The organism is Verrucomicrobiales bacterium (genome assembly GCA_016793885.1).
Classification (GTDB): Bacteria; Verrucomicrobiota; Verrucomicrobiia; order Limisphaerales; family UBA11320; genus UBA11320.
This window is the reverse complement of the sequence record JAEUHE010000163.1, coordinates 1-53,521: the sequence shown is the minus strand read 5'-3', so window position 1 is coordinate 53,521 and position 53,521 is coordinate 1. Positions and strand designations below refer to the sequence as shown.

The following is a 53,521-nucleotide window of genomic DNA, read 5'->3' as shown; positions in this document are numbered from 1 at the left end:
CTTCGTGGTCGGGTCGACAGGCTCGTTCCATTCCCAGGTGTTGCCCGCTTGATCGTAGGTTCCGTAGTGACTGACCGCTGCCGTGTACGCTCCGACGTCAGTCGTGCCGTTGCCATCGCCCGCCGCGACGTTGTCGAAGTTTGCTGAGTAAGGACCTCCGGGAGGGAGTTCCTTCACCATTTGATTGGGATCATCCGTCTTGGGCGGGAACTGCCAATAGCCCCCGGTCCCATTCTTGGTCGGATCATAGTAGGCCGCCTTGTACCACTCGTCGTCGTTGGGCAGGAAATAATCTGCATTCGAATTTCTGCCGCTTACGACATCATAGCCGCTAAAGGTGTAGGCACCGGTTTCGGTGTCGCTGTCCTCAGTGCCTCCGTTGCTAAGCCAGTTCGCCATGCGCATGGCATCCACTGCGGCGACAAACAGCACCGGGCGGTTTTCGCGACCTTCGAGCACCGTGTAGGTGTAACTGCCATCTTCGCCTTCGCGGAGAATTTCTCCGCCGCCCGAGACCATCAGGTTATAAGGGTCTGACTTAGCTTTGGCGTTTAGGAACGCCGCGTAGTCGGCATTGGTCACTTTGAACTTCGAGATCTCGAAGGTGTAGCCCACGGAACCCCGGGCAGTGTTCCAGACGGTGTCCTTGGGGTTGCCTGGATTTCCGATCACGATGTAGCGGCTCGCATCGGATTGAGGCGCGGTGAATCGGAAGAGCGTGTCGGCCGCGATCGGATTTCCCGCCCCCGCGGCCACATCCCGAATCCCGTTCAGTTTGAGGGTGTAGGTGGCGCCAGGCGTCTGTCCGGAGGTGGTCAGCCGAACCGACGTTGAGCTCAGAATGACGACCTCGGTGATTTCGAGTCCGTCGGACAGCGAATAGTTGGCGAGACTTCCTGCGGTAGCCTCCGATACGGGTTCGGAGAATACCACGGTGATATCCGTGTAAGAGTTCCCGGCGACCACGCTCTTGACCGTGGGAGCGGCAGTATCCTTGTCGACGGTGACTGTCGTTTCGGTACTGGCGATCTGTTGTCCGGAAACGCGGACCAGGCAGCGGTATCGAACACCACTCTGGGTTAGGGCAAGCGCGGGCGTCTGGTAGACGGCTGCGTTGGCGCCAGGGATATCCACCCCGTTCTCCTGCCACTGATAGGAGAGAACATCCGCGGGTGCTCCGGCACCACCGGCCAGGCTGGCCACCACGGGTCCGAGAGTTAACCGACGGTTTTCGGTGGCCGACGCGGTGGGGCTGAGATCGGCCGAGAGAGCCAGGCTCACGTTTTGGTAGGGGGCGATGACTTGCACTTCAGCTAGAGAGAAGAAGCCATCGCTGGTTGTCAGCGGCGTCTGCGACTCGAAGCGAACGTATTGGCCGGTGACTCCGGGCGGAAGATTGTAGGCCACTTGGAGCGGCGGACGACCCGGGTAGGTTTGGGTCCAAACAACATTGCGGTTTAGGTCGAGCACGCTGAGGGTGAAGTTGTCGTTTCGGACTGCGCAGGAGTTGAACAGAGCCTGACATTCGTCCGCGGTCAGGGTGCGGAACCAGACCTTGAGCCGGCCGATGGACTGCGTGGTGCCGAGATCTACTTCCCACCAACCCGGGTCCTCCGCCAAGGCGTTCAAGGTGACGGATCCGCTGGAGAAGAACCCGCTCGTGTTGCCGTCGATGGCGTGTTCGGGTTCGCCACCCACAGCGGTGCTGGATTGAGTGGCAGTACCGCTCATCGCCAGGTTGATTTCGAAGAGTGGCGTGCTACCGGTCATGGTGACGGGTGCGATCGTGTTCCCGGCAAAATCTTTGACCCCACTCACGGCCAGAGAGTAAGGAACGTTCTGGGCCAAACCCACCACGCTCAGAGTCACCGTTTGATAGACATGCTGGTCATTGGGGTCGATGAGGACCGGGCTCAGCGCGGCTCCTTGAACCGAGACACCTGCGCCGAACGAGTAGTTGGCCGTCTGGACCGCAGTTCCTTCGTCCAAGACCTCATTGAAACGAAGGGTGGTGAGCAAGGTGGGGCCACTGCCGAAACTTACTTGCTCGATCTGGGGTGCGGTTGTGTCGCTGGTAACGGTCAGCACCGCCTTCGCGGTCAGGGTGCCTCCGCCCGATACGCCGCAGCGGACGGAGTATTCGCTCGCATTGTCGGCCAGCGATTGTATCCCGGTGGTGTAGGTGGTGCCGTTGGCTCCCGGGATCTCCTCCCCATTGCGCAGCCACTGGTAGGTGAGTCGATCTTGGGGTGCGCCCACCACGGTGGCTGACACGGGGCCGAAGGTGGTCCTGCGTCCCTGGATTACGGAGGTCGCAATCGGACTCTGGTTCACATTGACGGTGACTCCCTGGTAAGGAGCCAGGACCTGGACCTCGGCCAGGGAGAAAGTGCCATCGCTCGTGGTGGGAGGATTCTGGGGAACGAAGCGCACATACTGGCCCTGCACCTCGGGCGACAGGTTGTAGAGAACGTGGAGTCCGTTCTGGGCATCGCGTGAGGGCCGACCAGGATACGCGCGTCGCCAGACCTCATCGTGGTTGGCGTTGTAAATGACCAATGAAAAGTCATCGTTCCTCAGGTCACAGCAATCGGTGCGAAACCACACATGGACGGCGCCGATCGGTTGGCTGATTCCCAAGTCGACCTCCCAGTAGGGATCGGGCGGATCTCCGTCCAGAGCGATTCCTCCGCTGTGCGTGACCGAGTTGTTGGCCCAATTCCCGTCCGTGCCACCATCGACGGCTCGATCGGCGGTGCCCGGACTAAGCGTGCTGGATTGGGTTGCGAGCGCTCCGAGCGCCCAGTTGATCTCGGCTTCGTAGAACTGGTTGGTTTGCTGGGCCTGCGCACCGAGGGCGGTCAGGCCGGCCAGGATTAGGGACAGGTATTGTGGCTTCATGCTTGCGGGTCAAACACGCTCCCTTGGATCGAAACCGCGACCGGTTGGGGCGCATTTTCTGAGGTTTGGTTGTGACAGGTTACGGGGAGGATTAAAGCGACCTCGCCGGCGATGTCGATGTCCGATTTTAGGCCGGGGGGGCAGCCTAGGATGCCTGCGTCTGGGGCTGCAGCACCGATGAAAGGGCCTGGCCCATTTCACTCACCGTGTTCGGTTTGAGCAGGATGTACCTGATGCCCGTGGCTTCCGCCTGGTCCTGCTCCTCGGGTCTGATGTAGCCGGTGGTGAGGATGATGGGAATATCGGGACGGATCATCAAGATCTGCCGGGCGAGATCAGGACCGGAGAGGTTGGGCATCGAGAGGTCCGTGATGACCGCAGCATAGTCGTAAGGCTTGAACTTGAACTGGGCCAGGGCCTCTTCCGGGCTGCGAAACCCGCGGGAGCGGTAGCCGAGTTTTTTTAGAATCCGGGTCGTGAGGAACACGATGGATTCCTCGTCATCCACCACCAGAATTTGCTCGCCGTGCCCTTGGCGGAGTTCGATGGGAGCGGGCGGCGTCAGGCTCGGTTGGCGCAGAGCGACTGGGAAGAGCAGGGTGAAGGTCGTGCCTAGCCCGAGTTGGCTTTCCACATGAATGCTGCCACCCAGCCTTTGCATGATGCCATGTACCACCGAAAGCCCAAGACCGGTGCCTTGATTGGGGCCTTTAGTCGTGAAGAAGGGGTCGAAGACCCGCTCCATGGTTTCCCGATCCATACCGCTGCCTGTATCCTTGACCCGGAGGCAGAGGAACCGGCCGGGCTGCACCTCCTCATCCTCTTTGATTTGGGGTGGGATCGGCGAGTCCACCACCGTTTGCTCGAACTGGATCAAGCCGCTGCGGCGTCCGATGGCTTGAGCGGCGTTGGTGCCCAGGTTGAGAATGATCTGATGGATCTGGGAGGGGTCCGCGAGAATGAGTGGGGAGTCCGGAGTGAAGCGTGTTTCGATGTGGATACTGGGTGCGATGTTGATTCGCAGGAGTTGAAGCGCCTCGGTGACGATGGGCTCCAGCGCAATGCACTCCAGCGTCTGCTTCTCCTGCCGGCTGAAGGTCAGAATCTGGCGGACGAGATCAGCGGCGCGCCGCGTGCCTCGTTTGACTTCGGCGAGGCTGACTTGCACTGGATGATCCGATGGTAGATCGCTGATGGCGAGCTGGGTGTTTCCTGAGATGGCGGTCAGAATGTTATTGAAGTCGTGGGCGATACCACCCGCCAGGGTGCCCAAAGCCTCCATCTTCTGAGACTGTCGCAGCTGACGCTCCATGCGAGTGCGCTCCTCGGCCAGCATCTTCTCGCGCCTCAAGGATTCGGTGCCCTCCTGATTGCGTCGGTATTGATAGGCCCAAACCCAGGCTCCGATGGAGGTCATGGTCACGAGGCCCACGAGGATACGGAAGAGCCAGGTTTGCCAGAAGAAAGGTCGGATGGTGAAGGAGATCTCGGCGGTGGATTGGCTCCAAATTTGATCGCCGTTCGAGGCGCGAATTTCCACTCGGTGGCTGCCTGGGCCCATCGGGAGCAGCTCGACGGACCGGGAGTCGCCCGCCGAACGCCATTTTGCCGCCGGCTCGGCGAGGCGATATTCAAAGAGCACGCGTTCAGGTGCGGAAAACGTGGGTGTGGTGTAGTGAATGCGAACACGCTGGGTGCCGGGGGGGAAAATCAGGGTTTCCCGGGACGGGGGCAATCGCTGTCCATCCACCTCAATGGATTGCAGGATGACCTCCGCCTTGTTGGTCATGATGTGGATAGAACCGGTTTCGATTGAGGCGATTCCTTGAATGGTTGCGAAGCAGACTTGTCCGGAGGAGCTCTTGACCGAGCCTGGATGCGCCCAGGCGATGACATTGTTCCTCGCCAATCCGTCTTCACGCGTGAGGCGCAAGGGCAGCAGCAGCCGTTCCTTTCCTGAGGCCACTGACTTGAGCCGGCTCAGCTCGAAAGAAACCAAGCCTATGGAGGTACCCGTCCAGAGGCGCCCATGGTCATCCCACAAGAGGGCTTCCAGACCCAGTTCCGGCAATCCTTGGCGCGAGTCGAATCGATACACCGTCCCATCGGAACGTCGCCAGAGGAGCCCGCCTTCGTTCAAGGACAGCCACACCCCTCCTTCCGGATCCGCTGCGAGCGCGATGAACCTCGGGTCGGGGCCAGCTTCGGCCAGGTCCAATATCCTGAATCGGCCGTTTTCGATCAGGCGGAGGTTGGTTCGGGTCGCCACGAAGGTGCCTTGATTCGGAACTTCGGCCACTCCGATCAAGGTTTCGTGGTCGAGCTCCTGGAGTCTCCGTGGGGGTGCGGTGGGTGTATCGAGTTTGAGGTTGCCAGCCTCGGTGCCGATCCAGATCGATCCGAGGCTATCTTGGTGAAGCAGAAGTATAGGGGTGTTCTCGAGAGGCAGGTTCAGCGATGGCAGCTGTTCCTGTTCCTTAAACCGTAGGATTCCGTGCGCCTCCGTCCCGAGCCACATTTCACCTTCGCGGGTGCACAGCAGAGATCGGAGAGTTTGTCGTTCACCGAGTCGGCACAGGAGCCGTTTTTCGCCCTGTTCGCTGGCGAACACTTCGCCGTTCGCGGTGGCGAAAACCAGTTCGCCTTTCGGATTTTTGCTAACCGCCGTGATTTGACTGTCGTTGGGGTCGGGGTTGTCCGCGTACAGCATGTTCACTCGTCTGGGAGTGAGCTGAAGCAATCCCCCTCTCCCGGTGCCTAGAAAGATGTTTCCCTCCACATCCTCCAGCATGGAGGCGACATGGTTGTGCGGCAGACCTTGTCGCGAGAGGATGCGTTGGGCGTGTCCGTTGGTCTGGAGGACCAAGAGCCCGGACGCAAAACCGCCGACCCAGACTTGGCCGCGACGATCTTCCAGGATGGTAACCAGATCGTCTCGAAAGTCTTCCGGGTATCCATACTCCTCGAGGACAGACTCTCCCATTCGCCGTGTGAGCCGATGTCGCTCGGACACCCAAACGCCGCCTCGTTTGGAGGCAGCGATCCCGCTGTAGTGGGTCGGTCCAGTCGCTGAGCCGGGGACGGTGATCCAGCGGTCCCTATCGCGGCGGATGAGTTGATCATCCACTCGAGCCCAGACCGTGTTCGACTGATCCACCGCCAGGATCCAAGCTCCGAGTGAATTGGTGCCGCGAGGCGCCACATTTTCTCGCTCGGGACCCTGAGGAGTGACCCGGTAAATTCCTTCGGACGTCCCAAAAAACACCGTGCCGTCGGCCGTCTCCTTCAGAGAAAATACCATCCCTCCCTCCCATTGCGATCCTTTGGGAAAGGTGGTCCAGGCTGCTCCATCCTTGCGCAGCAGGGAATGCTCCGTTCCGATCCACAGGCGACCCTGCTGGTCGCCTAGCAGTGAAATGCAGGCTCCTTCCTCTCCACTGCCGGCCTTGGGAAGGGGAATTCGAGTGGAAGGAGTCGTGCCGTTGAGCTGGAAAAGTCCGCTGAAAGTTCCCACCCAGATAAAGCCATCAGGAGTCTGAGCCAGGGAACGCGCGGAGATGCGCGGGAACTTATCTTCGTCCTCCCACAATCGCAGAATGTAGTTCTTGCTGAGGTGTGGGGAGGTCAGCGTGAGTGGTGCGGCCAGGCAGGGCAGAACCGCAGCCATCCAACTCAGGATGCCCCAAAACGATTTCCAGGGTTTATTAATGTGAACCAGCATGTTGCAATCGGAACACAACCTAGCCTTCCCGCACTCGAGACGCGAGCGGGATTTCGGACGATTCAGCGCAGTACCTTGACCACTCCAAGCGGGTCCACCTGCAAGTCCCGGGCCTGAGGCGGCACCTTGACGATAGTGACATGGCCCCCAGGCCAACGGACCCACAGAGAGGCGAGTTGGCTGCGTTTACCCAGGAGGAGAATCGGGCTGTCCTGAGAGTAATATCCTCCGCCGACCCGCACTTCCCAGGCGGGACCGATTTCGCCGGTGGCATAAATCGCTCGAGCCACTGCTCCCACCGCCCATCTTTCCGGTCGGTTTATCCTCAGGAAGACCCGCAGTCCAGACTGCCCTGTCAGATTGTTGAAAAGGCCTGTCGCACCCGAAGCGTAAGCCACCGCCAAGTCGACTTTCCCGTCCGCGTCGAAGTCGCTAGCCGCAGCTCCCCTCGGCTCGCCGCGAAAACATATGCCGCTCGCCTCGGCGGTCAGTGCCTGAAATTTTCCTGCTCCAAGACCCAAGAGTGCCAGCCCGGCAGTCGCATTGAGCGGCCCCGCTGGAGCAGTAGCAGTGGTGTCGGCCGAGACCGGGGCTAGGAAAAGATCGGTCACGCCGTCTCCGTCTAGGTCCGCAACCACCAGGCCGAACGCTGTCGACGACTGGGCCTCGCCAGGGAGCGGTATTCGATGAAGCTGGCCCTGACGATTTAGGAAGACGCTGGACTCGGTGCCGATGCCTCCCCCAGGTGGTTTCCGGCCCCCGACGACGAGGTCGAGGGATCCATCGCTGTTGAAGTCGCCGGTGGCGATGCTGGTCCATTCTCCTGGGGTTTTATCCAGGCCCCAAGCCGAGGTGGTGTCCATCAGTCGGCCGTGCTCGTTGAGAAAGACGCGGATCGAGCCTGACTCAACGGCAAGCGCGAGATCGGGGCGGCCATCCGCGTTCAAGTCAGCGAACGTGGCACCTGACACCCGCTCAACTCTTGCCAGTCGAAGATCGTTGTCCGGATCGATGGTGAATCCGTTGGTCGTGCCGCGAAACAGCCGCGCGGGAGAAGCAGCTGAGTTCTTGGTCGAGCGGGCCCCACCCCCGATGAACAGGTCAAGGTGGCCATCGAGATCGATATCGGCCATGGCCATTGGCCCCGCGACGTTCGTGGCTTGGGGCAGAACCTGAAGTGGATGGACTGCTCCGCGTTCCATTGGATTCTGCAGCAGCCAGATATGATTTCGAGTGGGCTGCGGCGAGGTGATTCTCCGGTGGGCAGTCCCAGCCAGCCAGCGTCTTGACGGGCTGTCTCCTTCCCAGCCTAGGGTGGCGATGTATTCATCCTCGGTGCCAGCCAGGGAAGATTGAATCCACTGAACAAAGGCGCCGGTACCGTTATTCCGCAGGATGCTCACTCCGCCCTCGTGCGCTCCACTCCGGATCAGATCTTCCCAACCATCTCCGTCTGCATCGAACCAGGTGATGCCGGGGCCGACTGGGCTTCGAGGTTCTGATGAGTTCGACGGTTTGCTGGAAGGCTGAGTCGTGGCGGTGCCCGGAACCTGCCCCAATCGCTCACTCACGTCTGCGAAGGCCGGCCGGGTCGCGCTACCCGCCGTCCAGGGGCTCAGGGCGATGAGCAGAGGCAGCGTCAGCCAGCCGATCCTTCCTGATCGAGAAGCTCTCAAACCAATCATAGCCCCAATGTAGAATCCGATTCGCGTTCCGGCTGAGGGAAAACATTCAGGTATTTTGGCCACGGGGATGGCAAGAACAGGGTAATGATCCTTAAGGTCACCAATCTTTGAGCTGACGCTGATTCTTGCGGGGCTTCTGGGGAGGGGGCGGGAGGAAGAGTTTCTCCTCGGATCGCAGTGCCTCCAACAAGCGTATGGCTTCACGCTGGGTCATCTGGAGGGGTTGACCGGACATGGGGTTGCCGCCTTCTGGTTGAGTGGCGGAAGGGTTGTTGGTCATGCCGCGCTGGCCTGGCTTGGGTTGGGCACCATCCTTTTTGTCCCGCTCGTCCTGCGCGGACTTCTGGTCTTCCTGGCCTTCTTTCTGATCCTCTTGATTGGATTCCTGTTTCTGAGATTCCTGTTTGTCCTTCTGCGCAGACTCGTCCTCGGGCGAGGAATCCTGCTTGGCCTGGTCCTGATCTTTTTTCTCTGGGGAGGACTTTTCCTGATTCTGGTCCTGCTTTTGGTCCTGGTTCTGGTCGTTCTTGGAATTCTTGTCTTTCTGATCCTGATTCTTTTCCTGGTCGTCCTTCTTCTGCTCATCCTTGTCCTTGGAATCCGAATCCTGCTTTTGCTGCTGCTGCTGTTGCTTTTTAAGCTCCTCCAGTCGCTCTTTCACCCAGCGGAGATTGTGCTGGGCATCGGCGTCCTGAGGGTTGAGTTTGAGGGCGGTTTCGTAGCTGTTGATGGACTGCTCCCACATCTTTTGGGTTTTGTCCGGTTCGCCTGCGTCCTCCCCGAGTCGGAATTGAGTATTGCCAAGATTGTAGTAAGCGCGTTGCTGAAGTTGGGGATCCTGAGTCGCCAACGCCGATCCAAAGTGTTCGGCGGCATCCTGAAGCTTCCCGGCTTGGAACGCCGCAGCCCCGGCATTGTAGCGCAGGGCCGCATCCTTGGGCTTCTTCTCGAGCAGGCTCTCATACTCGCTCAAGGCATCCTTAAATCGGCCGGCCTCGTAATCGCGGCGCGCACTGGAGGGGGAGGCGTAGGCGGTCATGGCGCACAGCAGCAGGACGCCCATCGTGGCGGAGGTTGCTAGCGGCGCGCGGGAGGTCGCGGGAGATGTGGCGGTTGATTCCCGTCGCCGGGCGGGTGGCTTGAAATCCAGGATGAACAACTCAGCGATTAGCAGCAGGCAGGCCGCAGCTAGAAACCATTGGAAACGTTCGAAGTAGCGCCGCATCAGCGTGGCTTGGAGGTCGCGCTTGGGCAGCGGTGCCAACCCTCGCTCGTAGAGCATCTCCATCCCTCCCGCTCCGGCCAGGTGCAAGTAAAACCCTTTACCAGCTTTGGCGATGTCCTGGAGCAGGCTCTCGTTCAGCCGCGACTTCACGGCATTGCCATTCTCGTCCTTGATAAAGTCGACCCGGCCCTTGGCGTCGCGCACCGGGATCAGTTCCCCGTTGGGACTCCCGAGCCCGATGGTAAAGACCACCAGTCCCTCTTTCGCGGCTTGAGCGGCTGCTTCGATGGCTTGGCCATCGTGATCTTCGCCATCGGTAAAGAGCACGAGTGCTCGGTGGTTTTCTTCGCCGGCCTCTTTGAAAGCGGTGCGCGCGGTTTGAATGGCCTCGGCCAGCGCGGTGCCCCCCTGGGGCAAGAGGCGGGTGTCGAGTGCCTCCAGATGTTGACGAAATGCGTTTTCATCCAGAGACATGGGCATTTGCAAGAACGCCGAGCCCGCGAAGGCTACCAATCCCATGCGATCCGATTTGGCGAGCTGCCGCAGATCTTGGGCCGCCAGCTTGGCTTTCTGGAGTCGGTTGGGGGGGACGTCCTCAGCCAGCATGCTTCGGGAGGTGTCGATGCCGATCACGATGTCGAGCCCGCGTTGTTTGACCTCTTGATAACCGAAACCCCACTGCGGCCGACTTAAAGCGATGAGCGTCAGGGCCACCGCCGAGCTCAGCAGGATGAGGCGCAGTTTTTGTCGGGGCTTGGAAACCCCGACCGTGAGGGCTGGTAGCAGTCGGGCTTGTATAAACTGAGTGATCAGTTTTTGGCGCTCCCGCCAGGTCCACCAAAGGAACCCAATCAGGAGCGGCATCACCAGTGCCATCGCCCATAGAATGTCCGGTCGCGCAAATTGCATGAGGAGCTCCGTCCGAGGCAACAAGATAGGAGGCGGGAGGCGTGGTTTCAATTCGGAAACGGACTTTTTGGGTCGGTGGGGCTTCTGGGGAGCTTCAGATTCCCTGATGATCGCGCTTGACCGTTCAGCGAAAGCACCTTAAACACGGAGTCGACGTTCGGGCTGTGGGAAATTCAACCACCTGTGGATATGTCATTAACGAAACGCGACCTTGTTACTCGGATCAGTTTAGAAACGGGTTTGGTTCAGCAGCAAGTGCTGGATGTGGTTCAAAAAACCCTCGACTACATCGCCCAATCGGTGGCGAAAGGTCAGAAAGTGGAGCTGCGCAACTTTGGTGTCTTTGAAGTGAAGATACGCAAGGCGCGAGTAGGGCGGAACCCAAACTCCCCCGAAAAAGACGTTCCCATTCCTCAGCGGGCGGTGGTGAAGTTCAAGCCCGGCAAGGAAATGCGCGACGAGGTGATCAAGCTGACTCCGGAGCAAGTTGCCGCGGCCAACCGCGAGGACGCTGCGTCTGGCGGGGAAGCTGAATCCGAGTCGCAGCCCGGTTGAGCTCATTCGCCACGTAAACTTTTTCGGGCGCTCTCGGGTGCACTGAGGGCGCCTTATTTTTTTCTGCCATGGAACGCTTGCCCGGTTTTCGAGATTTTTACCCCGAGCCTCTCCCCAGCAAAGACGTGTGGAGTGCGGACGCGCGTCGTTATCTGTTTGACCGCTGGGCCGCTGTCGCCCGTCGCTACGGATTTCGGGAATACGACGGTCCGCCGTTGGAGACGCTGGAGTTGTACACCGCGAAGAGCGGCGATGAGATCGTCGGCCAGCTGTACAACTTCACCGACAAGGGGGACCGACCGGTCGCGATGCGACCCGAGATGACGCCGACCCTGGCTCGGATGGTCGCCGCGCATCAGCGAAATTATCCCAAGCCGATCAAGTGGTTCTCCATTCCGCAACTGTTCCGCTATGAACGTCAGCAAAAGGGGCGTCTGCGTGAACACTTCCAGCTGAACGCGGATGTTTTTGGCGAGAAGGATCCAGCGGTTGACGCCGAGTTGATCTCGCTCCTGATCGACACGCTGCGGGCGGTGGGCCTGACGGCGGAAGATTTTGTGGTGCGTCTCAGCAGCCGGAACGCCTGGCAGGATTTCTTTGCGGCGGGCGGGGGAAAGCCGGAGAACGCGTACGCGTTTTTCCAAGTGATCGACAAGCTCGAGCGCGAGTCTGAGGCCGACAGCGCCGCCAAGCTCTCGGCCCTGGGCTTTTCCTTGGATCAGGTTCAGGAGTTCATCCGTGCGGCTGAGCCGACCGCCGAGCTGGCGGCGGTGCTTTCCAACTTGAACGCCCGCGGGTTGGGTGAGTTCGTGAAGATTGACTACAATGTCATTCGCGGGTTGGCCTACTACACCGGGCCGGTCTTCGAAGCCTTCGACCGGCAGGGCGAATTTCGCGCGATCGCTGGGGGCGGGCGCTATGATCATTTGGTGAAACTCATCAGCGGCGGCAAGGTTGACTTGCCCGCCTTGGGCTTTGGCATGGGCGACGTCGTGCTCATGGAGTTGCTGAAAGCCCGAGGCAAGCTCCCGGTTTTTTCGGCGGGCGTGGAAGTCTTTTGCTTAGTTCCCGACGAGGCTGCCCGGCCAGCTGCCTTGAAACTCGTGCAGGAGTTGCGCGATGCCGGGCGAACGGTGGAGTATTCACTCACTCCGGCCAAGCTCGACAAGCAGTTAAAGCGAGCGTTGGACATGAGCGCGCGTTGGACGGTGCAAGCCGATGGCGAAACCGAGGTCGTATTGCGAAATCTCGCGACTCGGGAAGAAGTCCGCGTTCCTAGGGCGGAAATCCGCGAACGGCTGGTGTAGGACGTTGGAGTGGCAGTCAGGAGGCTCCCTCTTAAACTTGTGCCTGTGAAGCCTAACAACGAAAAAGACCAGCGTGATGTGACAGCGGGACGGCCCGATCATCGTCCGGATCGTAACATCTGGGCGGGACTCACATACGATGACGCCACGGCGGCCAGAGCCTGGCTGATGGCATTGGGATTTGCACCCGGCCTCGTCATACCGGGCCCGGGGACAGACGAGATACATCATAGCGAGATGCTTTGGCCGGAAGGCGGGCGCGTGATGGTCTCCAGTCGAGGCACGCGCCCCGTTGCACTCGAGCCACCTCGCGGCAGCGGCGTGCTCTACGTCGTCACTACTGACCCAGACGTCGTGTACGCCAGGGCACTGGCCCTCGGTGCTCCGGTGGAGCGCGAACTGTGCGACCAGACCGATTATGTGTCGCGGGATTTTACCATTCGCGATGTTGAAGGCAATCGTTGGAGTTTTGGCACCTATTGTGGCTAGGACGGGCAGCCGTCGCCGTTCCTACGGTTCCTCGTCGCGCCTTCTACCCCTTCGGCTTTTTGGCCACGGCCTTGCGGACTCGATCGTGGTATTCTTCAGCAACCATGTAGCCGACGCATTTTGGGGAGCCGCATCGACAGGGATGTTCGCGGAACCCTTCCAGATCGAAGCCGTAGTTGAAGGTGACCTCTTCCTCTGGAGCGATGGGACGTATCGTGTGGATCCAGATGTGCCCCTCCTCATTCAAGGCTTCGCAATTGGGGTCGCAGCTGTGGTTGAGCAAACGGGCGGGGTTCCAATGCACATCCCCGTCCAGATCTGACTCGTCGTCGAGGGTGAAGATGTACTCGTTTTGGCGCAGGCACCTGCGGAGGGATTCAGCCTTGTCGATGCGTTCGCCAAGATACTCGATCAGGCGTGTTCCCGAAGGTATTGCAACTTTGGCGAAGGCTCCGGTTCCGTGGATGCCAGAGCTGCGGAAGGAGAGCTGAGGATGTTCGGGTACCGACGTCGATGCGCCAGGCAAGGGCATGGTGGCGGTTTCCCGGGGGCTGCGAATCGCCCAGCGAAGTTTAACGCAGCTGGCGCGGGGGTTCGCTCGGCGCTCCTCGGGCGTTGGCCGCACGACTTCCTGACTGATCTGAGAGTAGAGCCCGGCCTTCCAGCCTTGCTGGAACGCGTGCTTGACGCGTCGATCTTCTCCCGAGTGGAACGTGAGAATCACCACGCGTCCGCCATGGTTCAACACCTGAGGCAGGTGCCGCAGCAGGCCATCCAAGGCGGTAAACTCGCCGTTCACCTGGATGCGGAGCGCCTGAAACACTCGCTGGCAAGTCGACTTGAACTCGTCCTCGCCTAATCGACCGGGGAGCACATTCAAGGCGTTCTGCAGCGCGCGGGTCAGATCGAGAGTGGTTTCGATCGGACGTTGAGCGCGCAGCGTGGTCAGGCCGCGGGCGATCACTGCCGCCCGGGGTTCGTCGGCATTTTCCTGGAGTAACTCCGAGAGATCTTTCTCCGCGACGGATCGCAGGAAGGCGGCTGCGGATTGACCCTTTCCTGGGTTCATGCGCAGGTCCAGCGGGCCTTCGGTCTTGTACGAGAATCCGCGAGCAGGATCGTCGAGTTGCATGCTCGAAACGCCCAGGTCGGCGAGCAAAAAATCCACGCCTTCCAGCCCGCGGGCGGCCAGAACCTTGGGCAGCCCGGCAAAGTTTCCCGGCTGAACGATCAGACTGTCCCCGGGGTTGAGTTGCTGGCGGAGCCGCGCCTCCGTCCGCTGGAGTTCGAGCGGGTCTACATCAAATGCCAGGAGCTTCCCCTTGGGCTGGCAGCGGTTCCACAGCTCGGTCGCGTGACCGCCGTAACCCAGAGTGCAGTCGACTCCGACCTCGCCGGGCTGGGGCTTCAGAATGTCGAGAACTTCGGTCAGCATCACCGGGCGATGCATACCGGCGGGCGTCTTCCCAGAATCCAGGACTTTTCGGACGGTTTCAGGATAGAGGTCAGGCCGATGCTCCTTGTATTTCTGATCGAAGCGGCGTGGGTTCCTGCCGGAGTAGCGAGGGCGGCGTTGGTGCTTCGGGGGGACGGTGGCTGGATCGGGGATCGGAGCAGGGGTGCTGGACGGCGCGTCGGACATGGGAATCAGAGTTTGGCGATTTTTGCCAAGGTCGCGGTGGTTGACTTGCCGGCCACGAATGGGATGAGCACAATCCTGCCCCCGGCCGACTCCACCGCGCGCCGTTCCTCCTGATTCAAGGTTTCGAGCGTGTAATCTCCGCCTTTGACATAAATGTCTGGTTGCGCGGCGCTCAGGAAACGTGTGGCGGTGGCCTCGGGAAAGATGAACACCGCGTCGACGCTGGCCAGGGCGGCCAAAACCAAGGCACGGTCGGTTTCTTCGTTCACCGGTCGCTGGGGGCCCTTGAGCTGGCGAACGGCCTGATCTCCGTTGACCCCGATCAACAGGGCGTCGCCCTGGTTACGGGCGGACTCGAGGTAGGTGACATGGCCGAGGTGAAGCAGGTCAAAACACCCATTTGTGACCACGAGGCGACGGTCGGCAGCACGCTGGGCTTGGCGCCAATCCCGCAGCTGATCCGCTGAAAGGAGCTTTGTCCGGAAATTCATGCGCGCTAGCATGTGGAGGGCGGGCTTCTGGATCAAGTTATGAAGTGACTTTCGCGGGCTTGTGTTTTGGGAACTGGTTCCTAAAGTGTTCACATGAGCAACGATGTGGTCTCGGTCGAAATCCGGGAGCTGTTTCAGACCCCGAATGGCTGTGCCATCTTTTTGGGCAATGCCGAGAAGGTGTTCGTGATTCAAGTGGAGCAGATGATGGGGCAGGTGATTGCGATGTTCATGCGCGGCACTGCCAAGGATCGTCCGTTGACCCATGACTTGATGCTGAGCGTCTTGAAGGGGTTCAACATTAATGTGGAGCGGGTGGTCATCAATGAGTTGAAGAACTCGACTTATTTTGCCCGGCTTATTTTGCAGGAGACCAACGAGTTGGGGCGAAAGCTGGTCGAGATCGACGCCCGGCCGAGCGATTGTCTGGCTTTGGTGGCCGCGATGAAGCGGCCTCTTTTCGTTTCCGCAGCCCTGTTCGCCCAGCTGGATGACATGACGGAAATGCTTCAGCGGATCAAGGAGAACGGTGGGGAGATGGAAGGCGAGGGGGAGTAACGATCGTGGCCAGTGGTGCTTCCAAGCCGGTCTGCCTGATCCACGGCGAAGATGACTTCGCGGTCAAAGCCCGTGCCCGTGCACTGTTCGATCAGTGGTCCCAGGAGTTGGGCGGCATGGATCACGAGATGATCGAGGGGCAGGTCTCCAACGGCGGGGAGATGCTGCGATCCTTGGGCAAGTTGCGGGAAGCGCTCCACACTCTTCCCTTCTTCGGGGGAGGCAAAGTCATCTGGTGGCAGAATTGTTCCTTTCTAGGAGATGATCGCACGTCCACCTCCGGGACCGTAACCGAGGCCCTCTCCGAGTTGGCCGCGGAGCTTGCCAAGTTCGAGTGGGGCAGCGTTCGGCTTATCGTCAGCGCGGGCAAGGTGGACAAGCGCCGCAGCTTTTACAAAACCTTGGACAAGCTCGGCACGGTAGAGGTTTTCGCCTCTTGGTCGGACGACGACAATTGGGTGGCGAGGGCGGAGGCCGCAGCAGCTCAGGCCCTGCGCGAGCGGAGACAGGAGATTTTTCCCGAAGCCTTGGCGGCATTGGTCACGTCGGTCGGCCCGCAGCCTCGCCAGCTGATGTCCGAGGTGGAGAAGCTGAGCCTTTATGTCGGGGATCGACGCCAAATCACCGAGTCGGACGTCGATGCCATCGTCACCCGTAACAAGCAGGCTCGAGCCTTTGCCTTGAGCGAGGCATTTGGAGAGCGCAACCTCGCTAAAGCCTTGCGCTGTTTGGACGAGGAGATGTGGGAGATGCAATTCGACAAGGACAAAAGCGAGTTTGGACTCCTCATGGGGCTCATCAGCAAGGTGCGATCCATGATTGGAGTCAGCGAACTGCTGCGTCTCAAGTGGCTCAAGCCCGAGCAAGACTGGCGTCGCTATCCCTCTCAGCTGCAACGTATCCCGCCGGAAAAACTCCCAAGCGAGAAGCGGTTTAACCCGGCCGCGCTGCACCCCTATGTGCTTCACAAGACTATTTCTCATTGCCGTCAATATACTGCGGCTGAGTTGGTTAGGGCGATGGAGTCTCTCCTGGCTTGCAACCGGAGCCTGATATTCAGCAGCCTGGAGGCGCGGCTGGTGCTCCAGCAGACCTTAGTACATATTCTGAGTGGGAGCGCCTCCGGAGGCACGGCCCGTGGTCGTGCTGCCGTCTGAAATAACCCGACACCATGAGTGAATCTAGCGCCAGTTTGTCTTATACGCTCGAGGGCGGAGTGGCCTGGATTAAGGTCACGGGTCGCGCCAACTGCGTCATCGGGGCTGAGTTCCTTTCCTTAGTTCAAGAGCTGAGGGCGAAGGAGATTCAGCAGTTCGCGTTGGATCTTCGCGAATGTGTCGTCATGGACAGCTCATTCCTGGGGACTCTCGCCGGGTTGGAGCAGGAGTTTGGTTTGGGCAATCTTCAAGCCGGAACCCATGTGATCGAGCTGTTGGGTGCCAATGTCCGGGTGGCGGAGCTCATTCGCAACCTGGGCCTCGATGAATATTTCCGGCTCAAGCCCCAGCATTCGGGGTATCCAGAGCAGTGGATCCCGGTGCCTCCCTCCGCGAGTCGGACCTCCCGCCTGGAGTGCTCGAAAGTCAGTTTGGAAGCCCACGAAGTCATCGTTCGCCTGAATCCTGCCAACGAGGCAAAATTCCGGGATGTTGTGAACTTCCTCAAGGAAGACATCAAACGGCTGGAAGGCGGCGGCGAGGGTTCCTAGAATCCAAAACTTTCCCCCTACGGCTGTGGTCATTGTCTGTCCCACCAAGCGGCATCGCTGCGCGATGCGCTCTCTTTCAGGGATCGGTTCCGGGGATGTTCGCTCACCCGGTTAATCTCTTTGAACCCTGCGGGTTCTCGGCGCGGCGGCGGATCTGGGAACTCATGAGAAGGTGGGATCAGCGAAATCCGTGGTTCACCCGTTGCTCTCCCTCCCTGCGTTCTCCCCGTCTCTGCGGTGTGAGTCCGCTCGGGCTTGGTTTCCCCCTCATTCCTGCGCTTGCGTTCGCGGGGACGATTCCTACACTCCCGCCGCGCATGATTAGTTTAGGTTCCCTGAATCCGCAGCAACGTGAGGCCGTTTTGACCACGGAGGGGCCTGTCCTGATCTTGGCGGGCGCTGGCACGGGCAAGACCCGGGTGATCACTCATCGGATCGCCTACATGGTCTCCGAAGGCATTCAGCGCAGCAACATTCTGGCGGTGACGTTTACCAACAAGGCCGCTCGTGAGATGCAGGAGCGCGTCACGGAGCTGCTTCCCAAACAACCCAAGCAGCCGCGAAAGGCTAAAGGCGAAGAGGGTCCGCCTCCGGATCGTCCCACAATCTGCACCTTCCATTCACTCTGTGTCCGGATTTTGCGTCAGCATATCGAGCGGCTCGGCTACAAGAAGGGTTTTGTCATCTTCGATCAATCCGACCAGCTCGGCGCCGTCAAAAAGATTCTGAGTCACATCTCGGCGAAGGGCGAGAAGACCGATCCGGGGGCTGTCCTGGCGATGCTGAGCCGTTTTCGCAACGGCGGCTCTCAATCCCGAGGGTTCGAGGACGCCAGCGTGGTTGCGTTGGCGGAGCATGTTCGTAAGAAGTACGAATCGGCCTTGCGCGCGGCCAACGCGGTCGACTTTGATGATTTGATCCTGCTCACTCTGCGGCTCTTCGCGGAGCATCCGGCAGCCCTGGAAGCTTGTCGGGAGAAATATCGCTACGTCATGGTGGATGAGTACCAGGACACCAATGCCGCCCAGTTCCAGCTGATTCAGTATCTGGCGGGGGAACATCAAAACCTTTGTGTGGTGGGCGACGATGATCAAAGCATCTACGGGTGGCGTGGCGCCGAGACCGCCAATCTGCTCGAGTTGGAGAAGTATTTCCCGCAGGTCAAAGTCATCAAGCTGGAGCAGAACTACCGTTCCACCAATACGATTCTCAGCGCGGCTAACGCCGTGATCCGCAACAATGCCCGCCGCCGCCCCAAGAGCCTGTGGTCGCAGAAGGGGCAGGGGACGCTGATCCAGCTGCAGACCTTCGAAAGCGACGAGGAGGAGGCGCGCTGCGTGGTGGAGCAGATCGAGTACAATCGCATCGGCAGCCGGATTTCCTGGGGGGAGCAAGCCATTCTTTTTCGAACCAACCAGCAGTCCCGCTCACTGGAGACCGCGTTGCGCAAAGGTGGTGTCCGATATCACCTGATCGGCGGGCAGAGCTATTTCGACCGGCGTGAAGTGCGGGATTTTTTGGCGTTTCTCAAGATGTTGGTCAACCCGCATGACGACATCAGTCTCTTGCGGATTGCCAACGTCCCGCCCCGGGGGCTCAGCGACGTCACCATGGAGCGGTTGCTCTCGGCCAGCCAGGAGCGATCCTGCTCGGTCTTTGCCGCGATGCGCCACACCGACGTGCAGGCGGCGACCTTGAAGCGGACGTTGGAGTCGGTGCTCAGCTTTGTGGAGCTGATCGAACGTCATGCGGCCAAGCTGGACAGCGAGGAGCCCGTGCTGCTGCAGAGCTGGATCGAGGCGTTCCTGGAGGAGATTGGCTATTACGAGGATCTGCGGAAGTCCGAGAAGAACCAGGACATCGCCGACAATCGCGTGCGCAATCTCAAGGAACTCACCGCCAGCTTGGACCGGAACGAGTCTCCCAGCGCGGCCCCGCGTCGACGGCTGGAAGATTTTTTGGATGAGATCACCCTGGACGGCGAGCGAGCCGCGGACAAGGAAGCCGGCGACGAGGTCACGCTCATTACGATGCACAGCTGCAAGGGGTTGGAGTTTCCCCATGTGTTCATCGTGGGCATGGAAGACGGCTTGCTTCCCCACACCCGTTCCAAGTCGGAGGGGACCTTGGATGAAGAGCGGCGTCTTTTCTATGTGGCGATCACGCGCGCCCAGGAAACGTTGAGCATGAGCCACTGCGCGGGCCGGAAGCGTTACGGTCAGGTTTTGCCCTGTCATCCTTCGCCCTTTCTCAAAGAGCTGCCCAGTGAACTGGTTGAGTGGTCAACGGCCAGTGCGAAGAAGCCGGTGGCCGCCGGTGGGGCGACCGATTTCTTTGCGGCACTCCGTGCGGTAACCGAGGGGTCCTAGCAGCCTGTCGCGACGCTTCCGAAGAGATGACTCAGCAGCTTTGGGCTCCCCGGCCGGACTCACGTTTGGCGGGGACAAGTCCGACCGGGCTAGTCAACGGTTTTTTTATCGTCCTGTCACATTTTCTTCCTGACATCCCAGGCTTCGGGCTTAGCATTCTCCTCGGCCCGAGGGAATAAGTTGGGGTCCTTGTCGTATCGCTGTTGGGCTTGGGACGTTCGTGCGTGTTGGACGCTGGTTTCAGACCGAACTTTGGATGCGACTATGAGCGGCCGTTCTTCGGATGGCGTGCAGCCGGATGTCAATCTGGCCAGGGCTCTGGATTCCCAGATGCCTCACTATCGCATACCCGGCTCGGCTGGTCCGCTGCTGCCGTCGGCTTCCGAGGCATCCGCTTCGCTTCCGCTTGGTCGGGAGCTCGATTCCTCCCATTCCTTCGCTCTGGAGATTCAAAACCGGGAACTGCGCGAAGCCCAGCGTTCCTTGGAGCGGGCCAGGACGAGATACTTCGAGTTCTTTGACTCCTCACCGATCGCCTACTTTGTGTTCGATGAGCGCCATCATCTCGAGGAGCTCAATGCTGTGGCGGGGGAACTCCTGGGTGGGGGGCCTACGAAATGGCGGCACCGCCCATTTTTCCCGCTCTTGGTCGAGGCGGATCGCCAGCGGTTTCATCATCACCTGCAGCGGGTGCTTCGCGAACGGCTGAGTGAGGAGATCGAGTTGAAGCTGGTTGGCCCAGACTCCAAGGTTCAGCGGATTCGGCTGCTCAGCCAGTACGTTCGCCCGGAGCCGGCGGAACGTCCGGTCAGCCTTTCGGCGGCCGTGCTGATTCCGGATGCGCTCGCCTGGATTCATGAGCCCGGGCCGCGCGAGGTGCTTTGGGGCAAACATCTGACCCACTCCGCAACTCCGGCCGCGGTGGCGGCGCTGCAGGGCGGATGGTTGTTCAGCAATCCCGCGTTCAGATCTTGCGTTGAGTACTCCGAGGAGGAGCTGGAGTCTCGCGGGTGGATTGCTCTCACTCATCTCGAGGACCGGGAGCGCGAAGTGGTGCTCTATAATCGGCTGCTCTCCGGTGAGACCGACTCCTACCAACTCGATAAGCGATTGCTGCAAAAATGCGGCACACTGATCTGGGTCAGAGCCTCTGTGAGCTGCACTCGAACCAAGGATGGCCGTCCTGATCTCCTGTTTTACACACTGCAGCGTTTGGCCCCTCCGGTGGCGGTGGAGCCTTTAATAGGTTCGGCCCCCGGTCGAGTCGCGGACGGAGCTGGCGGTCCCGTCGATCTGCAGGAGTTGCTCAGTGAAGGACGGGCGCAGTTTGCCGATCCGACTGCTCCTTGCCGTTTACGTTGGGTCCTGGCTCCTGGACTGCCCAAACTGCTGGTCCAGCGGCGCCAGATGCTGGGAGTGCTTCATCATCTGATCCGCAATGCGCGGGAGGCGATTGGCTCCGGGCCGGGACGTATCACGGTGAGCACCGGGCGCCAGTACGTGGAACCCGACTTGTTTGAGCAGGGCCTGCCGGGTACGGTGGGTTGTTCGGGCGAGTGCATTTTTCTCGAAGTGTCCGATGAAGGCTGCGGTATGTCCGCCGAAGTTCAATCGCAAGCCTGCCAGCCCTATTTCTCCCGTAAGCCGGGGCACGCAGGCATGGGGTTGACGACGGTTGCCGCGGTCATGCGTGAGCATCGAGGTGGACTCCGGATCCAGAGCCAGCAGGGTAAGGGCACCTCCGTAAAACTGCTTTTTCCGGAGACTTTGAGCCAGCAGGAGATGGCCGTGGACAAGGCGTCTGATTTCCCGAGCACGACCTTGGATGGGCGTTCTGCCGCGGGTCAAGGTCGAGTGTTGTTGGTCGACGATGAGTCCGGAGTTCGTGAAATCACCGCCCGGATGATCGAGGCGTTGGGTTTTGAGGTGGAGGAGGCCGCGGGTGGTGCCGAGGGACTTTCGCTCTATCTTCGCCAGCCGGATCGTTTCTCCATCGTGGTGGCGGATATCACCATGCCGGGTATGGATGGGTTGCAATTGTTTGATGAGTTGCGGGCGCGGCGGGGCGACTTGCCGTTTGTTCTGATGAGCGGGTTTTGCGAGGCGAGCGCCATGTCTCATCGGGAGGAAGGACTGGCGGAGCGGGGACCCGCGGTTTTCCTGCAAAAGCCCTTTACGTTTCATCGCCTGCAGGAGGTGCTCCAGTTGGTTCAGACTGGGCTGTCCTCGTCCTGGCCCTGATTCTTGCCCTTCTTCCACTTCCTGAGGCCGATTCCGACTCCCAAGGCGATGAGGACGAGGCCGTACTCCACAGGACGAACCCACCCGGGATGCCCAAAGGGGTCGGGGTGGTCCGCTCCTAAATTCATCCAGGTGATATAGCTGAGACTCACCGATGCCAGTGCCGTGATTCCGGCCCAGGATGGGATCAGGGCGACCCAGGGCAGTAGCCAGACCAGGTACCAGGGCTGCACCACGGCCGACCAGGTGAAAAACCAACCGAAGACCCAGTCGCCCCGTAGGCTCTTTGAAGCCGCGAGGGGTGAGGTTCGCCACCAGAAGTAGGCGAGTGGGATCAGAATGGCGCTGGCCGCCAGGAGCGGCGCTTGAGTGGGGCCGAAACATAGACTGAGCAACGCGAATCCCCCCGAATTGAACTCCCACTCTTGGGCGAACACCGCCAGGCCCTTCCAGTCGGCCCAGCTACCCTGGGCCCAAAACGGGAGATAGGCGACGATCCAGGCGGCTGCTGCAGCAAACCACGCACGGCGCGGCTGGCCTTTCAAGAGGAAGGGAGCGATGATGGCTCCGGTGATCTTCGTGCTAACGGCGAGCCCGAGCAGGATTCCCGTTCGAACTGAGGCGCCGCTTTTTCGGCTGTCGTACGCCGCGATCACGAACAGTGCTCCCAGCACATCAGGATGAGCCGTGAAGGCGGTCTCCTGGATCAGAAGCGGGCACCAGCTGTAAAGCAGCAGTGCTTGCAGGCCACCCAACCGGAAGACGAACAACCCCGCGAGCAAGTCCGCGACGAGCAGGAGGCCTTTCCAGGGCCATAGCTCTCCTGGACTCAAAACGTAGGCTGTTCCGAAGAGATATTGCAGCACCGGAGCGTAGATGGTGGGCAGATGCGGATAGTTAACCCGACTCAAAATCGCCTCGAATTTGGGTTCCAACTCCGAATCGTCGAAGTGATCCTGAGGGCTGGTGTCGTAGGGGTTGCCCTGGAGTGCCAACTGCCGTCCATCCCAGAGGTATCGGTAAAAGTCATCTTCTAGGATCGGGTTCGCTGCAAATCCGATCGCACGGAAGATCAGTGCCCACAAGAGGATAGGTACGATGGCCTGAGCGAGGCGACCTTGGGCCAGCACTGCCACGGCCAGCCCTAACGCGCCCCAGCAGAGCCCGAGGATCAGGAAGTATGCGCTCAGCGGCAGGGGATGTCCCGGCTGGTTTAACCAGCTGAGCACGCCATATCCTAAGGCACTTACGAATCCGAGTCCATGCAACCGGGCCATGACCTCGATCCTAGAGCTTGCCGAAGTTGCTTCCCAAGCCGATTTGATATTTTTGTGCGGGAGATCACCTGAAAATGGGTGCCACCCTCACAAAGTGCCCCTTGATTGCGATACTTCCTTGACCCTACCCGGCCGGCGCTTAGCATCCGCCGCGGTCTGAACTGATTCATGAAAGCCATTTTAGCCCTCGAAGACGGTAGCGTCTATCACGGCAGCGGGTTTGGTGCGCCCGTTTCGTCGTGTGGTGAAGTTTGTTTTAACACCTCGATGACGGGTTATCAGGAAATTCTCACCGACCCGTCCTATAAAGGTCAGATTGTCACCATGACCTATCCCTTGATAGGGAACTATGGGATCAATACGGTCGACGTGGAGTCCTGGCAGCCACACGTCTCTGGTTTCGTCATTCGTGAGCTATCACCGATCGTCAGCAACTGGCGCTCGGATCTCTCACTCGGCGATTACCTCCTGAAGCACGGGGTGCCCGGGATCCAAGGCATTGACACGCGCAGTTTGGTAAAGAAGCTCCGGGTGCGTGGAGCCATGAAGGGCTTTATTTCTACCGAGGGAGTTGGGGCCGAGGAGGCCGTGGATCGCGCCCGGGCTTGGACGGGGTTGGTGGGGGTGGATTACGTCAAAGAGGTAACCCATCCGAGCGCCTTTGCTTGGGATGAGAAAGACGTCGATAGCGCGGCCTTCAAGCTCGTTCAGACCCATGCCAGCTCTCAGGAAGCTCGCGCCAGTCGGGCGAAGATGCCCGCGGCCGATATTCCCATTGTGGCTTTTGATTTTGGTATTAAGTACAATATATTAAGGCGTTTACGTCAGTTTGGTTTCCGAGTGCAGGTGCTACCCGCCACCGCCACTGCCGCCGATGCTTTGAAGTATAAACCCGCTGGTGTGTTTCTTTCGAACGGACCCGGGGACCCGAGTGCGCTGGGCTATGCGGTGCAGGCGACGAGCGACCTCGTCAAGACCGGCATCCCGATTTTCGGGATCTGCTTGGGAAACCAGATTCTTGGGCAAGCCTTTGGTGGCAAAACCTTCAAGATGAAGTTTGGACATCGGGGTGGAAACCAACCCGTGAAGGATTTGGAAACAGGGAAAGTAGAGATCACGTCTCAAAACCACGGCTTTGCGGTGGATCCGGCATCACTTCCCTCGGACGTCGCGATCAATCGCATTAACTTGAACGACCAGACGGTTGAGGGACTGCGACATCGCACGAAGCCGGTATTCTCGGTGCAGTACCATCCTGAGGCGTCTCCCGGACCTCATGATTCTACACCTTTGTTCGGGGAGTTTAGGCAATTGATCGAGAAGCGTGGTTGAGGGACGTGACTGTCCTGGTTGTCTCAGGTCTAACCTGAAGGAATCCGTCATGCGCAAATCAGAGTCCGTTTCTGTTAAACGGTTGACTCTAAGCGTTTGCGCCACATAATCGGCATCACATCCTAGCTATGGCGAGGCTCGTCCTTTTAAGCGAAGGCTACACAGGCCGTTCGTATGAACTCAAAGTGGAACAAACCACTGTAGGTCGTACTGCGGATAACTCTATCGAGATCCCGGACGGTTCCGTGTCCAGTCATCACGGGGAATTCGTGCTGAAGGGGCCAGATGTCGTTTTCCGAGATTTGGGCTCGACCAACGGCAGCTATCTCGGCGCGGATAAGATCACTGAGATCACGCTGAAGCACGGTCAGGTCATCCGTCTCGGTCAGATCGAGATGCGTTTTGAGGCCGCCGAGACTCAGCCCGCCAAGGCGCCTTCCAAGCCGACAGCGAACACCGCCGTGATCCCCGCTGGCATCAATCGCGATCAGCTTTCGACGGCTGGAGTGGGGGGAGCCGTCAAAGCCACGGATTTCAAGAAGAAGAGCAACAACTCCACCATGTTCTTCTTGATCGGCATCGGTATCGTTGCCTTGATCCTCATCGCCATTTTGGTGATGCTAGCGACTCAGTAGACCCATTCACGCGATGGTGCCCCCGGGTTAGCCCTCGGCGAGCCACTGAGCCACGTCCACGGCAGAATACGTGATCAGAATGTCGGCTCCTGCGCGTCTCATGCCGGTCAGGATCTCCAGAGTCATTCGACGTTCGTCGATCCAACCCCTCGCCGCTGCGGCTTTGATCATGGAGAATTCTCCGCTGACGGCATAGGCGGCGGTCGGATAGCCAAAGGTGCTCTTAATTCTTTGGATCACATCCAGATACGCCAAAGCGGGTTTGACCATCACAATGTCCGCTCCTTCCTGGATATCCAAGGAGACCTCGCGGATCGCCTCATCACTGTTTCCCGGCTCCATCTGATAGCTGCGACGGTCGCCGAAATGGGGTGTTGATTCGGCCGCTTCGCGGAATGGCCCATAGAAGGCCGATGCGAACTTGGCGGCGTAGGACATGATTGGGATCTCTTGAAAACCGCCCCGGTCCAAGGCGGAGCGAATGGCGCCAATCCTCCCGTCCATCATATCACTCGGGGCTATCAGATCCGATCCTGCGTCCGCGTGACTGACCGCGGTACGAGCCAGGAGTTCCAGGGTCGGATCATTGATCACTTCCGGTCCTCGTCGTCCTTGCTTCACGATGCCACAGTGCCCGTGGCTCATGTATTCGCACAAACAGACGTCGGTGACGACAAGTAGGTCGGGGAGCTCTTTCTTGAGGGTTCGAATGGCCTGTTGCACGATGCCTTGGGCGGCGTAGGCGCCTTTTGCCTGAGGATCCTTTTTAGCCGGGATTCCGAACAGGATGACTCCTGGGACTCCGGCTTTGAACGCGGCCTCGGCATCGCGGACCGCCTGGTCGATCGACAGTTGAAAAACTCCCGGCATGGAACCGACGGCGCGTCGCTCGTTTTTTCCCGGTCGAATGAAGAGTGGCAGGATGAGCTGGTCGGCATGAAGACGCGATTCGACGGTCATCCGGCGAAGCGACGGCACCCCCCGCACCCGGCGAGGGCGGTAGCTTGGAAAATGACCCGCAGCGTGAACGTTCATGTGACGACGCTAGAGCAGCTCCCCGTCGCAGAGCAAGGCCGGCCGTGGGTTGGTGGGGCATCGGGGGGTGTGATTATTTCCTGGTGAGATTCAAATCCTGCTCAGGGCGGGGTGGTAGGGAGAGACTCTGTCGAGCCCACAACGGCCCCAAGTTACGTTGCGCACCGAGGGCCACCCCGATGAGGGCCTCTCAACGTAGATTGTCCCTGAGCGCTTTTCGCCGTGGCTCCTTCATCTGTTCTCAATCCTGGGCATTCATGGGCTCGAGCGGAGTCTCTCCCTACCTCGATGACGTTTTCCCTTCCAAGGCTCAGTTGGAAATACTCAAACCCGTGACCCCCCGTTGCTTCAGCTTCCCGCTTTCCGTTTTGGCGCGGTCGCGTACACTCAGCTCATGGACAAGACACGATCCTTCGGCCTTCCATTGCTGGCCGGCGCGGTGCTGGGTTTCCTGGCGGCGCTCGGCACCGTCTTTTTTCTTGTGGGGTGGGATGGCTTTCGGGGCAAGCAGTCTCTGGCTCCCACTCGGATGATGCTCACCAAGATTCAAACCCTGAGCGAACTGGTCACCGTCAAGTATCTGGTCGAGAAGGTGGTCAAACTGGAAGCGGAGCCGTCAGTGCTGGGGCGTGATCGTATCGTGCTGCTGACCCACGCCGTCGTGAAGGCGGGGGTGGACCTTTCGAATCTCAAACCCGAGGACGTGGAGGTCTCTGGAACCAAACTCACTCTGACTCTGCCGCCGGCGCGGATTACGGATTGCTACCTCGACGAGAAGAAGACCGAGGTGTGGGAGCACACCACTGCATTCTGGCGAACCTTCGATGCGAAGTTGGAGCAGAACGCCCGCCGCCAAGCCTTGGATGAAATTCGTTTAGCTGCGGGAGAGCAGGGCATTCAAAAAGAGGCGATCGAAAGGGCTCAGTTCCAACTGACCGCGTTCCTCCGGTCTTTGGGGTACACGGAGGTAGAGATCAAGTCTCAGTGAGCGGCGAGGGCAGAGCCGCTCTACTTTTTCGCGGCGTTGATTTTAGCGAGCAAGTCGTCCCGCTGAGAGCTGTCGACGCTGGTCGGCACCGCGGCCTCGGTGTGATCGTGATGGCCGTTGCGCTGGTAAACGGACTTCGCCCCGGAGATCTCTTTGTTGACCGCCGCCTTCGCCTCGGCCAGATGCCCTTTGCCAATGGAGGAGCCGTTGAAGGCCAGCACTTGGTTCCCTGCCAGATAGCGCTCGGGCTTCTTTCCGAAGTTGTAGGCAAAGTTCTTCCAGTTATCCCCGCTCTGGTAGTTGGTCCCGAGAGCCCCGCTGGGATCGTAACCGCAGTGAACCATGCAATTTTCACAGCGCGGATCGCGAGCGACACCATCGACCACCCCATACTTCTCCCAGTTGACCTTCGTCAGCATCTCCTGATAGCCGGCGTAGTGTCCGTCGGTCATGAGATAGCAGGGGGCCTTCCAGCCGCGGACGTTATAGGTCGGGATGGCCCACGCGGTGCAGGTCAGCTCGCGCTTCCCGGCCAGGAACTCCTGATAGACCGGGGTTCCGAAGATCGTGAACATTTCGCCCCAGCGCTTGATGTCCTTAAATTTTTGACGCGTGAGGTCGCGGGTGAGGAAGAAGTCCTTCGGATCCCGGGCCAGGCGCTTGGCCATGTCCTTTTTGGCGGCGTCGTAATCGTAGCCCGGCGAGATGGTGTGGCCATCCACTCCCAGCCAGCTGAGATACTTGAACATCTCCTCCAGCTCCTGAACCTCGGTTTCTTTGTAAACCGTGGTGTTGGTGGCGACTTGATAACCGAGAATTTTGGCCATCTTCATCGCGGCGACGCATTCCTTGAACACGCCTTCACGCTCGACGATCAGATCGTGGGTGTATTCCAGACCGTCAACATGAACGTTCCAATACAGCCATTGAGTCGGCTTGATCACCACCTTCTTGCGGGCGGCATCATCGGCGTTGCGGATGGTATCCGCCTCCTTCTCGCTGACCAATTGCTCGGCAACCAGCTGCTGGAGCTTGGCTTCCATCCCGGCGTCAAAGTGGGCCGCCATGTAATCGCGCATCTTCTTGCGCATGAACATGCCGTTGGTGCAAATGTAGATAATCCGGCCTTGTGCACGCAGCCCCGCGACGAGTTCTTCGATCTTCGGATAGATCAGGGGTTCCCCGCCGCAGATCGACACCATGGGAGCTTCGCACTCCGCTGCCGCCCCGAGGCACTGCTCCAGCGGGACCATGTCCTTCAGGCTGGTTGAGTATTCCCGGATGCGCCCACAGCCGGTGCAGGTGAGGTTGCAGGTATGGAGCGGCTCTAACTGAAGAACCATCGCGAACTTTGGGGTTCGCTTAACCTTATGTTTAATGATGTGCTTGGCAATCTTGAGCGTCAGAGCTAAAGGAAATCGCATAGATCCTTATTGGGCGGCGACAAAGCCGTTGGAGTCAGCGGATGGAGCGGGGTCTCGTGAATCGTTCAGCGGGTTGACAGGTGCGGTCTGACCCAGCCCCGGAAGTAAAAAGGTGGCAGGTGAGACGCTCCGTGAGCCTTGGAAACCGCCGCATCCTGTAACCATCCAGGCCACGACGAGCACCAGCATCCCAGGGAAAAGCTGTTTGTTTCGTTTCACAGGGTTACTATAGTTTGGAACTAGGTCATGGCAACACAGAACTCGGAGCTTCAACGGTCAGGAAGGACCCTGGTTTTAGGGGTCCTCGGCCTGCTTTTGTGCCTCGGTGGACTCCTGATCCCAGCCGCGACCCTGGAGCAGGCCGAACAGCGTTGGCTCAAGGCCAAAGCCGCTCTGGAGGCCAAGCCGGATGATGTCGAGCTGAATTGGCGCTTTGCGGCCGCCTGCTTCAACCGGGCAGAGTTCTCTCAGCAATCCAGTGAAAGAGCCCGACTCGCCGAGCAGGGCATCGCCGCAGCCCGGGAAAGCATCCGGCGAGATTCCAACTCGGTTCAAGGCCGTTACTACCTGGCGGTGAACCTCGGACAGCTTGCTCGGACGCGCACGCTCAGCGCGCTGGGAATCGTTTCCGAGATGGAGAAGCAGTTTCTAGCTGCCATCGCGATTGACCCAAAATTCCGCCATGCCGCCCCGGTTCGTTCCTTGGGCATGCTCTACCAGGATGCCCCGGGGTGGCCAGCCAGCGTCGGCAGTCGATCCAAAGCTCGGGCTCAGCTGCAAAAGGCGGTCGAGCTCGTTCCGGATTACCCGGAGAACTGGCTGACGCTTATGGAAGCCGAGCTGAAATGGGGGGAGAGGAAGAAGGTGCAAACCCGCTTGGCCGGGATCGAAGCCAAACTTGAACAGGCGAAGTCAGCCTGGATTGCCGAGGAAGGGGAGGCGAGTTGGAAGGCTCTGCTCGAGCGGGTCGACAAGGTTCGTGCGCAGGCTGCGGCATCCTCGCCACCTGCTCAGGGAAGCGCCAAACGATAGAATCGGTTTCGCGCCAACGCGACAATGGCCTGTGGCGAGCGGGCCTTGGATTCCGTGGTCCAGGGGCCGTCGATGGATGCGGCGCTCTGGAGCACAAACCCCACTTGCCGCCAGACCAGCCATCGGTCTCCTTCCCAGTTCACCCATCTCAAGGTGGGACGGGGAGCGGCGTGTTGCCCCACCAGTTCCAGATCAAAGCTCAGGTCGCTGGAGTTGGTCTGGGATTGATGCACTTCTGCCGCGATGACATTCACCCCGGGTAGCAACCCGGCCGCCGCCACGTTAGTCGGATAGTAAGTGGTTTCCGAGGAGGCATTGCCCGCCGCAGTATCTTCATATTGGACCGTCCCCGGCCTCATGTTGCTGCGAAATACTTCAGTCCCGTTGAGGTACACTACACCCCCATCGTCGCGCAGCAAACCGATGGACAGGGACGTCAGATGCTGCGGTTGGTCCACATTGAAGGTGCGTCGAAAGTAATAGCCGGTGAAGTGGCTCTCAGCCGGGCCGATGGCCACAATCGTTCCCTCGTCACCATCCCCAAATCCCAACTCGGCGCGACCGGAGGCCCACTCGCTATCGGCATAGTTCAAAGCTCGCCAGTTGCCAGCGGGTTCCGATCCTCGGTCCCAATATCGCCACGTCGACCTTTTGCCAATGAAGGTGGTGGTGAAGGGCGCGCTCGGCTCGAGGGGTGAATAGAAAGCCCGAAGCCGGCCGGTGATCGAGGCGCCGGAGGCCTGATCGAGCTTGAGCACATAGAATCCAGCCTCACCCGGGGTGGCAGCTTCGATAGGGGGGATTCGGTGGATGGTCCTTCCCGGCTCGAAGTTTAGCTCTCCCGAGCGGATTAGCGCTCCGGAGGAATGCTCCACCCGGTAGGTGACCGTGACGGTCTGAGTGTGAAAGCGGCTCAGCCCCACGGGAACGCCGTTGGTCCAATCCGCTTCAGTGACCTCCGGTTCCCGGAGCGCGAACCCTACCCCGACAGGTCGGGTGGCTAGCGCGCCGAGGAATCGCGCCAGTGATGGTCCATCCGCAGAAGAATCCCAGGCCGCGTTCCGCGGGAAGAGAGGATCGGCCGACGTGAGTCGATTTCCCTGGATATCCATCTGGTCCAACTCGTTGGTCCAGGCTCCTGGTGTCCAGGTCTGGCCCCAAATATCGCGAAAATTATGGAGCAGAATCGAGTTGGTGATCCGCAAGAAGCCAGCGTAGGTCCAGTCGTAGTTGTCGCCGAAACGAGCGCCGGTCAAGTTTCCGAGGCTGAGCAGTTCCCCGGCCTGGACCGTCGGCTTTCCGAAGCCGGCTTCGATGCCCTGACCGCAGTTCATCACCACGGTGTGCCCGACGTTGACCTTGCGTCCGTTGTCCCCCGACCAGGCCATGCCCTCGTGAAAGTTGGATTCGATCCACGAGTTGCTCACCGTCATCGAGCCGAGCCCTCCCGTGCCGGCATCCAGCGCATCGTCCTTGGCCCAGCCGATCAGGGAGTTGAGAATGAAATGGTCTCCGGTGGTGAAGTAAATGGCGTCGTTGTCGTCGTCGGCGAAAATACCGTCGTCCTGAGGAAACTCGATCAGCGCGCTGTTCATGAGCTTCACCGATCCGCCGCTATATTCCCCGCCAGTCAGGCAGCGCTGGATCAGGGAGTGATTCAAAGTGAGAAAGGCGTTTTTTCCATGCCCTGCTTGACCGAAGTTATCGATGAGAAAGCACTCGGTCAGGGTCACGGCGGCCCCGTTTTCCACGAGGAGGAGAGCCTGCTCCTTGCGGTGAACATTGTAACCGGTGTTTTCCGTAAACCACTTCGGATTCGCTCCACTCCCCGTCAGGATCGTTCCACGCAGGTTTCCCAGGGAGCTGTTGGTGCGGAAGAACATTCCGCCCCATGGTGCTGAGCGGCGTTCAGGAGTGAAGAGAACGGGGTTCGCCAGCGTTCCCGAAACGGTGAGCGATCCGGTCACGTCCACGTTAACTCCCGGCGCGAGCTTCAGAATGCTGCCGGCCCCGACGTGCAACTCGGCTGCCGCTGGGATGATCAAGTGATTGGTGATCTCGAGCCGGGAGTTCTCCGGCCACTCGACCCGTCCGGCGAGGGTTCCACCGATGGGCGTCCAGGTTGTCGAAGATTCGCGAGTCACGGTGAACGATTGAGCCAATCCGGCGATGGACGTCTGCCAGGTGAAAGTGCCTGGCCCCTGAGTGTCTGGGATGAGGGTGGATCCATAGCCCCGGCGGATCTGCAGCGATCCAGCCGCAGGCGCGTCCCAGATCACCAGACCGTTCACTCGGACCGGCTCGCCTTCAGTGTTTTGAATCAGGGCAATCAGCGGTAGATCTAGGGTCACCGGCAGGGATCGCGGGCCAATGAGCAGCAGTTGTGAGCCCTCAAATTCGGCGGGCGCTGATTGGATGAGCGGCAGAGGAACCCAGGGCCGGAGGCCGACTTCAGAACCGCCGCGCTGACTCGAGCGAACGATGAATTGAATCAAGCGATCGGAGGTTTCACCTGAGGTGAGCTGGGTCCGGCGGATGCTCAGATCGTAGTAATCGGCGGCGCAGGAGATAAAGCGATCTGTTGGAATCGGGTGGCCGTTGAGCCGACATTCGTAGCCAAACCCAGCCTCGGACCGTACCCGGAAGCTGGCTGCATCCACCGCCACTTCCCGATGGCTGATTCCATCCACCACGATCTCGGCCTTGGTTTCCAGGGAAAGGCGGAGAGAGAGTACCAACAACAGGCTCAGAGCACAGGGGCGCATGTCCCCATTCTATACACCAGGTTGAAGGCCGATGCAATTATCGGTTCCCGGACTCAGGGCTTCGCTTGCCGCAAGGTAGCTTCCACGGGATGGACATAGTCCTGCCAGAGGGCTTCTAATTTTGCTGCATCGGGGGCTCCATCGAACACCACGAAACGGTAGCGAGCCGCATAGGGCTGCTCGGGACTGATTCGGAAAGCCCCCTCCTGTGGAGGTGCGTAGCAAAAGAAGGGCTCATCAGGATGGATGCGCATGGGCTGAGGCGCGCGAAAATTCTGTGGATGGCAGAGCACTGCGATTCCGGCCAGACGGCCATCGACCCATCCGCTCATCGCGCACCAGTTGGCTTTGGTAGCGTGGCCTTTGACGCGGTTGGTCTCACCGTTCGAAGTCAGAAAAAAGGCCCTGGTTGCGCCTTGCCATTGCTCCGAGCCTCGCAGTCCCATGCCGCCGTAATGATACTCGGGCAGCTCCAGTGGGCTTCCGGTTGCGCAGGTTTGCTCTTGGATCAGATCGAAGATGAAGTGGCCTGCTTTCTTGCCTCCCAAGGCGTAGAGGCGGCCTTCCCAGTTTTCCTCCAAGGCGGTTCGTCGCGGGGTTATGGTGAGATCTTGGTGGCGGTGACGCGCGCGAAACCCAGCCTGCACCGGACCATCCCAGGATCCGTCCAGGCTGAGTGGGATCACGGTTCCTTTGCCCTCTCCCATGTTCCAGAAATCAGGCTGGCGTCCTTCAAAAATCGTTTTGGTCCACGCCGACCAGATCCCGTGGTGATGCACGTGGTTCGTGGGGTAATCATCGGTGACCAGGGTGCCTGAGGGAGTGAACACGGGATGCAGGTATCCGCCGCGCCGAAAGATGGGCTTGATGTCCGGTCGGGGCAGGGGGCTGAGTCCTTGCTGAAACTGGAAGGCGGGCTGGCCATCGAGGCGGTAAAGCAGCGCATTCCCGATGAATTCCAGGGTGCAGCCCCGTGGTTTTTCTGAAGCCTTCCGTTTGAGATCCACCACATACCGGCGACTGCTCCCCGCGGGTAGGTTGTCTACGATGAACCATCCCCGTCCCTGGCGATCGATCTGAAAGGGGATTCGTTTGCCGTTCTCGGGCTTAATCCAACTCGCTCCGGCCAGTTCGGGAGGGCAGGCGACCACTGCGACCGTTTGCGAGCGGGCCTGCGCACCCGCTTGGACCTCGATCACCCAGGTGGGAACCGCTTCCTTCGCGGTTGCTGAGAGCGTCAGGAGTAGGGAGCTAAGCAGACTGGGTAGAGTGAGTCGCGTGCGCATGATGGGCTGGTATGACAAAATGACGGCTTCGGAGCGAGGCGAAAAATGGGCTGGGGAATCGTCCGACACGGACGACGCCACAATTGTAGCGTGGGCCGCCTCAGCCGTCCTCCCCACACTACGTTGCGGGCCAGCGCAGTTCGACGCCGCGTTGCTCCAGGCGTGCTTGAAAATCGCGCAGCAGCGCAGGCTTCTCGCGGACGGCGTGAACGGGCTCTCGGCGATCCAAGGCAAAAGCCGCCAGTGCCCCAGCCGCCTCTCCAATGTTCCACTCCACCGGATGCAGCCGATAGCAGCCGTTCGTGATGTGGGTGGCACCCAGATTTTTGCAGGCAGGGAGCAGGTTCTTAACGCGGATCGGGAGCAGCGCACCGAGAGGAATTTGGAAGGGCAGCGATGGTACATCGATGTAGTTGACCCCTTGGGTGCTGGGATGCAGGTCGATGTTGTAATGTCCGATGCCCACCGTGTCGTGATAGTCTTTGGCCTTCACCGCGGTTTCGGATGCGCCGGTCAACTGCGCTCGCGCCTGACGGCCGCAATCCGTTTCGGCCACGGTGTAGACGGCGCGAATCCTTCGAGACTCCCGAATGTAGGGGTATTTAGCCAAACCATCCTCGGTGCCCATCAGATCGCCTCGGAGCCGCAATCCTGGCCAACCGGTTCCTCCATCAACCCGTGGAACTTCTGTTTGGAGCCAATAAAGCAACGACAGGCTGAGTTGCTTGGCCCGGCGCACATGCCGGGTTGCTTCTCCGTCGCTAACCCCCACCAGGTTGCCCAGCCAATAGTCATTCTGCGGCCAGTTGATCAGGGAGATATCTCCGGGATAGGCCCCGGGCTTGAACTGAGACTGCCTGGCAATTCGGCGGTACCGCCAGAGGTTTAGCAGATCACCAGTGGTTTCGGAGATCGGACTGAACCCTACCGTGCGGGGCTGGAGTGTCACCGGATGGGAATAGGTGAGACTGAGCAACGGGCCGGGCCAGGGCGGGGTGAGCTGGGGTAGATAACTCCGCCAAAACGGGTATTCGCGAGGTTTTTCGATCCGGTGATCTGCGCCGCTGACATGGTCGACGGCGAAGCAGACCGTGAACGCCTGCTGGTTGGCTGGTTGAGCAATCTCGGGAGCATGGAGTTCACCGTGCGCGCGGCGCGCCTCCGCTCCGGTAACGAATTCCACACGAGCCAACGGGAGCAAGTCTCCCAGCTCCGTGGCATCGATGAAGTAGGGCGCCCGAACCGACACCGTGCCGCCCGAGCGCTGGCTTCGGAGGGTAACACCTAGCACGGAGTCGCCCTGCGTCTCCGCGGCGATGGCATGATGTTCGAGCAGAATCACGAGTTGACGGCTGGCTTGGTAGGGCGCCAGCAGAGATTCCAAAACAGCCAGCGCGACCTTGGGCTCGTGGCACAATCGGGACACGTTTCCGTCGCCCGGATTGAGGTGAGCGCGAGATGCTACCTCGGGGAGGAGTGGGAAATGACGGCGGTAGTAATCGCGGATTCCATTCCGCAGCGAACGGTAGGTGCGTGTGCACCCATGGGTTTCAATCCAGCGGTTTTCATCGGGAGGCACTCCCTGCTGGGTGAGTTGGCCGCCGATCCAATCGGTTTCCTCGGTCAGGATTACGTGTTTTCCCGCTTCAAGCGCTGCTAGCGCTGCCGCGCATCCTCCCAGGCCTCCCCCCACGATCAGAATATCTGCTGTCATCTCCCGACGGCCGCGCTCCCGCGCTGCCGCTTCAAACAGTGACCTTGCGGAGACGGGGCTCGCCAGAACGCCGAGGCCCACACCTAGGCCAGCCGTTCCGAGTGATCGTATGAAGTTTCTCCGGCCGAGGGTGGAGGCTCGCGGGGTTCTCAAGGAGATCTTAGCTGACATAACGGTAAATGGCTTTGGCGTTCCGGTTGAAGATCGTAAAAATGCGTGTGAGTGTCGATGATGCCATGCCTCTGACGAACCCCGGTCGTCTGGCATCCCGTGAGCGCGCCCGCGGCGAGTGTGGAGCCGGAGATAACGAACTGTCGGCGGTTGAGTGGCAGGGAGAGCCTTGATGGGATCGTCTTCATCGGTGTGGCGATTGAAGGGGAGCCTATCCATGCCACCCGGGTGTGGCAATCACGACGAACGATCGTTGCCACCTCGGCTCTCCACGACGCAACCTCGTTCTGTTCGTGGACCCAGGGCCCATCACGGCTCGACGGAGTCTCTCCCTACCTTTTTTTGCCCAACCCCTCAGCTAAGCCACTTTGGTCACTCGATACTCGGATCGCGTTCCGGCTATCTCGATCTGGAGCTTTTCGCCCTGCTTTTTCCCGACCAACTGCTGGCCTAGCGGAGACTGCGGGGTTATCACCAAAACTTCCTTCTTATCATGCTCCACTTCCGTACCCCCAGCGCGCGGGCCGATGAAATAGTGGCTGGTGCCTTGTTTGGAAAGGACCTCCACATAGGCTCCCAAATCGATGGGATCTTCGGGCGAGAAATCTCGAAGCGCCATCTTCTGGAACTGTTCGATGGCCAACTCAACCTCCGCGACCTGACGCGACTGCCCTCGGGCTAGATAGGCGGCCTCGAGTCCCCGAGTATCATATTTGTTATCAGCACGACTTTGCTCGTGCGTCGCTTCTGCATGCGACGCACGAGCTGCTGAAGCATAGAGCTCCAGCTCTTCAGAGAGCCGTGCGATGACCTTCTTGATCAATACGCCTTTTTTCACGCGATTCGACAGGTTCCAGGATCGGAGCTCGCGGACGGTTGCTTACTTGTCGTGGTCGGCATGCGCCCCGGCGGTCGGCAGGGGAGCCTCCGGATGCGCTTGCAGGTAGGCGTCCACATCACGAGTCACGACCAGCCGACCCCACATCAGCTGGAAATGCCCCGGGAAGGTGCACACATATTCCAATTCACCTTCCTCATTGGGCACCGTGAGGCTGAGGGTGACGCGCTGGCCCGCATCCAGCATTTTGGTGGCGGCCAGGATGTCTGGGGTGTTGGGAGTGTAGGCGCGGCCGCGTCCATCGAGCTCATCCGGTTTCATGAGGGCGGCGGCGTTTCCGATTTTCTCGCGAGTACCCGGACGTACGATCACCAGGTTGTGCGGCATGAAGTCGGCATTCTCGAAAATGATCTCGATCGCCTTTCCAGGCTCCACCACCAAACGAGGCGTATCGTAGCGCATTTGCTCGCGAACGGTGCGAATGACGAAAACCGGTACTCGAAGGGTCTTCAGCTCGCGGCGAAGCTCAGTAGCTTTGTCGGGAGGAAGCAGGCCGCCGAGATCGCTGGCGAACTGGACGGTCTCGATGAAGTCCTGGGCGGTGCGGCTTCCTGACGGAATGCTCTTAGCCCACGCCACCAGGGAGACGGCGGCTTCACCCGCACGAGCCTTGGGCCAGGCGGCGCGAGGCAATACTCGCATGCCTTGGGCCGCGGCTGTGACCTGCTCGCGTCGATCGATCAGGTCGGCGAGCGCGGTAAAGACCGCTTCGGGCTCGTGGTTCATGCTGACGCTGGCCCGGATGGCGGCGCGACGCAGGCTGCCGATGGTGTCCTGGCCCGCCTTGATTTTGGCGCTCTCGGCGGGGGCAGGGTTCCCGGCTTGCTTGAAGATTTCCCGATGGTCCGCATCGAAGAGCGTCAAGGTGAAGCCTTCCAAACGCTGCCCGAGTTGGCCCTCAGTCCGGTTCCAGACTACGACGGAATCCACTGGGCGGCCGCTACCAAGGTCCAGCTCCCACCAGGGATTGTTTTCGTTCTCCTGACTGTGGGTTTGCGTTCCGCTGGAGAAGGATCCGTCGGTGCGCCCATCGATGGCTTTGCCCGCGTCGCCGCCATTCGAGGTGGACGACTGTTTGGCCTTGCCCTCGGGGGCGATGTTCTTGCCGTCGCTAAACACCTGCACCTCCGCGAGAGTGAGCGTGCCTCGGCGGGGAAGCTCGATCCTAACATATCGCGCGTTCGCCTTGGCGTTGGCTGCCTCCGCCTGGAACTGGGCTGGCAGGTCTCCCAAGAGAGGCCTAACTCGGTTGTAGGCTCGGGCCCGAAAGTCGGAATCCGTGAGGGCTGGAATGCTGTTGAGCAGGTCTGACAGGACCGCCGGGGACTTGGAGGCTTCCGTCCACACGCGGTCGAAGCTGTTGTCGGCCAGAGCCAAGGCGCTCCAGGCAGCGGACCGGAGGTCGGGGGATGCCGCGCTGGTGGCCAGCTTGGCGATTCGGTCCCGCGCCGGCGCCAGTTCCTCCGCGAGCTGGAATGGGAACAGCCGGGCGAGGCTGGCGGCGGCGGCTTCAGTGGATCCCTTGGAGTCGACCAGGGTCAGGAGTTGGTTGACGCGGTTGTTCTTGCGCGCCTTGGCCAACGAGTCGAGGGCCACGTTGCGATCCGAGTCCTGAATGCCGGGACGGATCAATATGGCTTCCAAAACTCCCGGGGTCTTGGGGAGCTTCAGCAGTTCAGCGGTGTTGACGCTGTTGATGAGGTGATTGATGCCCGCCGGATTGTCGGCGGCGAGGGGTTGTCCGGCGGCGATGGCTTTCCGCCAATACGGCTCGAGTTGCCGGAGCGTCTCCTTGAGCGTGTAGTCCAGGTAGTAGTCCGTCGGCTGCTTTAGAATGGTGAGCGCGACTTCGGCCGCCTCGGCACTCCGATAGAAGCTGGCCGCTCGAACTGCCTCTAAGCGAACGCGCGGATGGGCATCATTGGCTAGCGTTTTGAAGAGTGCCAGCGCGTCGGGAACCCGATCTCGCCAGTAGCAAAGAACGCGGGCCGCCGCTGCCCGGGCTCTGGGTTCAGGCGAGGACAGCATGCGCTTCAGGAAATCAGCATCAACAACATTGTGCCATTGGTGAACCCAAAGAGCTTCCATCATCTGGTGCTCGTAGTTCGGGTCCTGCTTGTCGAGGCTCGCGGCCCATTTCTTGGTGGCGGCCACCACTTGGGCCGTGTTGCGTTCGCCCAGTTCGATCTTGGCCAGCTCGCGGGTCTGGTTTTCCGGTTCCTTGAGCAGGGCCAACAGCTTCTCGATGGGCTCCCCGTCGATCTTGGCCGGCTTCAAAAGCGGGCGACCTTCGTAGGTGATGCGGTAGAGTCGTCCATGGCCGCGATCGCGGTTCGGATCGCGCAAATGATGCTGCATGTGCCCGATGATCGGATTGTGCCAGTCCGCGAAATAGATGGCTCCATCCGGCCCTGTGCTGATGGCGATCGGACGGAAATTCGGGTCACTCGAGGAGATCAGATGTTCCAAGGTCTCACCTTTAATCCCCGAGCCTTCGTCGGTGACTTTGACTCGATAGATTCCTTGGAACGAGATGACATTGATATTCAGGAAATTCCCCATGAACTCCTCCGGAAAGTGCCGGCTGGTCAGGATTCCGGTGGCCGGGCACGGGCGGGAAGGGCGGTTCCAGAACTCCCTCATCCCGCCGTGTTTGTTGGGGTAATCAATATGCCCGCTGAAGGCCGCGCCGAAGTAGTTGGCATTGCCGGTCGCGTCGGTGATGATGTCATTGCCCCAGGCATCGAACACCCGGCCATGGGGATTGGCGAAACCATAGGCAACGTAGGTTTCAAACTTGCCGGTTCGCGGCTCGAACCGATAGATGGCTCCGTCGTTGTTCCGCAAAGGACCTCGTTCGGTTTCTACCTGCGTGCGATGGAAAACGCCATCGCTGAGGTAGATCGCGCCACCGGGATCGAGGCAAACCGCGTTGGCGGTATGATGTGAATCAGCCGAGTCCAGACCCATCAGCACTCGTTCCTTCCAGTCGCCTTTGCCGTCGCCGTCTGTGTCGCGGACGAACCACAGGTCGGGCGCTTGCACCACCAACACGCCGTCCTTGTAGAATTGGAACCCAGTCGCGGCGTTAAGATCGTCGAGGAAGTGCGTGCACTTGTCGGCTTTGCCATCGCCATCGACATCTTCGAAAATGAGGAGGCTGTCGCCAACCTTGCTGTCAGGAGTGCGGCCGGGATAGTTCGGCCAGACGGAGACCCAGAGGCGTCCCTTGGTGTCCCAAGCCATCTGCACCGGATTGATCAACTCCGGGAACTTATCCTCCGCTGCGAAGAGGTTGATCTTGGTGCCGGAGTGCAGGGTCATCTTGGAAATGGCTTCCTCACCGTTCAAGAAAACGTGGGTGCCATCCGGATTGGGACCCGGCTTGTTGGAGAGCACTTTGGTGGTGGGGGGCAGATTGGAGTCCTCCACAGTCAGGTCGCCTCCCTTGGCGACGGCCCAGACCCGCTTGTCGCGGTTGGCGGTAAGCACATCGCGCTGGCTCATCTCTTCCTGCATGACTTTGTAGTTCGTGATCTTCGGGCCTCCTTTGCCGCTTTCGAAGCTCAGCTGGGATCGGCCACCGTAGACATTGTAGCCGTCGATGGTGCGGTACCGCGCATGCCACTGCGCGTTCTTTTCGTTGATCGCCTCGCGGAGTTTCTCGAAGTTTCCGGCGGGTGCCGGTTCGCCAAAGAGTTCGCTGAAGATGATCGGAGCGAGCTGTTTATCCCCCGTTTCTTTCAGGTGCAGCCCGTTGACGGTGAGGGACTGACCCTGGCGAGCAGCCGCGGCGAATAGCTGCTGGGAAGGATTGAACAGGTTCACGAACTGGACGCCATTGGCGCGCGCGACATCCGCCATCGCGGCGGTGTAATCCTTTAGGCTGTCGTTGATGCGAGCCGGATCCGGGAAGTTGGGGTCCTGATGCCTCTCGGCGGCGATGGGGGAGAAGAGCACAATTCGCGGGGCCCCTTTGCCTGAATAGTTCTTAGTGGCGGTTTCCTTCAGGAATTTATCCAAGTCGGCCTTGTACTTTTCCAGACCCTCGTAACCCTTGAATGACTCGTTGAACCCGAAAAAGGCGAAGATGACGTCGGTTTCGGTCTTTTTCAGCCAATCCTCTGGTGTTCCGAAGTTTTCGGAGCGGTGACGGAGGGTGATTTCATCCCCGGCGACCGCAAGGTTTCGAAAGATGAGGTTGTGAGCGGGGTGCTTGGCGACGATGAGGGTCTCCAGCCACCCGCTGTGCTGAAAACGGTCGGCCAACGTGTTGCCCACGAGGCTGACGTGGTCTCCCGACTTGAGTTCCAGTCGGACGGCGGGTTGCGCTGTGGCCATCAGGTTGGCGAGCACCCAGGTGGCGGCAATTAACAGAGTTCGCATGTGCATTTGAGTCTTAAGGCGATGATGCTAGGAAAAATGGACTTGGGAAGGGAAGGAATTGTTCAAGTAGATTGGTGGGGCCTGATCTTGCCACCGTCTATTTCTTTCGCAAGTATGTCTTTATTCCCTACGCGGGTAGGTGTTCCTTCCCGGATTGGGCACTATTCTCTTGAGCATGTATCGAACACTCTGCCGCTTTAGCGCTGGGCTCACCGGGTGGCGAGGCCCCAAGATCGGCTGCTTCCTGGGCGCCTTGCTCCTGCTGTCGCTGTGTTCCTGCGGCCCGCGGTCGGGTCCCTCGAAGGCCAGTAGCGCAGAAGCCCCGTTGCCATCAAAACCGGTCCGGACGGCAGTGGCCGAGTTGCGTCCCATGGAACGGAGCGTCCAAGTTTCGGGCTCATTTTACGCACGCGAGAAGAGCACGCTGAGCGTGAAGGTGGCCGGACGATTGGAGTTCATCGCCGTGGACATCGGAAGTGTGGTTCGCAAAGGAGACAAGCTGGCGCAGGTCGATCTGACCGATTATGAGCTTCGGGTCAAGCAGGCCGAGGCCGTTTTGTCCCAGGCTCGGGCTGCCATCGGGCTCCCTTTGAGCGGTGAGGATGACGCGGTGGAGGTCGAAGCGTCGGGCGCAGTGAGAGAAGCCAAAGCCTTGCTCGATGAGGCCTTTAAGAATCGTGCCCGGGTGCGTCAGCTGGTTCTGGAGAAGCTGGCCCCCCAAACCGATCTCGATGCCACGGAGGCTGCCCATGCGGTGGCGGTCAGTCGCTACCAGGAAGCGGTCGAGTCCGTGCGCGCTCGCCAAGCCTTGGTTGTGCAGCGGCGGGCCGAGCTGAATATCGCCCGCAAGCAGCTTTCCGACTCCACGACCCGCGCCCCGTTCGATGGTGTGGTCCAGGAACGGCTGGCCAGTCCGGGCGAGTTTGTTCAGGGGGGCGCCCCGCTCCTCGTGATCGCGGCGGTGAACCCGCTGCGGCTGCGTTTGGAGGTCCCCGAATTGGAATCCACCGAGATCCGACCAGGACAGATCGTTCGAGTTCGAGTGGGACGTGCACGAGCGGTGTACCAGACCGAGATCGCTCGGGTGAGCCCGATTCTAACCGACTCCAATCGGATGTTGTTGGTGGAGGCCGATGTTGCGACGGACCCAGCGTTGCGGCCCGGGCTGTTCGCCGAAGCGGAGATTGTGATCCGAAAGGATGACCCCGGCCTGTGCGTTCCAGAGTCGGCTATCACCAGCTTTGTCGGCTTGGATAAGGTGTTCCTGCTCAAGGAAGGGAAGGCGGTGGAGCGAGGTGTGACCACCGGGCGACGCGCGGAGCCTTGGGTGGAGATCGTCGACGGTCTGGCGGCGGGTGACCGTGTGATTCTGAATCCGGGCAAGCTGCGGTCCCAACAGCCGGTTCACGAGGAGCTCAATGCAACGGCTCGCTGAGATTTGCCTGCGTCGTCCCGTCTTCGCGTCGATGCTGATCCTTTCGCTGGTGGTGGTGGGATCGGTGGGCTATTGGCATTTGGGCGTGGATCGATCACCGTCGGTCGATCTTCCCACCGTCAACGTCCGCACGACGCTGCCGGGCGCCTCTCCCGCCGAGGTGGAGGCCCAGGTCTCTCAGCGCATCGAGGAGGCCGTCAACACGATCGAGGGCATCAAGGAGCTGAGGTCGATCTCAGGCATGGGATCGTCCTTCATCATCGTCACGTTCGAGCTCAATCGCAACATCGAGGCGGCGGCGCAGGACGTGCGTGAGCGCGTCGCGACCGTAGTGCGGGATCTGCCGCGAGAGGCGGATCCGCCGATCATCTCCAAGCTGGACAACGATCAGACGCCCATTCTGAGCATCGCCCTGTCGGGGGATCGTTCCCCCCGCGAACTCACTGAACTGGCTGACAAGGTTGTGAAGGTTCAGCTCGAACGATCGGCCGGGGTCGGGGAGGTGGAAATCGTCGGAGGCGTGGAGCGGGCGATCAGTATCTGGGTCGATGCCGATCGCCTGGCGGCCTACCAGATTCCCATCACGGCGGTGCGCGATGCCATCGTCAGCCAGAATGCCGAATCCCCCGGCGGGAACGTAACTTCCGGCTTGCGTGAGCGAACCTTGCGCACCCTCGGAAAGGTGAGCGATCCGGCCAAGTTCAACGATCTCGTGGTCGCGACGGTCAACGGAACCCCGATTCGCATCAAAGATGTCGGACGTGCCGAGGATGGCACCAAGGAAATGCGTAAACTCGCTCGCTTGAACGGCGTTCCCGCCGTGACTCTGGACGTGAAGCGGCAATCTGGAGCCAACACCGTCGACGTCATATCAGGGGTGAAGTCGAAATTTGCGTCGATTGAAGGAGAGCTGCCTCCCGATGTGAAGCTCGAGGTCATCCGTGATCAGTCGAATTACATTCTCGAGGCGCAGCGTGAGATTCAGGTCCACCTGGTCGCCGGTAGTCTGCTGGCCTGTCTGGTAGTTCTGATGTTCATGAAGGATTGGCGGGCAACCGTAATCGCCGGGGTGGCTATCCCTACCTCCGTGATCGCCACATTCGGCATGATGTGGGCCTTGGGCTTTACCCTCAACAGCGTGACGATGCTCGCTTTGGTGCTCATGGTGGGCATCGTGATCGACGATGCCATCGTGGTGCTGGAGAATATCTTTCGCTTCGTGGAGGAAAAGAAGATGGACTCCTGGGAGGCGGCACGGGCGGCTACTGAGGAGATCGGTCTGGCGGTGCTCGCCACGACGTTGAGTCTGGTCGTGATCTTTGTGCCGGTGTCGTTCATGTCCAGCATCTCGGGTCGGTTCCTCTATCAGTTCGGGATCACGGCGGCAGTGGCGGTTCTGGTAAGTTTGCTGGTATCGTTCACCCTGACTCCGGTCATGAGCGCCCGTTTGTTTCGTCGCTCGCGCCGCGGCGGGGCAGATGGTCCTCGATCCAGATCCGGGATCTATGGCTATGTGGATCGTGGGTATGAGCGACTCCTTCGCTTTTCGTTGGGCCATCGGGTCCTGGTCTTGGGAGTCTCCGGCGTGCTCATGCTTTCCAGCGTGCCGCTGTATTCGCTGATCCGGCAGGAGTACGTTCCGTCTAACGCGGACGAAGGTGAGATCGATTTGAATGTACGGGCGCCGGAGGGGCTTAGCTTGGCGGCGATGGATGAACTCACCCGGGTGGTCGAGTCGGAGCTTCGCGATCTCCCGGGTGTGGATACGGTCCTCGCCTCGGTGGGCAGCGGGTTGGGCGGGCTGAACCAGGTTCGTGCCTTTATCAAGCTCAAGCCCCACTCGGAACGGCTGTTCTCCTTTGGGCGCCTGGCCTATGAGCTTTCCCGGGGCAGGCCCCTGGCAGCCTTTCGGGATACCATCACGCAGCAGAGTGTGGTTAAGCAGATTCGGCAGCGCCTGTCCCGGTACCCGGCGCTCCGTCCCAGCATCCGGCCGTCGCAATCGTTCAACCTGGGAGGCAGCGGCGCCGAAATCGATTTTTCCCTGCTCGGACCCGATTTGAAGACCTTAGGCGACTATGCGGAGAGGCTGCGGAAGCTGGCTCCCGACATCGGGGTTGTCGATGCGGATATCACCCTGAAGCTCGATTCGCCGGAAACACGAGTGGCGATTGATCGGGCTCGCGCTGCGGACCTGGGCGTGGCCGTGGCGGATGTGGCGACGGCGCTTCGGTTGATGGTGGGTGGGGACCCGCGTGTCTCCCGCTTCCGGGACGAGGCGGTCAACGATGACTACGATGTGCAGTTGCGCTTGACGGACACCGATCGTAAAGACGAGGCCACCATTGCGCGTCTCTATGTTCCAGCCAAGAACGGTGCGCTCGTGCGGTTGGACAATCTCGTGGAGATCACTGCGGGGCAGGGGGCCTCGCGCATCGATCGGTTGGATCGTCAGCGGCAGGTGAGCCTGCGAGGATCGGTGGCTCCGGGCTATGGTTTGGCCGACCGTATTGAGGCACTCCGGGACGCTGCGGCCAAGCTGGAGATGCCAGCGGGATATTCCACGCGCGTCGTCGGTCGAGGCCGGGAACTGGAGACCACTTTTCGCGAATTCCTCTGGGCGTTTCTCCTGTCGGTTCTCTTCATGTATATGATTCTGGCCTCCCAGTATGAGAGTCTTTTGGATCCGCTGATCATCTTGCTCTCGCTGCCGCTGACGGTGCCTTTTGCCCTCTTCACTCTCTGGGCGGCGCAAGGCACGCTCAATTTATATTCCGCGCTGGGACTACTAGTGCTTTTTGGTGTGGTTAAGAAGAACGCCATTCTCCAGGTGGATCATATGAATCATCTGCGGCGCTCAGGATTGGAGCCGATGGTGGCCATCGTACAGGCCAACCGGGATCGCTTGCGCCCCATCCTGATGACGACCCTGACCTTCGTGGTGGGGATGCTTCCTCTGGCGATCGGCAACGGCCCGGGTGCCGAGGAGCGACGCGCGACCGCTCTGGTGATTATCGGAGGGCAGAGCCTCTCGCTCTTGCTGACGCTGTTGGTCACGCCGGTGGCCTATTCGTTGCTGACTGCCCGTCGAAGCATTTCGATACCCCGCTCGCCTGGGGCTGTGGCTCCGGAAGGTGGGGCCGCCTGGTCGGGCGCGGGCCATTAAATCACATGCAGATCCCTATGCTCACCCGAATCGCGATCGTGTGGATGTTCGGCCTGGTCATCTTGAGCACGGCGTCGGCTGCCGATGGGCGTGTTGCTTGGTGGGCCACTACCGAAGCGCTCACTCACAAGCTCACCCCTCAGCCAGATCTATCCGCGCTTGCGACGGCCGCCGCAGCCGATGCTCCTTCGGCTGACGTGAAAGTGGATGCCACGATCGTTTTCCAGACCATGCTTGGGATGGGGGCCTCTTTGGAGGCTACGACCTGCTCGAACCTCTGGAGAATGCTACCGGAGGATCGGGAACTGCTGATGACCCAGCTGGTGGATCCGGCCTCGGGAATCGGGATGAACTTGATGCGCGTCTGCATCGGATCGTCAGATTTTACCGGCGATCCTTGGTACACGTACAACGATCTGGATCCCGGTGTGACGGACACCGGCCTTCGACGCTTCAGCATTCGCAAGGACAAGGCCTATGTCCTTCCCATGCTGCGTCTGGCGCTGCGCAAGAATCCCAAGCTGTTATTCTTTGCCTCGCCGTGGAGCCCGCCAGGGTGGATGAAGACCAGCGGATCTGTGATCGGGGGATCACTGCTGCCGAAGTATTATTCGGTCTATGCCGACTACTTTGTCCGGTTCGTGAGGTCCTATCAGGCTGAGGGAGTTCCGATTTATGCGGTCACGGTTCAGAACGAGCCTGGAGTCGATCGTCAAAAGGAGAAGGATCCCAAATGGTTTTATCCCTCGTGTCACTGGACCGGCGAGCAGGAGCGTGATTTCATTCGGGACCATTTGGGGCCCGCCTTCCGCCGGGCTGGCTTAAAGACGAAGATCTGGTGCTACGATCACAACTACAACCTGGTTGCCCAGGGGGATGATGCCGGCTTGCCTCATCCGCGAACGATTCTATCGGATCCCCGGGCCGCCGCGTTTGTCGACGGGGTGGCCTTCCATGGTTATGTTGGAGAGCCCGGAGGGATGACGGCCTTTCACCAGGAGTTTCCCCGGAAGCCCATTCATTTCACCGAAGGATCCGTCTTTGGCTTCGACGGTGCTGGGCAGCTGCTCGATCGGCTGCGAAACTGGGCCTCAAGCTACAACGCCTGGGTGGTGATGCTGGACGATCAGGGAAAGCCAAACAACGGCCCGTTTCCGGCAACGCATGCAATTGTAAAGCTGAACTCCAAAACCCTCCAACCGGAGCGGCTGTTGGAATACTATGTCTACGGTCAGTTCATGAGGTTTGTTCAGCGCGGAGCGGTTCGGATCGAGAGCACCTCCGCGCGTGCGGATCTCAAGCACGTGGCTTTTCGAAATCCGGATGGGAAGCTCGTGTTGGTGGTGGTGCATTGTGGGACGCAGGAATCGACCGTCAGGGTGGGGGCAGGTGCTCAGGCCTTCTCACCTCAGGTCTTGGGCAAATCCATCAACACCTTCGTTTGGACCCCGTGATAAGGGGGGGCTCGCTTCTTCGGATGTCTTTCTGAATCCACCGTCGAGAACCCTGCGGGTTCGGGGCCCCGTACAGCTTTTCTGGACCCGACGGAGTCGGAAACTTGTCTTGGTGCGGATTCAACATTACTCGGAACCAATCCCTCGCGGACCTCGCGCGACATTCCACTCTTTTTTCTAGCACCAGGCCCGCTTCTCGGATACATCACGTTCCTTCCGAGGGGGAGGCAACAGCCGCATGTGTGTTCGGTGCTCTGTCTTTTCCGCGGAGATTTCATCAAGGAGAAGCTATGCAGCGAAAAGAAGCGTTGATCGCGTTGAACATGATCGAGCATGTGGGGCCGGTTCGGCTCCGTCATCTGCTTAACCACTTTGGAGAACCCCAAGCCATCCTCGCGGCACAGGAAGATCAGCTGCTGCGAGTTCACGGCATCGGGGCGGATACGGCTGAGGCGATTGCCCGCTGGCAGGATCATGTGGATCTGACTCGCGAGCTGAAGCGCTTGCGCGAGTTTGACTGTCAGGTGGTGACCCAGGATGAAGAGGAATATCCAGCGTCGCTGCGAGAAATCTATGATCCACCGATCGTGCTCTATTACCGAGGAACGCTCAGCCCTCGCGACAAGAATGCGGTGGCGCTGGTGGGGTCGCGACAGAACACACCATACGGCATCGAGACGGCGCGCAAGCTGGCCTACCAGCTGGCCTATATGGGTGTCACGGTGGCGAGCGGTGGGGCTCGGGGGATCGATACCGCGGCGCATCAAGGTGCGTTGAGCGCCGGGGGACGAACCATCGCGGTGCTCGGCACGGGGATCAACTTGGTCTTCCCTCCGGAGAATGTGAAGCTGTTCGAGCGGATTCCGTCCCAAGGGGCCGTAATGACCCAGTTCCCCTTTGATCGTCCGGCAGACAAGCAGTCCTTTCCCATTCGCAATCGGATCGTGGCGGGGATGACCCTCGGCACCGTGGTAGTCGAAGCCAACCTGAGCAGCGGTGCTCTGATCACCGCAAACTTCGCCACCGAGTATGGGCGGCAGGTCTTTGCAGTGCCGGGGAGAATTGACTCGCCGCGCAGCAAGGGCTGTCACGAATTGATCAAGAAGGGAGCCAAACTGTGCGAAGGTGCGGAGGATATCTTGAGCGAGTTTGAGTATCTGTTTCCACCGACGAATCGGCCGGCTGGACCGAACGAGTCGGGCGAGTTGCCGCTCGTGGCGCTCTCCGAGAACGAGCGGAAGGTGATGGAGGCGTTGGGGCTGGAGTCGCGCTCGATCGATGAGCTCACCCGTTCCACTGGTTTACCGGTCTCGGTGGTGTCCGTCTGTCTGCTCAGCTTGGAGATGAAGCGCGTCGTGACGCAGCAGCCGGGGAAGATCTTCTTGCGATCGGGGGGCGGGGAGTGAATGTTGTGAAAGGGATCGGTGGAATTTGCACCGCAGAGGCGGGAAGGGCGCAGAGACGCGGGAGGAGGGGAACTGGACCGAGGCACTTCTCTGCATGGACCGCGGTGGGCACGACACGGTTTAACCGACCAATGACTAAACAAGACGTGCGATACCGGCGTTTCTCATCTGGGCAGCACACCCCGAACCCGCAGGGTTCAAAGAGATTTAGCCGGGGGTGCTCGCACCCCCGGAATTGTTAAAAGTACGGAGCATCGCGCAGCGATGCCACCGGCCTCTGAGACCTGCGTCACCCCTACCCAACAAGCCTGTTCTGTTCGTCAGTCCCTTCGCCGACCGGTGGCACCCTTTCAGGGTGCTGTTGAATAGGGGGATGCCAGACCGGGGGTGCCGCTGCGCTCCACGCCCCGGCTAATCCCTTTGAACCCTGCGGGTTCTCGGCGGCAGATTCAGGTCGGGGACTTGGTTCTTCATTTGTGTCATCTGAGAAATCCGTGGTTAGTCCGGCGGTCGTTCATTCCAAATATTTCCCTTGCGCTGTATCGATTACAGGCGTAAACAATCAATGCATTACATCCGTAATCGATACGCCATGAAACCGACTCCACGCATTTCCGACACCGAATGGGAGATCATGAAACTCTGCTGGGCCAGTTCACCTCGGACGGCTCAGGATATCATTGACGAGCTCTCTTCCAGCGACGACTGGCATCCCAAGACGGTGAAGACCTTCCTCAATCGCCTGGTCAAAAAGGGTGCCTTGGGATTTGAGAAGGAAGGCCGCATCTACTTGTATCGTCCGCTCGTGACCGAGCGGGAATGTGTGGCGGCTGCCAGTGAATCGTTTTTGGACCGCATCTTCGGCGGGTCTTTGAAACCGATGCTGGCGCACTTCGTGGAGCATCGCAAGTTGAGCAAGGAGGAGCTGGCGGAGTTGCGTCGCATGCTCAAAGAAAAATGACCTATTGCCATGAATGCATTGCCTCCTCCGCTGGTGTCCGCCTTCCGTGAGTGGTTGATCACCCCGACTCTGCAGGCCAGCGTCTTAGTGCTCGTCGTGCTGGCCGTGCAGTGGATGTTCCAGAAGCAGCTACGGCCGCGCTGGCGTTACGCATTGTGGTGGGTGGTGCTTCTCAAGCTGATGTTGCCCTGGGCTCCGGAGAGCTCTCTGAGCGTGTTCAATTGGGTGAAGCCGGCGTCGGTACGGGTCGCCGGCGGAGAGGTTTCGATCGAGAGCAGCGGATCGATGCCTCCTGTTCAGACTCCCAGCCGTTCTGCTCTCGACGCTTCATTGGCTGTTCCCGATTTAACGCCTGCCACATTGCCCCCGCCTCCGCATCCACCGGGGGAGTCTGCTGTGAGTGCCCCCTCGGCGTTGCACCGGGTCGGAGTGGGTGCTCCTTCCGTCGAGGCTCGCCGGAGTGACTGGGACTGGACCTCGCTGCTGATATTTCTGTGGGGCGGGGGTGTGGTCCTTTTGGCTGGCGTGGTTCTGACTCGGTCGATTCGATTCAACCTCGCGCTTGGACGAAACGCCAACGCGGTGAGCCAGACGTTGATCAGCCAATTCGAACGGTGTCGGTTAACGTGTGGCGTTCATCAAACCGTACAACTGATCGAGACCTCATTGACCGAAAGCCCAGCCCTCTTCGGTTTGTTTCGGCGAAAGCTGCTCCTGCCTCCCGGGATGTCGGAGCGGTTCAACCCGGAAGAACTCGATTACATCTTTCTTCACGAATTGGCCCATCTCAAACGGGGAGATCTGTGGCAGAACTGGCTGATGACTGGCCTTGAGATCCTGCACTGGTTCAATCCGATGATCTGGTGGGCTTTTGCCCGGATCCGGGCCGATCGCGAGGCCGCGTGCGACGATCTGGCTTTGGAGTGTTCGGGTGCGACCACGGGTGAGGGCTATGGCGAAACCGTGGTGAAGTTGCTGGAGCAGATTCATTCGCGGGGATCGGTGCCGGGCGGTGTAGGGATTCTCGAGGACCGAACGCAAATGCAACGGCGTCTTCGCATGATTTTGCAGTATCGCCCACATCGACGCTGGTCCCTGTTCGCAATCGCGCTGCTGGCGCTGGTGGGCTGGGTGGGTTTGACGGATGGGCAGTCGCCTTCGGCGAGTGGTCTCGTCAGAAAGCCGAGTGACCCGGGACCCAAAACCGCCGCCCAGGCCGCAAACGCTGAACCGGTTCCGGATTTATCCTGGGCCTGGCAGGTCGCAGGACGAGTGCTGGATGCGACGAGCTTGCAGCCTTTGCCCAAGTTTCGAGTCACGGTGGGAGGGCAGGAGTTCCATCGTTTTAGTTGGGAAGCTTCCGAGGTCACTTCGAATCTCCAAGGCCGTTACCACGTCCTGGTTCGCAAAGGAATTCCGCAGCCTGCGCTGCGGATCGAAGCGGAGGGTTACATTCCGGGGGGAGGAACCATCCTCCTAGGAGATCACACGGAACTCGACTTCAAGTTGACGAAGGGCGATGGACCCCGAGGAAAGGTGCTTTTGCCTGACGGAAAGCCGGGGGCTCGGGTGCCAGTGCTGCTTGTGCAGAGCTATTTTGATCTAGCCTCTGATCGTAGCGGGTGGACGGAAGGTCATCCTAAGAAGCACTGGGCTCAATCCACCCAGGAGGATGGGACGTTTGCCTTCCTGCCGCCTTGGGATCTCACGCACGTTCTGGTGAATTCACGCGCTGGGTGGGCGCTGGTGAGCTTGGAGCAGTTGAAGACCCAACCCGTGATTCGGTTGGAACCGTTCGGGCATTTGCGGGGAACCTTGAAGCGCGCTGGCCAAGGCTTGGCCAAAAGGAAGTTGATGCTCAGCCTGGCGGGCGATACTGACATCACGATCAACGGCCTCGGTGAGGTCACCACAGACGCCGAAGGGAGGTTCGAGTTTTCCAGTGTGCCACCGGCTACGATTGGTATTAGTCTCCAGGAGCCTCTAGGGGATCCTTCATTCAGTGGGTTTTCAGTCGTTCCGCTGATGGAGGTGGTTGTTCAGCCTGGGCAAAGCCTGACGCAAGACCTCGAGGTGCCTAGTCTCGGGTCGCACCCGATGCTAACGTACTTGAAGAATCCCGTAACTACAGTGCGGGTTCCTGGAGCTGAGCTGACCGGAGTCGTCCTCTCTCCCTCTGGCGCACCGGCCCCTCGTGTGGAGGTGGCGGTGACGCTACCGGGAACATGGGTTGTAGTTGGAAGGGGGCGATTCATGAACGATTCTCATGAGACGGGTCAATTGGGCATGACGGATCAAGATGGCCGGTTTACGCTGCCGCGCTTCGATGGTGTGCGCGCCGTGGTTGCTGTGAGTGAGATGGGGATCGCTCAAGTCCCGGTCGATGCGTTTCTCAAATCCCCGACTCTCCGACTCGAGCCATGGGCTGAGATCCATGGCTCTTTCAAGATGAGTGCGCGGCCGGCTTCGAACGAGGTCCTGAACCTGACACTACCGGGTATCGGTGGCTATCCCAACAGGGAGAGTCTCTGGGCTACCCTTTCCGACGGGAACGCATCGCTTCGAGCTGACATGGCTCGCTCTGCTCCTCTGGTCCTCGATGCACGAACTCATGAATTTGTGACGGATGCCGAGGGGCGATATCGGATGCTCTACGTACCGCCCGGTGTTGTGACCATCCGCCACCACGTGAAGCTTTCCGCGACAACCGGCTGGTTTCGCGACGTGACTCAAGTTGTGGCCCAGGGTGGGCAAGTCACACGGTTGGATCTCGGAGGCAGCGAGAGAAAAATTCATGCGAAGTTCGTCTTGCCTAACGATCGTTCCTCCCTTCCTTTCCAGGCTTTCTCGGCATTGTTGGAAACCGAAGATCTGGTTGCGCTTCGTCAGCGGTTGGAGGCTCTGCCTTCGACCGAGGCTCGGCAGCGCTTCGCCGAATCAACTGAGGTGGGTGAAGTTCTGGCTCGAGCTCGAGTGATCAGGGTTCCGGTAGCGCGTGACGGAACGATTCGGTCGGACGTCGTTGCTCCGGGTAGGTACGGTCTGCGGATTGATGCTCGGCAAGGAGCGATGAGTTTGGTGCCCGAACCGGCACCGCCCCCGTTTGCTTCGGAACGCACGTTCGAGGTCCCCGAGGCCAAGCCGGGTCAGGAGGACCAAGTTGTCGAGCTGGGAACCATACAGCTCCGGGAGATCCGCGTGCCGAATCGGTAACCAGTGGGTACGCCCTTTTCGTTACCCCGGAGGGGGATCCCAGCTACTCTGGGGGGACAAAAGCGGCACAGGGGTGCACGCACTCCAAAGCGTTCCGCGCGTCGCGAAGCGTCTTGGAGTGCGGTAGACCTCTACCGCTTTTCGGCACCCCCGGAGGGGGATCAGAGCTACGCCGGGAAGGCCAAAGCGGGGGAGGTCTGCCGGAAATCGGAACTATAAACCTTGTCGGACCGCTTCACGGTCAACTCCAAATACGTCCAGCGCGTCTTGAAGACGTCCGATGGGCTCTCGGCGGCGCTCAGGGATTCTCGCCGCGAAGCTTTCGTTCCAGGAACATCCGGTCCAAATGGTCCTTTTCGCGATGGGTCTGTTTCATGCGCAGGAGCAGGGCGGGCGACGCGAACGGAATCGGCACTCCTTGCAGGTGGACGATCTCAATCTCCTTACTCGCCTCCTCGTAGCCGATCCCGCAGGCGGCGAGCATGAGATCGACTACGATCTCGTCCGCCACGCGCACCACCACCCAGTTGCGCAAATCGTCGTCACCCAGCGCGAGTACCGCCTTGTCGGGCAATGCTTCCAAAGCCTTTTTGACCTTGGCCTGGTTCTCCGGCGACGACTCGACCAAGAGGTCGATATCTTCGGTCGCCCGGGTAAATCCGTGTTGCATGACGGCGAAACCACCCACGACGAGATATCGTGCCCCAGTCTCATTCAGGCTGCGGCAAAGGAGGAGCAGGTCCTCTAGCGTGGGGGGACGCGAGTCGGGCGGGTGAGCATCTTCAGAGTCCATGCATCCTTTTCTTCGTGACTGCTGAACCGGTATACGCCGCGCGGAATGAATGGTTTCTCGCCGCGCAGGCTGATGACCAGCTTCAAAAAGCCGTTGGCGGAATCCAGCCCGCCCTTTCCGGGACGGCGTCGACCAATGACCTTGGTGGAGTCGTCGGCATTCATGGGTGATGCGTAACACTCTTCACCTGCCGTTAACAAGCTTACTCTTGGCGTGAGGCTCACTCGCTATCCTAGATTCTGCACTTGTCCCCTCGACGAACCACACGAAGAAACTAAGGTGAAAGCGGTGGTGGTGGAGTGGCCCAATGGAATAGGTGGTTTTCCTGAGGAGTGGTGGTGTGTGGTGG

At 59.9% G+C, this 53,521-nt stretch carries 36 protein-coding genes and 1 pseudogene; 19 read left to right on the top strand and 18 right to left on the bottom strand.

What is annotated here, in order from left to right; genetic code table 11:
- From JNN07_18910 to JNN07_18895, 4 genes are all read right to left on the bottom strand, one after another.
- A partial coding sequence (locus JNN07_18910) for an SUMF1/EgtB/PvdO family nonheme iron enzyme (protein MBL9169817.1) occupies positions 1-2,901 on the bottom strand: 2,901 nt, incomplete at its 3' end.
- A 145-nt stretch (positions 2,902-3,046) separates the two neighbouring features.
- On the bottom strand, positions 3,047-6,622 hold the full coding sequence (locus JNN07_18905; GenBank protein MBL9169816.1) for a response regulator: 3,576 nt from the start codon (positions 6,620-6,622) through the stop codon (positions 3,047-3,049).
- Between the two features lie 62 nt (positions 6,623-6,684).
- On the bottom strand, positions 6,685-8,307 hold the full coding sequence (locus tag JNN07_18900; GenBank protein ID MBL9169815.1) for a CRTAC1 family protein: 1,623 nt from the start codon (positions 8,305-8,307) through the stop codon (positions 6,685-6,687).
- A 97-nt stretch (positions 8,308-8,404) separates the two neighbouring features.
- A complete protein-coding gene (locus JNN07_18895) occupies positions 8,405-10,441 on the bottom strand; it encodes a VWA domain-containing protein (GenBank protein MBL9169814.1) in 2,037 nt (678 codons plus the stop codon).
- A gap of 189 nt (positions 10,442-10,630) precedes the next feature.
- On the opposite strand from JNN07_18895, the gene JNN07_18890 reads away from it, so the two are divergent.
- The 3 genes from JNN07_18890 to JNN07_18880 all read left to right on the top strand — a co-directional run bounded on the left by JNN07_18890 (position 10,631) and on the right by JNN07_18880 (position 12,792).
- Positions 10,631-10,996 (top strand): integration host factor subunit beta, encoded by a 366-nt coding sequence (locus tag JNN07_18890; GenBank protein ID MBL9169813.1) that lies wholly within the window; start codon positions 10,631-10,633, stop codon positions 10,994-10,996.
- A gap of 68 nt (positions 10,997-11,064) precedes the next feature.
- On the top strand, positions 11,065-12,303 hold the full coding sequence (gene hisS, locus JNN07_18885) for a histidine--tRNA ligase (protein ID MBL9169812.1): 1,239 nt from the start codon (positions 11,065-11,067) through the stop codon (positions 12,301-12,303).
- A gap of 45 nt (positions 12,304-12,348) precedes the next feature.
- A complete protein-coding gene (locus JNN07_18880; GenBank protein MBL9169811.1) occupies positions 12,349-12,792 on the top strand; it encodes an extradiol dioxygenase in 444 nt (147 codons plus the stop codon).
- 43 nt (positions 12,793-12,835) lie between these two features.
- Here the strand turns inward: JNN07_18880 and JNN07_18875 are convergent, their stop codons facing one another.
- The 3 genes and pseudogenes from JNN07_18875 to JNN07_18865 form a co-directional block, all read right to left on the bottom strand.
- Positions 12,836-13,324 (bottom strand): SET domain-containing protein-lysine N-methyltransferase, encoded by a 489-nt coding sequence (locus JNN07_18875; GenBank protein MBL9169810.1) that lies wholly within the window; start codon positions 13,322-13,324, stop codon positions 12,836-12,838.
- A gap of 18 nt (positions 13,325-13,342) precedes the next feature.
- Positions 13,343-14,434: pseudogene (gene rsmH / locus JNN07_18870) on the bottom strand (16S rRNA (cytosine(1402)-N(4))-methyltransferase RsmH).
- 5 nt (positions 14,435-14,439) lie between these two features.
- Positions 14,440-14,925, bottom strand: coding sequence for an adenylyltransferase/cytidyltransferase family protein (locus JNN07_18865; protein ID MBL9169809.1), 486 nt, complete (start codon positions 14,923-14,925; stop codon positions 14,440-14,442).
- A gap of 93 nt (positions 14,926-15,018) precedes the next feature.
- Between JNN07_18865 and JNN07_18860 the strand changes: the two genes are divergently transcribed.
- The 5 genes from JNN07_18860 to JNN07_18840 all read left to right on the top strand — a co-directional run bounded on the left by JNN07_18860 (position 15,019) and on the right by JNN07_18840 (position 21,801).
- Positions 15,019-15,483, top strand: coding sequence for a bifunctional nuclease family protein (locus JNN07_18860; protein ID MBL9169808.1), 465 nt, complete (start codon positions 15,019-15,021; stop codon positions 15,481-15,483).
- 2 nt (positions 15,484-15,485) lie between these two features.
- Positions 15,486-16,640 (top strand): DNA polymerase III subunit delta, encoded by a 1,155-nt coding sequence (locus JNN07_18855; GenBank protein ID MBL9169807.1) that lies wholly within the window; start codon positions 15,486-15,488, stop codon positions 16,638-16,640.
- Positions 16,641-16,654: 14 nt separating this feature from the next.
- The gene (locus JNN07_18850; GenBank protein MBL9169806.1) at positions 16,655-17,191 is read left to right on the top strand and encodes an STAS domain-containing protein; all 537 of its coding nucleotides are present in this window, start codon (positions 16,655-16,657) and stop codon (positions 17,189-17,191) included.
- A gap of 317 nt (positions 17,192-17,508) precedes the next feature.
- Positions 17,509-19,560, top strand: a complete 2,052-nt coding sequence (locus tag JNN07_18845) for an exodeoxyribonuclease V subunit gamma (protein ID MBL9169805.1) — start codon at positions 17,509-17,511, stop codon at positions 19,558-19,560.
- Positions 19,561-19,824: 264 nt separating this feature from the next.
- A complete protein-coding gene (locus tag JNN07_18840) occupies positions 19,825-21,801 on the top strand; it encodes a response regulator (protein MBL9169804.1) in 1,977 nt (658 codons plus the stop codon).
- Here the strand turns inward: JNN07_18840 and JNN07_18835 are convergent.
- Positions 21,771-23,078, bottom strand: a complete 1,308-nt coding sequence (locus JNN07_18835) for a DUF2029 domain-containing protein (protein MBL9169803.1) — start codon at positions 23,076-23,078, stop codon at positions 21,771-21,773. The genes JNN07_18840 and JNN07_18835 overlap by 31 nt on opposite strands.
- 168 nt (positions 23,079-23,246) lie before the next feature.
- Here JNN07_18835 and carA point away from each other — a divergent pair, with 168 nt between their 5' ends.
- The gene (gene carA, locus JNN07_18830) at positions 23,247-24,410 is read left to right on the top strand and encodes a glutamine-hydrolyzing carbamoyl-phosphate synthase small subunit (protein MBL9169802.1); all 1,164 of its coding nucleotides are present in this window, start codon (positions 23,247-23,249) and stop codon (positions 24,408-24,410) included.
- A gap of 128 nt (positions 24,411-24,538) precedes the next feature.
- Positions 24,539-25,045, top strand: coding sequence for an FHA domain-containing protein (locus JNN07_18825; protein ID MBL9169801.1), 507 nt, complete (start codon positions 24,539-24,541; stop codon positions 25,043-25,045).
- Positions 25,046-25,072: 27 nt separating this feature from the next.
- Here JNN07_18825 and hemB read toward each other — a convergent pair whose 3' ends face one another.
- On the bottom strand, positions 25,073-26,080 hold the full coding sequence (hemB, locus tag JNN07_18820) for a porphobilinogen synthase (GenBank protein MBL9169800.1): 1,008 nt from the start codon (positions 26,078-26,080) through the stop codon (positions 25,073-25,075).
- 394 nt (positions 26,081-26,474) lie between these two features.
- Here hemB and JNN07_18815 point away from each other — a divergent pair, with 394 nt between their 5' ends.
- Positions 26,475-27,068, top strand: coding sequence for a DUF4230 domain-containing protein (locus tag JNN07_18815; GenBank protein ID MBL9169799.1), 594 nt, complete (start codon positions 26,475-26,477; stop codon positions 27,066-27,068).
- Positions 27,069-27,088: 20 nt separating this feature from the next.
- Here JNN07_18815 and JNN07_18810 read toward each other — a convergent pair whose 3' ends face one another.
- The gene (locus tag JNN07_18810) at positions 27,089-28,492 is read right to left on the bottom strand and encodes a DUF3463 domain-containing protein (GenBank protein ID MBL9169798.1); all 1,404 of its coding nucleotides are present in this window, start codon (positions 28,490-28,492) and stop codon (positions 27,089-27,091) included.
- A gap of 6 nt (positions 28,493-28,498) precedes the next feature.
- A complete protein-coding gene (locus tag JNN07_18805) occupies positions 28,499-28,711 on the bottom strand; it encodes a hypothetical protein (GenBank protein MBL9169797.1) in 213 nt (70 codons plus the stop codon).
- 27 nt (positions 28,712-28,738) lie between these two features.
- Here JNN07_18805 and JNN07_18800 point away from each other — a divergent pair, with 27 nt between their 5' ends.
- A complete protein-coding gene (locus JNN07_18800) occupies positions 28,739-29,524 on the top strand; it encodes a hypothetical protein (GenBank protein ID MBL9169796.1) in 786 nt (261 codons plus the stop codon).
- Here JNN07_18800 and JNN07_18795 read toward each other — a convergent pair.
- From JNN07_18795 to JNN07_18785, 3 genes are all read right to left on the bottom strand, one after another.
- A complete protein-coding gene (locus tag JNN07_18795) occupies positions 29,503-32,289 on the bottom strand; it encodes a hypothetical protein (GenBank protein ID MBL9169795.1) in 2,787 nt (928 codons plus the stop codon). The two genes, JNN07_18800 and JNN07_18795, sit on opposite strands and share 22 nt — an antisense overlap.
- 53 nt (positions 32,290-32,342) lie before the next feature.
- On the bottom strand, positions 32,343-33,575 hold the full coding sequence (locus JNN07_18790; GenBank protein ID MBL9169794.1) for a PmoA family protein: 1,233 nt from the start codon (positions 33,573-33,575) through the stop codon (positions 32,343-32,345).
- Between the two features lie 118 nt (positions 33,576-33,693).
- Positions 33,694-35,460 (bottom strand): FAD-dependent oxidoreductase, encoded by a 1,767-nt coding sequence (locus JNN07_18785; GenBank protein ID MBL9169793.1) that lies wholly within the window; start codon positions 35,458-35,460, stop codon positions 33,694-33,696.
- 8 nt (positions 35,461-35,468) lie between these two features.
- Between JNN07_18785 and JNN07_18780 the strand changes: the two genes are divergently transcribed.
- Positions 35,469-35,633 (top strand): hypothetical protein, encoded by a 165-nt coding sequence (locus JNN07_18780; protein ID MBL9169792.1) that lies wholly within the window; start codon positions 35,469-35,471, stop codon positions 35,631-35,633.
- A gap of 185 nt (positions 35,634-35,818) precedes the next feature.
- On the opposite strand, the gene JNN07_18775 is transcribed toward JNN07_18780, so the two are convergent.
- Both JNN07_18775 and JNN07_18770 read right to left on the bottom strand, forming a co-directional pair.
- Positions 35,819-36,298 carry a GreA/GreB family elongation factor gene (locus tag JNN07_18775; GenBank protein MBL9169791.1) on the bottom strand — a complete coding sequence of 160 codons (480 nt, stop codon included), beginning with the start codon at positions 36,296-36,298 and terminating at the stop codon, positions 35,819-35,821.
- Positions 36,299-36,340: 42 nt separating this feature from the next.
- Entirely contained in the window at positions 36,341-40,744 is a 4,404-nt protein-coding gene (locus JNN07_18770) for a HEAT repeat domain-containing protein (protein MBL9169790.1), read from the bottom strand.
- A gap of 175 nt (positions 40,745-40,919) precedes the next feature.
- Between JNN07_18770 and JNN07_18765 the strand changes: the two genes are divergently transcribed.
- The 6 genes from JNN07_18765 to JNN07_18740 all read left to right on the top strand — a co-directional run bounded on the left by JNN07_18765 (position 40,920) and on the right by JNN07_18740 (position 52,379).
- The gene (locus JNN07_18765) at positions 40,920-42,179 is read left to right on the top strand and encodes an efflux RND transporter periplasmic adaptor subunit (GenBank protein ID MBL9169789.1); all 1,260 of its coding nucleotides are present in this window, start codon (positions 40,920-40,922) and stop codon (positions 42,177-42,179) included.
- Positions 42,163-45,345 carry an efflux RND transporter permease subunit gene (locus JNN07_18760; GenBank protein ID MBL9169788.1) on the top strand — a complete coding sequence of 1,061 codons (3,183 nt, stop codon included), beginning with the start codon at positions 42,163-42,165 and terminating at the stop codon, positions 45,343-45,345. Before JNN07_18765 ends, JNN07_18760 begins: the two co-directional genes overlap by 17 nt.
- Before the next feature lie 17 nt (positions 45,346-45,362).
- Positions 45,363-46,799, top strand: coding sequence for a hypothetical protein (locus JNN07_18755; GenBank protein ID MBL9169787.1), 1,437 nt, complete (start codon positions 45,363-45,365; stop codon positions 46,797-46,799).
- Positions 46,800-47,089: 290 nt separating this feature from the next.
- Positions 47,090-48,205 (top strand): DNA-protecting protein DprA, encoded by a 1,116-nt coding sequence (dprA, locus tag JNN07_18750; GenBank protein ID MBL9169786.1) that lies wholly within the window; start codon positions 47,090-47,092, stop codon positions 48,203-48,205.
- A 592-nt stretch (positions 48,206-48,797) separates the two neighbouring features.
- Positions 48,798-49,166 carry a BlaI/MecI/CopY family transcriptional regulator gene (locus tag JNN07_18745; GenBank protein MBL9169785.1) on the top strand — a complete coding sequence of 123 codons (369 nt, stop codon included), beginning with the start codon at positions 48,798-48,800 and terminating at the stop codon, positions 49,164-49,166.
- A gap of 9 nt (positions 49,167-49,175) precedes the next feature.
- Positions 49,176-52,379, top strand: a complete 3,204-nt coding sequence (locus JNN07_18740) for a hypothetical protein (protein MBL9169784.1) — start codon at positions 49,176-49,178, stop codon at positions 52,377-52,379.
- Positions 52,380-52,677: 298 nt separating this feature from the next.
- Here the strand turns inward: JNN07_18740 and JNN07_18735 are convergent, their stop codons facing one another.
- Together JNN07_18735 and JNN07_18730 are read right to left on the bottom strand one after the other, a co-directional pair.
- Complete coding sequence (locus JNN07_18735) at positions 52,678-53,172, bottom strand: nucleotidyl transferase AbiEii/AbiGii toxin family protein (GenBank protein ID MBL9169783.1); 495 nt, start codon at positions 53,170-53,172, stop codon at positions 52,678-52,680.
- Positions 53,124-53,336 carry a hypothetical protein gene (locus tag JNN07_18730; GenBank protein ID MBL9169782.1) on the bottom strand — a complete coding sequence of 71 codons (213 nt, stop codon included), beginning with the start codon at positions 53,334-53,336 and terminating at the stop codon, positions 53,124-53,126. Before JNN07_18730 ends, JNN07_18735 begins: the two co-directional genes overlap by 49 nt.
- Between the last annotated feature and the right edge of the window lie 185 nt (positions 53,337-53,521).

Excerpts from the sequence above, each read along its gene's own strand:
- JNN07_18905 (MBL9169816.1), bottom strand. The coding sequence starts at position 6,622 with ATGCTGGTTCACATTAATAAACCCTGGAAATCGTTTTGGGGCATCCTG.
- JNN07_18900 (MBL9169815.1), bottom strand. The coding sequence starts at position 8,307 with ATGATTGGTTTGAGAGCTTCTCGATCAGGAAGGATCGGCTGGCTGACG.
- JNN07_18895 (MBL9169814.1), bottom strand. The coding sequence starts at position 10,441 with ATGCAATTTGCGCGACCGGACATTCTATGGGCGATGGCACTGGTGATG.
- JNN07_18890 (MBL9169813.1), top strand. The coding sequence starts at position 10,631 with ATGTCATTAACGAAACGCGACCTTGTTACTCGGATCAGTTTAGAAACG.
- hisS (MBL9169812.1), top strand. The coding sequence starts at position 11,065 with ATGGAACGCTTGCCCGGTTTTCGAGATTTTTACCCCGAGCCTCTCCCC.
- JNN07_18875 (MBL9169810.1), bottom strand. The coding sequence starts at position 13,324 with ATGCCCTTGCCTGGCGCATCGACGTCGGTACCCGAACATCCTCAGCTC.
- JNN07_18865 (MBL9169809.1), bottom strand. The coding sequence starts at position 14,925 with ATGAATTTCCGGACAAAGCTCCTTTCAGCGGATCAGCTGCGGGATTGG.
- JNN07_18860 (MBL9169808.1), top strand. The coding sequence starts at position 15,019 with ATGAGCAACGATGTGGTCTCGGTCGAAATCCGGGAGCTGTTTCAGACC.
- JNN07_18850 (MBL9169806.1), top strand. The coding sequence starts at position 16,655 with ATGAGTGAATCTAGCGCCAGTTTGTCTTATACGCTCGAGGGCGGAGTG.
- JNN07_18845 (MBL9169805.1), top strand. The coding sequence starts at position 17,509 with ATGATTAGTTTAGGTTCCCTGAATCCGCAGCAACGTGAGGCCGTTTTG.
- JNN07_18840 (MBL9169804.1), top strand. The coding sequence starts at position 19,825 with ATGAGCGGCCGTTCTTCGGATGGCGTGCAGCCGGATGTCAATCTGGCC.
- JNN07_18835 (MBL9169803.1), bottom strand. The coding sequence starts at position 23,078 with ATGGCCCGGTTGCATGGACTCGGATTCGTAAGTGCCTTAGGATATGGC.
- carA (MBL9169802.1), top strand. The coding sequence starts at position 23,247 with ATGAAAGCCATTTTAGCCCTCGAAGACGGTAGCGTCTATCACGGCAGC.
- JNN07_18825 (MBL9169801.1), top strand. The coding sequence starts at position 24,539 with ATGGCGAGGCTCGTCCTTTTAAGCGAAGGCTACACAGGCCGTTCGTAT.
- hemB (MBL9169800.1), bottom strand. The coding sequence starts at position 26,080 with ATGAACGTTCACGCTGCGGGTCATTTTCCAAGCTACCGCCCTCGCCGG.
- JNN07_18815 (MBL9169799.1), top strand. The coding sequence starts at position 26,475 with ATGGACAAGACACGATCCTTCGGCCTTCCATTGCTGGCCGGCGCGGTG.
- JNN07_18810 (MBL9169798.1), bottom strand. The coding sequence starts at position 28,492 with ATGCGATTTCCTTTAGCTCTGACGCTCAAGATTGCCAAGCACATCATT.
- JNN07_18800 (MBL9169796.1), top strand. The coding sequence starts at position 28,739 with ATGGCAACACAGAACTCGGAGCTTCAACGGTCAGGAAGGACCCTGGTT.
- JNN07_18795 (MBL9169795.1), bottom strand. The coding sequence starts at position 32,289 with ATGCGCCCCTGTGCTCTGAGCCTGTTGTTGGTACTCTCTCTCCGCCTT.
- JNN07_18790 (MBL9169794.1), bottom strand. The coding sequence starts at position 33,575 with ATGCGCACGCGACTCACTCTACCCAGTCTGCTTAGCTCCCTACTCCTG.
- JNN07_18785 (MBL9169793.1), bottom strand. The coding sequence starts at position 35,460 with ATGTCAGCTAAGATCTCCTTGAGAACCCCGCGAGCCTCCACCCTCGGC.
- JNN07_18780 (MBL9169792.1), top strand. The coding sequence starts at position 35,469 with ATGGCTTTGGCGTTCCGGTTGAAGATCGTAAAAATGCGTGTGAGTGTC.
- JNN07_18770 (MBL9169790.1), bottom strand. The coding sequence starts at position 40,744 with ATGCGAACTCTGTTAATTGCCGCCACCTGGGTGCTCGCCAACCTGATG.
- JNN07_18765 (MBL9169789.1), top strand. The coding sequence starts at position 40,920 with ATGTATCGAACACTCTGCCGCTTTAGCGCTGGGCTCACCGGGTGGCGA.
- JNN07_18760 (MBL9169788.1), top strand. The coding sequence starts at position 42,163 with ATGCAACGGCTCGCTGAGATTTGCCTGCGTCGTCCCGTCTTCGCGTCG.
- JNN07_18755 (MBL9169787.1), top strand. The coding sequence starts at position 45,363 with ATGCTCACCCGAATCGCGATCGTGTGGATGTTCGGCCTGGTCATCTTG.
- dprA (MBL9169786.1), top strand. The coding sequence starts at position 47,090 with ATGCAGCGAAAAGAAGCGTTGATCGCGTTGAACATGATCGAGCATGTG.
- JNN07_18745 (MBL9169785.1), top strand. The coding sequence starts at position 48,798 with ATGAAACCGACTCCACGCATTTCCGACACCGAATGGGAGATCATGAAA.
- JNN07_18740 (MBL9169784.1), top strand. The coding sequence starts at position 49,176 with ATGAATGCATTGCCTCCTCCGCTGGTGTCCGCCTTCCGTGAGTGGTTG.
- JNN07_18735 (MBL9169783.1), bottom strand. The coding sequence starts at position 53,172 with ATGGACTCTGAAGATGCTCACCCGCCCGACTCGCGTCCCCCCACGCTA.
- JNN07_18730 (MBL9169782.1), bottom strand. The coding sequence starts at position 53,336 with ATGAATGCCGACGACTCCACCAAGGTCATTGGTCGACGCCGTCCCGGA.